Annotated in this window: 54 protein-coding genes and 1 pseudogene (1 of these 55 only partly in view); 35 read left to right on the top strand and 20 right to left on the bottom strand. The window is 50.2% G+C overall.

Going from position 1 to position 56,223, the window contains the following annotated elements:
- From ACO0LG_RS27245 to ACO0LG_RS27235, 3 genes are all read right to left on the bottom strand, one after another.
- Positions 1-641 carry the 5' portion of a DUF2306 domain-containing protein gene (locus ACO0LG_RS27245; RefSeq protein WP_423031380.1) on the bottom strand. Its footprint begins 226 nt before the window's first position, so only the first 641 of its 867 coding nucleotides appear in the window; it begins with the start codon at positions 639-641; its stop codon lies off the left edge, out of view.
- 120 nt (positions 642-761) lie between these two features.
- Positions 762-1,544, bottom strand: coding sequence for a LytR/AlgR family response regulator transcription factor (locus ACO0LG_RS27240; protein WP_423031378.1), 783 nt, complete (start codon positions 1,542-1,544; stop codon positions 762-764).
- On the bottom strand, positions 1,541-2,614 hold the full coding sequence (locus ACO0LG_RS27235) for a sensor histidine kinase (RefSeq protein WP_423031376.1): 1,074 nt from the start codon (positions 2,612-2,614) through the stop codon (positions 1,541-1,543). The genes ACO0LG_RS27240 and ACO0LG_RS27235 overlap by 4 nt, the downstream gene beginning before the upstream one ends.
- A 239-nt stretch (positions 2,615-2,853) precedes the next feature.
- Between ACO0LG_RS27235 and ACO0LG_RS27230 the strand changes: the two genes are divergently transcribed.
- The gene (locus ACO0LG_RS27230; protein ID WP_423031374.1) at positions 2,854-3,585 is read left to right on the top strand and encodes a substrate-binding periplasmic protein; all 732 of its coding nucleotides are present in this window, start codon (positions 2,854-2,856) and stop codon (positions 3,583-3,585) included.
- A 27-nt stretch (positions 3,586-3,612) separates the two neighbouring features.
- Here ACO0LG_RS27230 and ACO0LG_RS27225 read toward each other — a convergent pair whose 3' ends face one another.
- Together ACO0LG_RS27225 and ACO0LG_RS27220 are read right to left on the bottom strand one after the other, a co-directional pair.
- On the bottom strand, positions 3,613-4,029 hold the full coding sequence (locus tag ACO0LG_RS27225) for a cupin domain-containing protein (RefSeq protein WP_423031370.1): 417 nt from the start codon (positions 4,027-4,029) through the stop codon (positions 3,613-3,615).
- 181 nt (positions 4,030-4,210) lie between these two features.
- A complete protein-coding gene (locus tag ACO0LG_RS27220) occupies positions 4,211-5,536 on the bottom strand; it encodes an MFS transporter (protein ID WP_423031368.1) in 1,326 nt (441 codons plus the stop codon).
- A 407-nt stretch (positions 5,537-5,943) separates the two neighbouring features.
- On the opposite strand from ACO0LG_RS27220, the gene ACO0LG_RS27215 reads away from it, so the two are divergent.
- The gene (locus tag ACO0LG_RS27215) at positions 5,944-6,258 is read left to right on the top strand and encodes a heparan-alpha-glucosaminide N-acetyltransferase domain-containing protein (RefSeq protein WP_423031366.1); all 315 of its coding nucleotides are present in this window, start codon (positions 5,944-5,946) and stop codon (positions 6,256-6,258) included.
- Positions 6,259-6,290: 32 nt separating this feature from the next.
- Entirely contained in the window at positions 6,291-7,016 is a 726-nt protein-coding gene (locus ACO0LG_RS27210) for a hypothetical protein (RefSeq protein ID WP_423031364.1), read from the top strand.
- Between the two features lie 221 nt (positions 7,017-7,237).
- Here ACO0LG_RS27210 and ACO0LG_RS27205 read toward each other — a convergent pair whose 3' ends face one another.
- From ACO0LG_RS27205 to ACO0LG_RS27190, 4 genes are all read right to left on the bottom strand, one after another.
- Positions 7,238-8,074, bottom strand: coding sequence for an HDOD domain-containing protein (locus tag ACO0LG_RS27205; RefSeq protein ID WP_423031362.1), 837 nt, complete (start codon positions 8,072-8,074; stop codon positions 7,238-7,240).
- A gap of 328 nt (positions 8,075-8,402) precedes the next feature.
- Positions 8,403-9,710 (bottom strand): hypothetical protein, encoded by a 1,308-nt coding sequence (locus ACO0LG_RS27200; protein WP_423031360.1) that lies wholly within the window; start codon positions 9,708-9,710, stop codon positions 8,403-8,405.
- Between the two features lie 153 nt (positions 9,711-9,863).
- Positions 9,864-11,717: a phytase gene (locus tag ACO0LG_RS27195; RefSeq protein ID WP_423031358.1), complete on the bottom strand. Its 1,854-nt coding sequence runs from the start codon at positions 11,715-11,717 to the stop codon at positions 9,864-9,866.
- 14 nt (positions 11,718-11,731) lie between these two features.
- A complete protein-coding gene (locus ACO0LG_RS27190) occupies positions 11,732-14,269 on the bottom strand; it encodes a TonB-dependent receptor (RefSeq protein ID WP_423031356.1) in 2,538 nt (845 codons plus the stop codon).
- Positions 14,270-14,754: 485 nt separating this feature from the next.
- Here ACO0LG_RS27190 and ACO0LG_RS27185 point away from each other — a divergent pair, with 485 nt between their 5' ends.
- Positions 14,755-15,678, top strand: a complete 924-nt coding sequence (locus ACO0LG_RS27185; RefSeq protein WP_423031354.1) for a GGDEF domain-containing protein — start codon at positions 14,755-14,757, stop codon at positions 15,676-15,678.
- Positions 15,678-16,733, top strand: coding sequence for an AraC family transcriptional regulator ligand-binding domain-containing protein (locus ACO0LG_RS27180; protein ID WP_423031352.1), 1,056 nt, complete (start codon positions 15,678-15,680; stop codon positions 16,731-16,733). The genes ACO0LG_RS27185 and ACO0LG_RS27180 overlap by 1 nt, the downstream gene beginning before the upstream one ends.
- Before the next feature lie 39 nt (positions 16,734-16,772).
- Here the strand turns inward: ACO0LG_RS27180 and ACO0LG_RS27175 are convergent, their stop codons facing one another.
- From ACO0LG_RS27175 to ACO0LG_RS27165, 3 genes are all read right to left on the bottom strand, one after another.
- Positions 16,773-17,066, bottom strand: coding sequence for a hypothetical protein (locus ACO0LG_RS27175; protein WP_423031350.1), 294 nt, complete (start codon positions 17,064-17,066; stop codon positions 16,773-16,775).
- A gap of 213 nt (positions 17,067-17,279) precedes the next feature.
- Complete coding sequence (locus ACO0LG_RS27170) at positions 17,280-19,955, bottom strand: prolyl oligopeptidase family serine peptidase (protein ID WP_423031348.1); 2,676 nt, start codon at positions 19,953-19,955, stop codon at positions 17,280-17,282.
- Between the two features lie 367 nt (positions 19,956-20,322).
- Positions 20,323-21,129, bottom strand: a complete 807-nt coding sequence (locus ACO0LG_RS27165; RefSeq protein ID WP_423031346.1) for a helix-turn-helix domain-containing protein — start codon at positions 21,127-21,129, stop codon at positions 20,323-20,325.
- Between the two features lie 115 nt (positions 21,130-21,244).
- On the opposite strand from ACO0LG_RS27165, the gene ACO0LG_RS27160 reads away from it, so the two are divergent.
- Positions 21,245-21,937 (top strand): aspartate/glutamate racemase family protein, encoded by a 693-nt coding sequence (locus tag ACO0LG_RS27160; RefSeq protein ID WP_423031344.1) that lies wholly within the window; start codon positions 21,245-21,247, stop codon positions 21,935-21,937.
- Between the two features lie 182 nt (positions 21,938-22,119).
- Here ACO0LG_RS27160 and ACO0LG_RS27155 read toward each other — a convergent pair whose 3' ends face one another.
- Entirely contained in the window at positions 22,120-23,007 is an 888-nt protein-coding gene (locus ACO0LG_RS27155; protein WP_423031342.1) for a DUF2785 domain-containing protein, read from the bottom strand.
- A gap of 193 nt (positions 23,008-23,200) precedes the next feature.
- Here ACO0LG_RS27155 and ACO0LG_RS27150 point away from each other — a divergent pair, with 193 nt between their 5' ends.
- Genes ACO0LG_RS27150 through ACO0LG_RS27140 form a run of 3 tightly spaced genes read left to right on the top strand, consistent with a single transcriptional unit; the run spans position 23,201 to position 25,367 of the window.
- Positions 23,201-23,566, top strand: coding sequence for a GntR family transcriptional regulator (locus ACO0LG_RS27150; RefSeq protein ID WP_423031340.1), 366 nt, complete (start codon positions 23,201-23,203; stop codon positions 23,564-23,566).
- Entirely contained in the window at positions 23,563-24,417 is an 855-nt protein-coding gene (locus ACO0LG_RS27145) for an ABC transporter ATP-binding protein (protein WP_423031338.1), read from the top strand. Before ACO0LG_RS27150 ends, ACO0LG_RS27145 begins: the two co-directional genes overlap by 4 nt.
- Positions 24,417-25,367, top strand: coding sequence for a hypothetical protein (locus ACO0LG_RS27140; protein WP_423031336.1), 951 nt, complete (start codon positions 24,417-24,419; stop codon positions 25,365-25,367). The genes ACO0LG_RS27145 and ACO0LG_RS27140 overlap by 1 nt, the downstream gene beginning before the upstream one ends.
- Positions 25,368-25,416: 49 nt before the next feature.
- On the opposite strand, the gene ACO0LG_RS27135 is transcribed toward ACO0LG_RS27140, so the two are convergent.
- The 3 genes from ACO0LG_RS27135 to xseA form a co-directional block, all read right to left on the bottom strand.
- Positions 25,417-26,289, bottom strand: a complete 873-nt coding sequence (locus tag ACO0LG_RS27135) for a DMT family transporter (protein WP_423031334.1) — start codon at positions 26,287-26,289, stop codon at positions 25,417-25,419.
- Positions 26,290-26,482: 193 nt separating this feature from the next.
- Entirely contained in the window at positions 26,483-27,061 is a 579-nt protein-coding gene (sodB, locus tag ACO0LG_RS27130) for a superoxide dismutase [Fe] (RefSeq protein ID WP_423031332.1), read from the bottom strand.
- Between the two features lie 188 nt (positions 27,062-27,249).
- Entirely contained in the window at positions 27,250-28,611 is a 1,362-nt protein-coding gene (gene xseA / locus ACO0LG_RS27125) for an exodeoxyribonuclease VII large subunit (protein ID WP_423031330.1), read from the bottom strand.
- A 1,218-nt stretch (positions 28,612-29,829) separates the two neighbouring features.
- Here xseA and ACO0LG_RS27120 point away from each other — a divergent pair.
- The 15 genes from ACO0LG_RS27120 to ACO0LG_RS27050 all read left to right on the top strand — a co-directional run bounded on the left by ACO0LG_RS27120 (position 29,830) and on the right by ACO0LG_RS27050 (position 44,507).
- Positions 29,830-30,435, top strand: coding sequence for a MotA/TolQ/ExbB proton channel family protein (locus tag ACO0LG_RS27120; protein WP_423031328.1), 606 nt, complete (start codon positions 29,830-29,832; stop codon positions 30,433-30,435).
- A 2-nt stretch (positions 30,436-30,437) separates the two neighbouring features.
- Positions 30,438-30,881 carry an ExbD/TolR family protein gene (locus tag ACO0LG_RS27115; protein ID WP_162058213.1) on the top strand — a complete coding sequence of 148 codons (444 nt, stop codon included), beginning with the start codon at positions 30,438-30,440 and terminating at the stop codon, positions 30,879-30,881.
- A 118-nt stretch (positions 30,882-30,999) separates the two neighbouring features.
- The gene (lpxK, locus tag ACO0LG_RS27110) at positions 31,000-32,040 is read left to right on the top strand and encodes a tetraacyldisaccharide 4'-kinase (RefSeq protein ID WP_423031325.1); all 1,041 of its coding nucleotides are present in this window, start codon (positions 31,000-31,002) and stop codon (positions 32,038-32,040) included.
- On the top strand, positions 32,021-32,215 hold the full coding sequence (locus ACO0LG_RS27105) for a Trm112 family protein (RefSeq protein WP_162040499.1): 195 nt from the start codon (positions 32,021-32,023) through the stop codon (positions 32,213-32,215). The genes lpxK and ACO0LG_RS27105 overlap by 20 nt, the downstream gene beginning before the upstream one ends.
- 5 nt (positions 32,216-32,220) lie before the next feature.
- Positions 32,221-32,979, top strand: a complete 759-nt coding sequence (gene kdsB / locus ACO0LG_RS27100; protein ID WP_423031323.1) for a 3-deoxy-manno-octulosonate cytidylyltransferase — start codon at positions 32,221-32,223, stop codon at positions 32,977-32,979.
- Between the two features lie 197 nt (positions 32,980-33,176).
- The gene (gene adk / locus ACO0LG_RS27095; protein ID WP_423031321.1) at positions 33,177-33,833 is read left to right on the top strand and encodes an adenylate kinase; all 657 of its coding nucleotides are present in this window, start codon (positions 33,177-33,179) and stop codon (positions 33,831-33,833) included.
- Between the two features lie 237 nt (positions 33,834-34,070).
- The gene (locus ACO0LG_RS27090; RefSeq protein ID WP_423031319.1) at positions 34,071-36,293 is read left to right on the top strand and encodes a sodium-translocating pyrophosphatase; all 2,223 of its coding nucleotides are present in this window, start codon (positions 34,071-34,073) and stop codon (positions 36,291-36,293) included.
- 190 nt (positions 36,294-36,483) lie between these two features.
- The gene (locus tag ACO0LG_RS27085) at positions 36,484-37,242 is read left to right on the top strand and encodes a 3-hydroxyacyl-CoA dehydrogenase (RefSeq protein WP_423031317.1); all 759 of its coding nucleotides are present in this window, start codon (positions 36,484-36,486) and stop codon (positions 37,240-37,242) included.
- A 248-nt stretch (positions 37,243-37,490) separates the two neighbouring features.
- The gene (locus ACO0LG_RS27080; protein WP_423031315.1) at positions 37,491-38,705 is read left to right on the top strand and encodes a patatin-like phospholipase family protein; all 1,215 of its coding nucleotides are present in this window, start codon (positions 37,491-37,493) and stop codon (positions 38,703-38,705) included.
- Positions 38,706-38,853: 148 nt separating this feature from the next.
- Positions 38,854-39,231 (top strand): ribonuclease, encoded by a 378-nt coding sequence (locus tag ACO0LG_RS27075; protein WP_423031313.1) that lies wholly within the window; start codon positions 38,854-38,856, stop codon positions 39,229-39,231.
- A gap of 26 nt (positions 39,232-39,257) precedes the next feature.
- On the top strand, positions 39,258-39,656 hold the full coding sequence (locus tag ACO0LG_RS27070) for a barstar family protein (protein ID WP_423031418.1): 399 nt from the start codon (positions 39,258-39,260) through the stop codon (positions 39,654-39,656).
- A 100-nt stretch (positions 39,657-39,756) separates the two neighbouring features.
- On the top strand, positions 39,757-40,362 hold the full coding sequence (gene purN, locus ACO0LG_RS27065; protein WP_423031309.1) for a phosphoribosylglycinamide formyltransferase: 606 nt from the start codon (positions 39,757-39,759) through the stop codon (positions 40,360-40,362).
- Between the two features lie 116 nt (positions 40,363-40,478).
- Complete coding sequence (locus tag ACO0LG_RS27060) at positions 40,479-41,801, top strand: RsmB/NOP family class I SAM-dependent RNA methyltransferase (protein WP_423031307.1); 1,323 nt, start codon at positions 40,479-40,481, stop codon at positions 41,799-41,801.
- A 58-nt stretch (positions 41,802-41,859) separates the two neighbouring features.
- Positions 41,860-43,158, top strand: a complete 1,299-nt coding sequence (locus tag ACO0LG_RS27055; protein WP_423031305.1) for a mechanosensitive ion channel family protein — start codon at positions 41,860-41,862, stop codon at positions 43,156-43,158.
- Between the two features lie 146 nt (positions 43,159-43,304).
- Positions 43,305-44,507 (top strand): DesA family fatty acid desaturase, encoded by a 1,203-nt coding sequence (locus tag ACO0LG_RS27050; RefSeq protein ID WP_423031303.1) that lies wholly within the window; start codon positions 43,305-43,307, stop codon positions 44,505-44,507.
- A gap of 256 nt (positions 44,508-44,763) precedes the next feature.
- Here ACO0LG_RS27050 and rpmG read toward each other — a convergent pair whose 3' ends face one another.
- The 3 genes from rpmG to radC all read right to left on the bottom strand — a co-directional run bounded on the left by rpmG (position 44,764) and on the right by radC (position 46,104).
- On the bottom strand, positions 44,764-44,931 hold the full coding sequence (gene rpmG / locus ACO0LG_RS27045) for a 50S ribosomal protein L33 (protein ID WP_110257750.1): 168 nt from the start codon (positions 44,929-44,931) through the stop codon (positions 44,764-44,766).
- A 25-nt stretch (positions 44,932-44,956) separates the two neighbouring features.
- Positions 44,957-45,193, bottom strand: a complete 237-nt coding sequence (gene rpmB, locus ACO0LG_RS27040; RefSeq protein WP_110257749.1) for a 50S ribosomal protein L28 — start codon at positions 45,191-45,193, stop codon at positions 44,957-44,959.
- Between the two features lie 236 nt (positions 45,194-45,429).
- Positions 45,430-46,104, bottom strand: a complete 675-nt coding sequence (radC, locus tag ACO0LG_RS27035; RefSeq protein WP_423031301.1) for a RadC family protein — start codon at positions 46,102-46,104, stop codon at positions 45,430-45,432.
- A 96-nt stretch (positions 46,105-46,200) separates the two neighbouring features.
- Here radC and ACO0LG_RS27030 point away from each other — a divergent pair, with 96 nt between their 5' ends.
- From ACO0LG_RS27030 to ACO0LG_RS27000, 7 genes are all read left to right on the top strand, one after another.
- A complete protein-coding gene (locus ACO0LG_RS27030) occupies positions 46,201-46,656 on the top strand; it encodes an FKBP-type peptidyl-prolyl cis-trans isomerase (protein ID WP_423031299.1) in 456 nt (151 codons plus the stop codon).
- Between the two features lie 9 nt (positions 46,657-46,665).
- On the top strand, positions 46,666-47,604 hold the full coding sequence (gene ispH / locus ACO0LG_RS27025; RefSeq protein ID WP_423031297.1) for a 4-hydroxy-3-methylbut-2-enyl diphosphate reductase: 939 nt from the start codon (positions 46,666-46,668) through the stop codon (positions 47,602-47,604).
- Between the two features lie 532 nt (positions 47,605-48,136).
- The gene (locus ACO0LG_RS27020; RefSeq protein ID WP_423031295.1) at positions 48,137-49,066 is read left to right on the top strand and encodes a branched-chain amino acid ABC transporter permease; all 930 of its coding nucleotides are present in this window, start codon (positions 48,137-48,139) and stop codon (positions 49,064-49,066) included.
- 11 nt (positions 49,067-49,077) lie between these two features.
- Positions 49,078-50,268, top strand: coding sequence for an ABC transporter permease subunit (locus tag ACO0LG_RS27015; protein ID WP_423031293.1), 1,191 nt, complete (start codon positions 49,078-49,080; stop codon positions 50,266-50,268).
- 11 nt (positions 50,269-50,279) lie between these two features.
- Positions 50,280-51,050, top strand: a complete 771-nt coding sequence (locus ACO0LG_RS27010) for an ABC transporter ATP-binding protein (protein WP_423031291.1) — start codon at positions 50,280-50,282, stop codon at positions 51,048-51,050.
- Complete coding sequence (locus tag ACO0LG_RS27005; RefSeq protein WP_423031289.1) at positions 51,050-51,772, top strand: ABC transporter ATP-binding protein; 723 nt, start codon at positions 51,050-51,052, stop codon at positions 51,770-51,772. The genes ACO0LG_RS27010 and ACO0LG_RS27005 overlap by 1 nt, the downstream gene beginning before the upstream one ends.
- A gap of 402 nt (positions 51,773-52,174) precedes the next feature.
- On the top strand, positions 52,175-52,243 hold the full coding sequence (locus tag ACO0LG_RS27000; RefSeq protein WP_423031416.1) for an MFS transporter small subunit: 69 nt from the start codon (positions 52,175-52,177) through the stop codon (positions 52,241-52,243).
- A gap of 101 nt (positions 52,244-52,344) precedes the next feature.
- On the opposite strand, the gene ACO0LG_RS26995 is transcribed toward ACO0LG_RS27000, so the two are convergent.
- Positions 52,345-52,902 (bottom strand): phasin family protein, encoded by a 558-nt coding sequence (locus tag ACO0LG_RS26995; protein ID WP_423031287.1) that lies wholly within the window; start codon positions 52,900-52,902, stop codon positions 52,345-52,347.
- A gap of 362 nt (positions 52,903-53,264) precedes the next feature.
- Here ACO0LG_RS26995 and ACO0LG_RS26990 point away from each other — a divergent pair, with 362 nt between their 5' ends.
- The 4 genes and pseudogenes from ACO0LG_RS26990 to ACO0LG_RS26975 all read left to right on the top strand — a co-directional run.
- Entirely contained in the window at positions 53,265-53,705 is a 441-nt protein-coding gene (locus tag ACO0LG_RS26990; RefSeq protein WP_423031285.1) for an acyl-CoA thioesterase, read from the top strand.
- Complete coding sequence (locus ACO0LG_RS26985; RefSeq protein WP_423031283.1) at positions 53,702-54,394, top strand: nitroreductase; 693 nt, start codon at positions 53,702-53,704, stop codon at positions 54,392-54,394. The genes ACO0LG_RS26990 and ACO0LG_RS26985 overlap by 4 nt, the downstream gene beginning before the upstream one ends.
- 182 nt (positions 54,395-54,576) lie before the next feature.
- Complete coding sequence (pbpG, locus tag ACO0LG_RS26980; RefSeq protein WP_423031281.1) at positions 54,577-55,623, top strand: D-alanyl-D-alanine endopeptidase; 1,047 nt, start codon at positions 54,577-54,579, stop codon at positions 55,621-55,623.
- 455 nt (positions 55,624-56,078) lie between these two features.
- Positions 56,079-56,223, top strand: a pseudogene (locus tag ACO0LG_RS26975) (sulfotransferase); the annotation flags it as partial.

Genomic DNA, 56,223 nt, shown 5'->3' with positions numbered 1-56,223 from the left:
CCGTGATTGATGCCTATCCAAAGCATCAAACCTATGCGAAAAAACCAAACTCCGTTCGCCAGCAAAAACAGGCGCAGTGCCCAGCGGCGGTGCAGGGCGAACTGGCGTGCCAGTGCATGGCGCAAAGCCATGCCAGAGCAAAACAGGATTAATACTGCGTTCAGGCTGACTCCCAGATGCTGGGTAAAATCACCGACGCCATTGCGTAACCACACCATATACAAACCTGTGGTCGCTGCAATCACCAGGCTGGATAAATAGATGCGCCCGTTCCAGCGATGGAATCTTGGTGCGCGTGAGCGGATTTGTGGAAGCATTTGCAATATACCTGCCAGGGTAATGCTGGCAGCCAAAAATATATGCATGATGATGGCGAAGTTGCCCGCACCGTCACCTTTGATATAGCCATGTGGCAGCACGTCACTCCATGCCGCGAGATTGCCTTTCATCGCAGCCAGGACATAGAAACCCAGGATGTAATAGACAAATACAAGTTGGCCTATGATGGCGACTGAGAACCAGAGTCCTGCTGCATATTTCAGGCTGGCTTTAGACAGTTTTTCTATCCCGTTTTTCTTCAATGATGGCGCACCCTGTGCAGAAAATATATCGTTCGTTTCGTCAACGGTCTCTTGCGTCATTTGAAAACTCCTTTTTGTTAATGTGAATTGGTTGTGCCTGATCCTGCCGTACAGGCGTGAATGTGCCTGCAAAGGCGGGTTTGCTTTTACGGTTTGTTGCTCAAGAAAATTAGTGCAGCGCTACATTTGCCTGAAAAGATGCAGGTAGCTGCGGCTGACTGGCAATACATCGGGGCGGCCGCGTATATACAGTTCGGCAGTTTCATTCATGCCGCGTGTCACTTCGTTGACATAGTGCAGATTGACGATGACAGAGCGATGGGTTTGTGCAAAGCGGTCGGGGTCCAGCGCGTCGCTGAGTTCACGTATGCTTTTACGTATCAGCGCATCTCCACCATCCCAGGCGACCAGCGTATATTTATCGTCCGAACGCAGGAAGGCGATTTGCTCTACCGGGATCAGGCGCACGCTATTACCTATCGATGCCTTTATCCATTGTAGATAGTTTGGTTTTTGACTGCGCTGGCGCATATCGCTGGCCATACGGTCAAGCAGAGCCTCATAGCTGGAGCTGGTATCTGTTGTTTGTTTCAGCCGCTGTTGCAGGCGTGTGATGGTATCAGCCAGGCGCGCTTCTATGATGGGCTTGACGAGGTAATCGAGGGCACCCTGTTCAAACGCCTGCACTGCATATTGCTCATAGGCGGTAAAGAAGACGATATGTGCCCTGCGCGCGATCGACCTGGCAGCTTCTATGCCATTCAAGCCCGGCATGTGCACATCCAGAAAGACAATGTCGGGCTGATGGATGTCAAACATCTCCACCGCTTCACGGCCATTGCGGGCCTCTCCGACGATATGCAGTTCTGGCCACAGGCGTGCCAGGTTGCTGCGCAGATGTTCTCTGAGCAAGGGTTCATCATCGGCGATCAATGCGGTGATTTGCTTGGTGACCTGCTTCATGACTTGATCCCAAGATGAAAAATTAATTCGACACGCAAACCATGCGGTGTCTGTTCATGCAAATCCACACGCGCATCTTTGCCAAAACAGGCTTGCAGCCGCGCTTTGACATTTGCCAGGCCAGTACCTGGTACGGCAGTTTCTGCCATGCCAGTGCCGGTATCTTCTACCCAAAGTGTCACCGTATTGCTTGCGTCCTGCCTGCCGCCGACTTCTATGCGCCCACCTTCCGTACTAGGGTCTATGCCGTGGCGTACGGCGTTTTCTACCAAGGTCAGCAGGGACATCGCAGGAAAGCGCAGGCCCTTGAGTTCAGGAGCGAGACTGAGCTTAAATTGCAAGCGGTCTGGCATGCGCATGTGCATGATTTCGAGATAGGCACTAACCAGTTGTATTTCGTTTTCGAGAGTCGCATCTGCATCATTCAGGCGCGGCATGGCGGCGCGCAGATAGGCAATCAGGTGGCGCAGGACGGGTGCTGCATTCTCTGAACCCGCTTCCACCAGGGCTTGCACATTTGCCAGCGTATTGAACAGAAAGTGCGGTTCTATTTGTGCCTGCAATAAACGCAGGCGGGCATCGAGTACTTCGCGTTCCAGCGCGCTCTTTTCCAGTTCCAGTTGCAGGCGGTCTGCACGTTCACGTTGTTTGTCTTCGCGCTTGATGGCCGCGACCGCGACAAGGGGCCCAAAAAACAGCGCAAAAATCGTGCTGGTGGCAAAACCGGACAAGAGATTATTTGCCTTGATGAAATTCATGAAACTGCCGGCTATCGACACATAGGCAGCCAGACTGGCAAAGGGAGCCAGCAGGCATACCGCCGCTACCCGTACCAGCCAGTGTGGTATCCAGCGTGGCAGCCACAGCAAACGCCAGGTGCCGGAGACGGTAAACGCCAGCAACATGACCATGGCGATGAAGGTCGTGCGCCTGAGCACCAGCCAGAAAGGTGACTGGAAGATCGGTGTGGTCACCCAGGCGATCAGCAGGCTGATGATAAGCACGACGACAATTTGTCGCAGTCTTGGCAGTGCAGGCCATTTTGATGTCGTTGTAGTCGCGGTTTTCATGGAGCTAAGATAGCTGCAACTGATATTTTCGACAAGCAGGCTAGCGGCTATATGCGACTAACGACGGATTTCGGGACTTGAATGACGGGAGTGTGGGTAAATGCCACAGGCCACGCTTAACCATAATTTGCAAATATGAATCGTTTCCGGAAAGTATCCGTCACTTTTTAACGTAAACTGCGTGGTACCAGCGATAGCGTGATCTGATCGCATGGAATTAATTCTGGGATGAGAATGCAATGATGAAGAAATGGATGTTTGCAGCGACGGTGCTTGTTGCATCGCCAGCAATGGCAGACACTTTTCGCATTGCTTATTATGAAGGCGGTGATGCGCCCTTTGTCATGCTGGACAAGAGTGGCCCCAGAGGCATATTCCCGGATTTGATGGCAGCGATCGTCAAACTCAGTGGCGACAAGCTGGAGCAGCGCTACCTGCCCATGCGCCGCTTGCTCAAGTCATTTGAAGACGGGCAGATTGATATGGAAGTCGGGGCAAATCCAAAATGGCGTACAAGTTCGCCCGTGCCTGGTGTGTATAGCATCGCCTTTGGCTTGCCCAGGGCTGTTCTCTGTTTTCGCCCTGGGCAGACACCAAAAGAGCAGGCAGTCTCTGATTTTTATGGGCAAAAAGTGGGTGTGATCTCGGGCTATTCGTATCCCGAATTTGATGCAGCCTTTGCCAGTGGCAAGATACAGAGGGAAGATATTTTTAATTCTCCCAATCTCTTGCTTACCTTGCGGGCGAAGCGCTTTGACCAGATCATCATCAGTAACTATGTGCGGCAATACTGGATCAAGGTCGATGCGCAGCGCTATGCCTGCGATGAAGGCCGCATGATAGATGAAAGCGAGATGATGCTGAGGTTGCATCCATCGAAAGCCGATGCCTTGCCACGCCTGAACGCTGCGATCGCCACCCTGAAAAAGAGTGGCGAGCTGGATGCCATTTTCAAACGCTATACGGATTGATGCGCTGGGTCCGAGTGACTGACCCAATCAAGGCGCTGGTGGCGATGCTGGTGAGGCCACTGGCTGACCCTTTTCGACAACATATACACCAACCAGTTTAACGGGGTCTTTGCCATGATTTTTTGCACTATGGACGACGCCGGCAGGTATGACAAATCCTTCCCCCGGTTTTATTTTACGTGGTGCTTGATTGGCGAGCAGTAATTCCAATTCGCCATGCATGACATAGCTGATTTCGTCACCAGGATGGGTATGCCAGTCAACCTTGCCACCTCCAGCTACATCAATACGAAAGATGTAATCTTCCTTTCCGGGAATCGACGAATCGGCCTGTATCACGGGGGTGCGGGTAACACCTGAATTTTGTGCCAGCAGATTAGTGCTGATCAGCAATAAACTGACGGCAGTTAATTGGCGCAAGATGTTGGTTTTGGTCGAATGCAAGATAGATCTCCCGGTTGAATAGTCATGCGCATTTGCGCATGGTTATAATTACAATCCTTTTTGATAAGATAGTAAAGGGGAAATGAATTTGTCTTCGGTTGGTGTTGTTTCCAGAGAGGGGGGGCTTGCAGGTGTTGCGGAATGATGCGAACCGCTGTCCGCATCATTAATAAAAAGATGATCAGGCTTCGGCAGTTTTTGCCATGCCTTCAGGCGCAGCCTTGCTGCTGCCTTCTTCGTCACCTTTTGCGCTGTCGCCAAAAGAAACAAAGCGCGTCATGACCAGCACAGGAATGGCGCTGAGCAAGACCCACAGGAAGAAGTTCTGGTAACCCAGGGCTACCTGTATATCACCGCTGATGGTTTTGAAAAATACAAAGCCCAGCTGCATGACGCCTGTGCCCAGCGCATAGTGGGCAGTCTGGTATTTGCCCGGCGCAACCACCTGCATGATGAACAGGATCAGGCCGACGAAACCAAAGCCATAGCCAAACATTTCGAATGCCAGCGCTGCGGTGATGACGGTCATGCTTTCTGGCAGGCTGCTGCTGAGAAAGAAGAAAGCCAGGTTTGGCGTGTTCATCGCCAGGATCAACCACGGCAGCGCACGCTTCAAGCCCAGCCATGAGGCAAAGTAACCACCCAGTATGCTGCCACCCAGGAACGCGATGGTGCCAGCGATACCATAAGCAGTGCCGACCTGGTCTGTCGTCAGGCCCAGTCCACCAAGATTTTTGGCTTCACGCAAGAACAAGGGGCCTATGGTTTGTATCTGGCCTTCCGCCGCGCGGAACAGGATAATGAATACAATCGCCAGCCAGATGCCAGGCTTCTTGAAGAATTCCACTATCACGTCTTGCAAGGTCACAAAGATGCTATGTACAGATGCTTTGCTTTCTCTATTTTTTGTGCCTGGCAGCGACCAGCTGTTATACAAACCCAGACCAAACAAGAGCACGCCCATGATGGCAAAAATGATCGTCCAGGCTTGTGCCGGCGGCAGGCTTTTTTCGAGATAACCAGCCAGGTACACCAGAGGACCCAGGGTAATAAATTTTGCGGCATTGAAAAAAGCACCTTGCCAACCGGCGTAGCTGGCTTGCTGGTTGTTGCTCAGGCTGGCCATGTACAAACCGTCGGCGGCAATATCATGCGTGGCAGAGGCGATGGCGACCACACCAAGCAAAGCAATGCTGATTGCAAAATAGGCAGGGAGTTGCAGCGACAGTGCCAGCAAACCCAGCGATACACCACCCGTCAACTGGAATATGACCACCAGCATTTTCTTGCTGCCAGCGGCCTCCAGAAAGGGACTCCATAAAGACTTGAACACCCATGCTAGGCCCACCAGACCGGTCCAGTGGGCGATCTGATCGTTCGGCACTCCCATACTTTTATACATCAGCCCGGCGATCAGGGCGACAGCATAAAACGGCAGGCCAGATGCCAGATACAGGCTGGGTACCCAGCGCATTGGCGGGGGAGTCTTGGTGTTTTCTATGCTCATGTACTTGTCTCTGGTTACGTGTCTCTAGTGGAGGGTGTTCTTAAACCCGGTGCGTTTATATTATTTTTGTTTTTATCTGCCAGCAATGCAAACATACAAGCCGCAAAATTGCTGGTCAACTGGTTTTATATTTGCAATGCCACTTAAGTGCCAGTAAGATGCGGTAATGATGAGGTTGGTCTCAAATAGTGTATATAGTTCAGAGAAAATTTCTCTATCTTTGCTATGAAATGACAATGATTTTTCTATTTCTTTAAAATAAGACCAAATTAAATACCACTTTGTCAGATTTTAGCACTGGTATTAAGCCATCGCTTGGCCATTCTGAGGTTTTTCTTGATGCCGGGTAAGCTCGCCTGGCTGAATTGGTATTTCTGCACTGGTCTCAGCACACCCAGAAGCTGGATATGCTTACAGTAAAACGTTTTGCAGCACTGGATGTGATGCGCGGCCTGACGGTTGCTGCCATGCTATTGGTAAACAATGCCGGTGACTGGTCGCATGTGTATCCCTGGCTGGAGCATGCGGCCTCGCATGGTTGCACACCTGCCGATTTTATCTTCCCGTTTTTCCTGTTCATCATGGGCGCGTCTTTGGCGATGTCTTTGGAGGCACAAATCAGTAAAGGTATCGATGTTGTAGATATTCGCAAGAACATATTCTGGCGCAGTTTGCGCCTGTTCACATTGGGTATCATCTTGCACATCATTGCCTGGGTCTGATAGATGGACGCCAATTTCGCCTGTTTGGTGTCTTGCAGCGCATAGGTATTTGTTATGCTGTAGTAGTTTGCCTGATTACCTATGTGCGGCAATTGTCCAGCCAGGTTTTGCTGTGTCTGGTGGCCATGCTGGCGTACTGGGCATTGCTGAGCTGGGGCGGTTCGTATGAGCAACACCTGAACCTGCTCGATAAAATAGATACCGCCGTGCTGGGTAAACTGGCGTATAGCTTCGATGCGAAAACTGGTCTCGCGCAAGACCCGGAAGGCTTGCTTTCTACGGCGATGGCAATGATGACTGTGTTGACCGGCGTCTGGGCGGGCAGGGCCATGCGGGATGCGCAGTTGTTGCAAATGCTCGCAGGTGCGGCCGGTTTGATATTACTGGCCCTGATCTGGTCAGCATATCTACCTTTCAATAAACAACTCTGGACGCCGGCCTTTGTCTGCTGGACAAGTGCCTGGGCGATCTTGCTTTTGCTGACTTTGCATCTGTTGATAATCAAGCGGGGCTGGCCAGCCATTGGTAACAGTCTGGGGGTTAATGCCATAGCTGTTTATGCGGGCGCATGGCTGGTAACTTGTTTGCTTGCCTGGACGGGTTGGGAAAATGCGATCTATCAGCATGTGTTTGTAGCGGTGCTGCAAAAGCAAACAGGCGAAGAATTTTCATCCTTCGCCTATGCAGCATGCTTTACTTTGGTGTTTGCCGCCATGGCATTTGTCATGGACAAAAAGGGTTGGCGAATTGTGATCTGAGATTGAATTAGCCAAATTCTTTCGGGGGCTTACGCAAAATTGTCCCAGCAAGGCCTTGCCGGGGAAATCTCTCTTGTAAGAGAGATTCGTTTCGTCGGCAGGCAGCATGCCGCCTGGAACCCCGACTACACCGCAGTGACGAAGGCAGTACTGTAGTACCGAATTTGCTAAATGCAGGAGCTACAACACAGCTGGTACGTTTTTTCGCAAGTCCTACCCAATTACATCATCAGGGCAGTAGCAAGCGTATCGATCTGTTCTTCCTGCTCTTCCATAATGATCTGGAAGTTGCTGTCTTCAGTATCAAAATTAAGGCGGCGGGCAAATTTCTTATTGTATTCCCTGTCAGCATCATGCAAAGGCGACAGCACCGGTGCGATGTCATTGGCCAAAATCAGGGTATCTCCCAGAGACTCTGGCGGGAAGGCGCAGACACCATGCCACATGGCTTCCACAGCCTGCATGACGCTGTCTGGTATGCCCAGTTGGCGCATGATGCCGCGTCCTATCATGCGCTCGCCATATTCGATCCAGATTTCTGGTTCTCCATCAAGCAAGCCGGGGAACTCTTCCGCACGGGAGATCAGGTAAAAGCCACCGATTTCATGGACGATACCGGCAAACATGGCAGTTTCAGGATCAACCCTGGTGACCTGCTTGGCAATCACCTGTGCAAGTGAAGAGACATGGGCAGAGTGTTCCCACAACCTGTCGGCCTTGTGCTTTAGAACCGGGTCTGTGACCTTGCTATTGAGTTGGCGCACGATGACGGCGGCGAGCATGGCTTTCAGCGTACGGAAACCCAAGCGGTTGACTGCCAGCCTGACATGAGTGATTTCATTGGTGGTACGGCGATATGCTGCTGAATTGGCGATGGCAACTGTGCGGGCAGACAGCAAGGGGTCGGCCATGATGAGCTTGGCCGCCGCATCCAGATGACAATCGGGATCGTCAAGGGTACGTTGTAGTCTTAGTGAAGCTTCCACATTGGTAGGGAAGACGATGTCCCCACGATTAACCTCTGCGGCTATGCTTTTAAAAATTTCCAACCTGTCCATGACTTTCTCCCGGTAAACATCTGGCGATTCCTCCACTCATAGGCAATTGCTACATGAGTTTGCATGCTGCGGTTTGTGCAGAATGCTAAAAGTTGCCTTGAGGAATGATCGACTGTCTGTATGATAGTCAATAAATTCTCAAAAGCAACTTCTAATTTAACTTTATTTTGCAATCACCCAACGCCTGTCGATAGCATACGCGCTCGTAGGAATCTTGCAAGACAGGATAGTCAAAAAATTGTTCCAGTAAGGCAGACTGGCGACGACAGTACCACTGTACGGCTAAACAGTGTAACGCAGTTGGGGCAGTTTTTTGGACTATCCTATTTTAATCAGGGGGGTAATTTACCAAAATATCCAATACTACGTATATAGACGGAAAGTCATCTCTCTGCACTTTGACGTGATAAGTGCCAATTTTTGTTGGTGCTACATAGCTACCTGACAAGTTAATGCTGCCGCCATCGGCTTCAATCACACGCCAGGTCACTGGTTGGCGTATATAGTTGACATTAGGTGGATAATTAATGCTTGCCTGCAAGTTCATTGTGGCGCCCGGCATGACGTTGACGATGTGCCTGTCCACGCTCAGTGTCGGTACAAAGTCTGGTGTGCTGTTATCCACGACCACCAAAGCAGTTGTGCTCAGTGAAGGATAATCTTCACGTTGCGCCCTGACATGATAAGTACCTGGCTTGTTGGGAGCAGTGTATTCGCCATTGATATTGATGGTCCCACCATTGGCTTCCACCACCTGCCAGGAGACAGGCTGACGTATGTAATCGATAAGTGGCGGATAATTCATTGCGGCAGTAAACATGCGTTTGCTGTCAGGTGCCATGATCAGCGCACCAGGGGCAATATCTATGTAGGCTGCCGTTTCCCAAAGGCCGGGGCCACTGCATGACATGAATTGCTTATCGGCTAACTGTATCAGGCAGCCAGCGCGGCCAAATACCGGGAGGCTGGCAGGTGGATTTGTTTTCGCCAGCGTGGTGAGTAGCGGATCATATAAATTTGCCGCCAATGCCAGGTTCAGGGTATCCAGTATTTTGTCCTGCGTATCGCCGCTGGCGGGGCTGGCGCTGTTGGCTGCTTTCAGCGGCGTGCTGTAAAAGTCACTCAAGCTACTGGTATCGAGCAAACCACTGAGTAGATTACGAATTTCGGCTTGCGCTGCAGTAACATTCGCGCTGGTCAGGGTTTTTGTTACCGCGTCAAGATCAGGATTGGTAAAAAACACCGCCATATCGGTACGCATGAGGCGGGTAGAAAGCATCTCGGTCAAGGGCGTCAGGTTGATGACACCAGTATTGACCGCAAGCGCATGCAGTTTTTTGCCATTTGCAGGATTGGAGGTTTCCAGTATGCATGGCAGTGCACTACCTGCATGCAGGTTGATTTCAAACGTACCATCTGCCGCCGTCCTGGTCGCCCCTGTACCTGTGCGGCATTTGTAATTGACAGCCGAATCAGCGATGGCCTTGCCTATTGCCGCCGTGCCACGCAAACTGAGACTGGTGCTCTGTGGTATGACCACCGGGTTGCTGGCAGTTGAGCTGCCACCACCACAGGCTGCCAGCAAGCTGATCATCAGGCACAAGCCGCCTGTCAGGATTCTATGTCTAGCTGTCAATTTGCGGCCTCATTATCTATTTGTACAGTCCAATAACATCATAGACGTTGAGGCAAAACAGACTTTTGGAAAAGTGTCGGCAAATTGTCATCAATTTGTACCGCGCCAGTTCTGTTGCCAGCAATGATCTGGTGCACTCATTCAAATAATGAACTACTCAAGCTTGAAAGCCTTGGCAATCGCAGACCAGGGGATATATTTGAAGTTTTGCGTACCGTCAGGCAAGCGCTTGTAGCCATCTTGCACCACCAACAAGCCTTGGGCAAAGTCGCCACCAAAGTTGACAGAGCTCGCCTCTATGCCATCTGTTTCTGAGGTGCCATCAATACCACCGGCCAGATTCATGCCTACACGAAACTTGCCGCGCAAGCGATAGGGGGCTTGCGCTTCCAGTACCAGGTAACTGCTATCCCCCTGGCTCGATACCAGCAGGTAATTTTTCTGCTGACCAAAGTAAATTGCCAGGCCTTCGACATCGGCCACCAGTTGCTTGCCAACGGTCATCACCATTTGCAAATTGGCTGGCTGATCTGCTTTGGCAGAGATGACCCAGATACCATGCTTTTCTTCTCCCATGAAAAGGCGGTCGGTCTTGTCGTCCGCCACGCAGCCTTCCGGCTGACTGGCCAGTTTGAAACTGCGTACCAAACTGCTGCTGAAACCTTGTTCATTGTGGGCAATGCGAAATTGCTGGTAAGTGCCATCCTTGTCATTCACAAAGGCTTCCAGACCACCAGTACGCGGCTGGTACAGGCAAAAGCCATAGATTTTGTCCAGTTTGGTCGCGAAGCGGGCTGCCTCCGCTACTTGCCCCTGATCATTGATTACATATAGCACCAGACTGTTTTCATCACGCTGGGTCGCCATGGCGATATCAAAGCTTTGCTGGCCCCATCTGATGTTCTGACGCACATCGACATTGTTCAGGCGTCCGCTTTCCAGCAACTGGGTTTGCTTGCCCTGCATGTCGTATACCAGCAAACCCTGTTTCTTGTTAGTGCCGAGCACGCGCGACAGCTTGGTATCTTGCGGGTGCACCCAGATGGCGGGATCATCAGCAGCATCACCATGGCGAGCGACAGTATCGGTTTGCACCGTGGGTTCGATGACGACTATTTCTGTTGTTGCTGACTGCTTCCAGGCGGCGCTGCTGGCGCGCCAGGTTTTTACCTGTTCATCCTGCAGCAGGAAATCCAGTTTATTGCTGTTATTGCTGGATGCCTGCACATGGACATTCGTTGCACTGTACGGCAGGTTCACGATTTGCTCAGGCTGAAAATGTTGACCATCCTTCTGGCGATACAGATGCAGTTTCTTGCCCCTGGCATCCAGCACCGCCACCCCACCCGGCAGCGCACTGATGGCCGTGGCACCGCCATGCAACTTACCAAATGGGGCAGCCATGGCGACAGGTTTCAATCTGGCTGCGGTTTCTGCCTCTGCCGTAAATGCCCAGACGCCGCTATCTGGCACGCTCAGGTACAGGGTCTGGCTCAGGTCATCGACACGGCAATGCTTGCTGTGTGGTGGCAGCGCCAGCTTGCGTACCAGTTGCGCGCTGCCGTTATGCATGACCCATTGTTCGCTCAGTCCTTCCTTGCCGATCAGGAAGACATGATCCAGTTGTTGCGCATCGCGATACAGGCACATGCTTTCCAGTGAAAAATCAGGAGAAGCCATACTGGCCTGCAAACGTAATTGCCCGGTTTTCTGATCTGCCACATAGGCATGCGTCTTTTGCGTATCGGCATCTGTAAATACCGCCAGCATGCCATCTGCATGAGGGCGGGCATCAAGGTGTTTTGCCCGCAGGCTGACTTTGCTGCGTTCCATGCCTTGTGCATCCAGAAGACGCACACCTTGTTTGTCCAGCGTGAGCCAGCCGCCATCAGGCAGGGCGATAATTTCCTGGGCTTTGCCAACAACTGCCGGGGGAGCGCCTGCTGCTGAAGCGCAGGAAAAGACCAGTATTAATGCCAGGCTGGATATCAGATATTTTGTTTTCATCGTTTTCATGCTCATCAGAATACGCTGGCTTTCAGGCTGATTTTGTAAGTACGTCCATATTGTTCATATTGCGCGTTGTACTGATGTGCACCTTGGTAAACATAGTATTTTTCATTGTTCAGGTTTGCCGCTTCAAAGACCAGCTGGAAACGCTTGCTGAGTTGATAGGCCAGCGAAAAATCGAACTGTTTTTGGGTATCAACAATACGGTCCTGATCTGCGCGCAAGATATCCGTTCCCAGTTCCAGCAGGTAAGGGGATTTATAGTTGAGCGCAAGGCGGCTGCTGACGCGGCCATGTTCATAACCCAGCATCAAGTTCATGACACGGTCAGACTGGCCGGGCAGGCTGATAGAGCGGCTACGGGATTTACCCAGTGCAGTATCAAAGCGGGCAATGTCAGCACTGGAGCGTGTGAAGCTGGCATTCGCACCAACGATCAGGTGTTTCCACGGGGCTGGCAACATGCGCAAAGGCTGTGAGTAAGACAGTTCCAGGCCTTTTACATTGGCAGTATCGCCGTTCGCATAAGAGACCGCACTGGTATAGCCTTGCCATGCACCTGAACCGGCCAGGTTGGTGGTGTAGGTAAAGTTCTTGATATCCTTGTTGAACAGATAGGCCGATACGCTGCCATCATGCGCCAATATTTTTTCTACTCCCAGATCAAGATTGCTGGCTTTCAGTGGTTTCAAATCTGGATTGCCAATGACTGCCTCGGTAGTGCTGGTGAGGTTGATGCCGGGTGCCAGTTGGCTGAAGTTGGCACGTGCGACAGCATTGGTCCATGCTGCGCGTACACTGGTTTTTTGGTCCAGGTCATAACGCATGTGCAGGGATGGCAGCCAGTCTGAATAACTGTGCTGGCGGCTGATGGCTTGCAGGCTGGTGCCTCCAGTCACTTGCGTGCCAGCGGCATCAAACTGCGTGCGTTCTACCCGGGCACCGGCCAGTATATGCAGGTTCTCCATGTCGACGCTGTTTTGCAGATAGGCGGCATTGATATTTTCATTGATCTTGTAGTCATTGATGGCAGATTCCAGCACCAGGCGCGCAGCATTCCTGTCCAGGCCAGCCACGCGGGCGCGTATCAAGTCAGCACTGATGGCCGTGCCTATATTACCCAGGGGATAATCGAGCGCCTGGTTTTGGACGAAGGCGCTCATGGAGGTAGAGCCCGGCCCCCAGTAATTGCCGCTGCTTGTTTTGCTGCTGTTGTAAGTCCATTGATTGGTGTCATTGGTTTTTTCACGGCGGCTGGTCTTGGCACCGAATTTCAGATTCGATTCAAACTGCTCGAAATGGAACTTACGGGCCAGATCAAATTTGAGATGCTGTTCAGTATCCTTGGAAAAACGCTGCTGCAGGCTGATGGCATTCAGGCTGTAGTTCGCCGGATCATACAGGCTGGCCGGGCCTATGATCTTGGGTATTTCGCCATCGCTAAAACCAACTCCAGCGAAATTGGCATTACCGCGGAAGCGGCCATCGTTCAGGGCTTCTGGCGTGTCTTCGCTGGCGCGGCTGGAGCCTGCTGACAGATCCAGTTTCCAGTCCTGGAATTTTTGTTCCGTGCCCAGCACGACAGAACTGATGGTCTGGGTATATTTACGCTGGCGTATGCGGCGCTCTGCTCTCGCCGTAGTCGTCGCACCTTCGGCCAGAGTGCCGCTGGCAAAGCTGCCTATGGTGATGCGGTCACGTACTTCATCGTCGCTGAAGTCACTCAAAAAGCCATGCATAAAGTAAGTCTGTGATGCAGTCGGCTTGTAATCCAGGTTCAAGGCATAGGCATGACGTTCACGCACAGGCAGATAATCACGCAATTCAAATCCACCGAGTTTGCCGCCATCCCAGGCACCGCCGGTTTCTACATTGTCTGAACCAAAGCTGCGTTTTTCTGCACTGATACCCGCAGCGATGCCTAATGTGCCATCTGCAAAACGTTCAGCCCACAAGAGACCAGCATTCGGACTGGTTTTTCCTGTGACCTGGTCATAGCTGGCACCCGTATTCAACGTCAAAAATTTGCCTGGCAAATCAAAGGCAGTCAGGCTCTTCACTTCGACAGCACCTCCAAGTGAACTGGCATCCTGCTCAGGGCGCAAGGTTTTTGTGACTTCCAGCGAACGTATCATCCCGGCAGGCAAGACATCCAGCGCCACTGCACGGCGGCTGGCTTCTGGCGATGGCACCAGGGCACCATTGATGGTCACACCATTCAGATCGGCACCCAGACCACGTACAACGATATAGCGGCCTTCACCCTGATCACGCTGTACCGAGATGCCAGGCAGGCGTGCCAATGCTTCTGCTGCATTTTTATCTGGCAGGCCACCGATGTCATCACTACTGACCGCACTGACAATATTGTCAGATTTTTCCTGCATCTCCAGCGCCTTGCGAATACTCGCACGCTGGCCGCTGATAACGACGCTGCTGGCATCACTGACAGTTACGTTTGGCCCCTGGGCATGGGCGTTCAACATGGCCGAGATGCCCAGCATGATGATGGAGAGCTGAGGGACGGGTTTTTTCTTCAGGGTTTTCATGGGTGAGATTTTCCGCAGGTAATGGATGGCAAAGAGTGGGCGGATTCTAGGAGTTACATATGTCGGGTTTGTGACAGATGGGAACCGGATTTGCCGTTGCGGGGAAATCGCACTGTAAATCGCGAAGATGTGAGCTGAAATGACTTTTGCGTTTGGCGGTAAATAGCTAATAACTGGTTTTTTGAAAAACAGACCAAAAAGCTCACCACAGAGACACAGAGGCACAGAGAAAGGAAAAAGAGAAGACTCAAAAACGAATCTATCCATTTTGATAAAGCGCTTTTTCTTTCTCTTGCTTTTCTCTGTGTCTCTGTGCCTCTGTGATGAGAGGTCTTTGATGGTTAACCTGGCACTCTTGATAAAAGCTGAGCCGTTTGCACCCCTGTTGTTTTCTATCCATAGGCCATGTCAAAAAATGCTCATGTCATCGTCCCGTCACGCATCTCAATTACCCTCGCGCGACTTGACCTTAGGATGTGAATGCAATGCTCAAAAATTCCATGCTGCGCCTGCATAGAAACTTCATCATCACTGCCTGTGTGGCTTTGATTGCCTTTATTTTTCTGTATGCCTATATGGGCACACCCAAGCCTTTCATCAAATGGAAGTGGATGGACATCGTCGGTGAAGGCGGCACTTCAGTCATGTCTGGTTTGTGGTTGCTGATCATGCTCAGCAGCCGTCCCAAGGGGCTGGTGACGCGGCTGTTTGCATTTGGCCTGGCGGCCATCATGCTGGGGTCATGGGCAGATTGTCTGGATGAGTTTTTTGCGATACCCAAGGAAGATGTCTGGGATAACTGGCTGGAATCCATGCTGGTCTTTACCGGTATGCTGATCGTCACTGCCGGTATGTATTACTGGCGCGAAGAACAATTCACTCTGAATGAACATTTGCAAAAACGTGAACGTCTGTTCCGTGACCACCGTGCATTTGATCGGGTGACTCAGCTCAGCAATGCTGATTATTTGCGCCTGCAAATCAAGCAGGAACTGGACAGCCATCCTGGCGTACCCTGTGCGCTGGTATTGCTGGACATAGACCAGTTCCATCTGATCAATCGTCAACATGGTCAGCATGAGGGCGACCGCGTCTTGCAGGCCGTCAGCCACATGCTCTTGCTGAACCTGCGTAATGAAGATGTCCTATGTCGTTATGCAGGCGACAGGTTTGCCCTGGTCTTGCATGACACCAGTCTGAAGGAGGCGCAGGCACTGGCCGCGCATCTGTGCAAGATGGTCAGGGAGATGCGTTATTGTGCCAAAGAGGCGACACTGGAAATCAGCATGCGACACGCCTGCACCATGGCGGACGATGCGCCGGATACTTTACTGAGCAGGCTCAGTTGCGCAGTGGAAGCCAGTGCGCGTGCCTCTACTGAGCCGCAGTTGGCAACGAGGGGCTTGTAATGCACTTCCATCAGGCTGCAGACGCCTGCCTGCCAGCCGGATACCATGCGGCGCAGATATTGGCCTATACACGTAGCCGCGAAGTCGATGATGAGCTCATCTTGCGCAGTGTAAGTCTTGATGCTGCACGGATCACGCAAGGGCAATGTAGTATCAGTCCGCAGCAATATCTGCAATTGCTGGCTAACGCACTACAGGCTCTGCGCAGTGCCGACAGCAGTTTCATGCTGGGGCAACAAATGCTGCCGGGGCATTTTGGCAGTGTCAGCCATGCTTTGTTGCAGGCACAAAGCCTGCGGCAGGCGCTGGCGATTCTATGTGCGCATTCCACCCGCCTGTGTCCTTTGCTCAGACCGAGGTTCAGTGAAGGGAAAGATGTAACTGTCCTTTACTGGATGGATAGCTATGGTGCACCCAGCCTGCGTCCCGCGATAGTCGAGATGCATATGACAGCCGTGGTCGCCATGTGCCGCTGGCTCAGTGGTATGCGTCTGCCATGGCGCTTCTGTTTCAACCGCAGCGCTGCCCGCCACACCGAGCAACATGAAGTGCACCTCGGCAATGAGCTACGTTTTAATTGCCATCTGGATGCCATGCTGATGGCCACAGAATATTTGGATTTGCCGTGGCCACGAGGTAGTACGCTGGCAGCCAGCCTGGCCTTGCAACAGGCACGGCAAGAAGCCTTGCTCAGCGATGAAACGCCGAGTCTGTTAAATGCGGTCTATGATTATTTGCTGACCCATATACGAGGCAACCCTAGCCTGGAGCAACTGGCGGCTGCATTTGCAGTTAGCCCGGCCAGCATGAAACGCTATCTGGCCAAAGAGGGCACGCATTTCCAAGCCGAGCTGGATCAGGTACGCACCCATGTCGCCCTGTATTTATTTCAGAGCCGACATTACGACAATGAGGCAGTTGCCATGCACCTGGGTTTTCATGATGCGAATAATTTCCGGCGTTCTTTCAAACGTTGGACAGGGCTGACGCCCAGCAGCTTGAAAGAAAGCATGACTCAGGATTTTCCTGGGCTGAATTTCAGTGTTGGGATTTGATGGTGGGATAGTAGTCAGACTGTTTTTGCAACTATCCAATCAATGTATATCCTTGATTCGTCTTTCATACGGCACGTTTGCATCTTTCCCGCGGTTTTGCCGCACGCTCATGGAAATGATTTTCAATAATATCCTGATGAGTACAAAGGCAACAAACAAGGTAATGATCAGCGGAATAATCGTGATCAGTAGTGCGATAGCAAGAACGATAACCAGAATTTTTGGCAAAGGTGTACGCAGCAGGTGTTCTCCGACCTTTTGTCCTGTCTGACGAAACTCTTGCGCTGCCTGTCGGCAGACGGAATACAAGTATTGGCTGATGCTATTTTTCATGGGTAACTCCTGAAATTGGTGCTTGCCTGGTCTGAAAATCAGGCGATGGGGGCATTATCCGCATGCTTGCGTAAATAATCTACGGTAATTTTAATGCGAAATTGCCGTTCCCTGTTTTCAGGGGCAATTCTGCAATGTAATCTCTTGATAAAAGCAAAAAGAGCGACCAGCATGGTCGCTCTTTTGTTCAAGTTATTACGGCTAATTCATTGCTTATTTAGCCTTGCCCAAATGCTGCAGGAAAAAAGCTTCATATTTTTTGTGCAGAGCCTTGGGTTTGACCGTGCCACCCAGGCCATGTTCGCCATCCGGATCAAGGAAGAGATCAACTAGGGATTCCTTACCGTTTTCCAATAAAGCACGATACACATTCACTGTATCCTGGTACAAGACGTTTGGATCCTGCATACCGTGTACCAGCATCAGCGGTTTTTTCAGGCCGGCAGTCAGAGGCAGCAGTGAATATTTGCGCAAGTTGGGTTTGCTGCGTTCTGTCTTGCCTATGGTGCGGCCACTGTACCAGCTATTGTAATTTTCCCATTCTGTCGGGCCAGCACCAGCGATACCGGCAGCAAAGGTATCAGGGCTGGTGTACATGGTATATTGGGTCTGGAAACCACCAAAGCTCCAGCCTGTGAGGCCGATGCGCTTGCCATCAACACCGAGGTTCTTTTGCATGTACTTGGCCAGGTCTTCCAGGTCTTCAGCCTGCGGTTTACCTACCTGTTCCCAGTTGGCATCGCTGAACTTGCGGCCATAATTGGAGTGGCCGCGTGGGTCTACTGCCACCGTTACATAACCATGCTTGGCTGCCATATACATGCCAAACATATAGGCAGTCTGCTGGAAGCTGTCAGTCTCAACGATGTGCCTGTCATTCAGCGGGCCACCGTATGTGTAAACAATCGCAGGGCGGTGATCAGATGAACTCAGGCCGGCCGGCTTGAATACATAAGCCTGTATCTTGTCGCCATGGCGGTTGGTGTAGCTGAAGCGCTCAGGGCGTTGCAGGTCTATCGCATTCCATTGCGGGTCATGGCTTTGCGTCAGCGTGGTGGATTTGGCTTTGCTGATATCCAGCAGTTTCAATTCAGGTCGGCTGGCCCATTGACCTGCCATGCTGGCCAGCTTGTCGCCGCTTTCTGTGACTGTGCTATTGCGATAGAAGTCACCAGCCTGGCCCAGGGCTTTCATGTCACCAGTTGCGAGATCGACCTTGTAGGCATTCATGGCGGCAAAATCATCCTTGTTGGCGAGTACGAACATGGATTTATTGTCGTCGCTAAAGCCGATGATGTTGTGCGCTTCAAAGTCGCCTTTGAGCAGAGGTTTCACGCTGCCATTGCTGACATCGATTACATAGGGTTGGCGATAACCTTGCTCATCAAGGACGGCAACCAGTTGCTGGCTGTCTGCCGTGAAGCGCGGTGCCAGTACATTGACGACTTCATGACCAACGTTGCCACGTCTTTCCAGAACCATTTGTGGCTTGACGCCTTCTTCTGCCTTGCCGACATAGATGCGCAACAAATCTTTTTCACGTTCCCATGTGGAGAAGGTGTAGCGGCTGCCATCCTTGGCCCAGGCGACCGGGCTCATTTCAAACCAGACATCGCCACCATCATTGGTGAAGACGGGTTGTGGCTGGCGTGCAGAGGCATCGCCAACGCGGCGTATATACAGGGCCGTAGCGGGTATCTTGCGTTTGTCATCGGACACTTCACGCGATACTTTTTTGGCTGTAGCAAAACGCTCGCTGTAGTTCATGATCTCGACCTGGCGTTCTGCAGGTGGGGGTGGTTTGCCATTTTCTGGTTTGGCATCCGGTGCCTCGGCAGAAATTGCCATCCATTGCTTGTCTTCACTCAGTACAGTACTGGCGATGCGATATTTTTTATCGGCGTCGTCAGGGTGTATCAGTTCACGGTTCAACTGGCGTATTGCACTGCTGCTGAAGCTGGCGTTGAACAGGCGTTTTTCATCCATGTAGATATAGCCATTATCATCTGCCTGGTAGGCAACGATGCGTTCGGTTTTATCGGTTTGCGTCAGTCGTTCTATCTTGCCATCTGCCGCATTCAGGCGGAACAGGTCACCTCGGTATTGGAAGATCAGTTCATTCTTTTTATTTGCCCAGACCAGGGCATCTACACCAGGGTAGAGATCGCTGGGTTTGAGCTTTTCTTTTTCGAGTTTCTTTTTCAGCTCGTCACGCAGTTCCCAGACCTCCTTGACTTTGTTGTCGTCTTTTACATCTTTCTTTTCGTCTTTTTTGTCGCCATCGTTTTTAGCAACGCTGGCTGTGCCGGTTTTCGCGGCAGCCGCAGCGGCTTTTTCCCTGGCGGCCTCTGCATCTACTTCAGCTCTCTTGGCAGAGTCTTTGGCTTTTTTTTCTGCCAGTTCACGTTTCACTTCTTCCAGTGCGGCTTCTTCCCACTGCATCAGGTTGACTTTTTCACCGCGCAGGTAGGCGGCCTGGGCTTCTGCCTTGGCCTGGCGCTCGGCTTCTTCTTTTTCTTTTTGTTTGGCTTTTTTATCGAAGCGGTCCCAGTCTTCGGGCGCGTCATAGGTTTTCATCAGGGTTGGTGAAGTAATGCGTTTGGTTTCACCAGTCTGGGTGTCATGGACATATAAATCAAAACCATTTTCACCGAATGGGTTCCAGGTGTAAGCCAGATAACGGCCATCCTTGCTGAATTGTATATGGCGTGCGGCCTGACCAGCGTAACCTTTTGCGCGATATACCTGTTCCAGCGTCAGCTCGGCTGGCTTGATTTTGGCGACGCTGGCAGCGGCTGGCGCAGCCTGCGCGGTTTCTTGAGGAAAGAGCAAGCTGGCTGCCCCGCTAAAAGCGAGCGCAATGCTGACAGTGAGAATTTTCGGAGACATAGTGAAAACCTTGGTTTTAGTTTAATTAGCAGGTATTGGATGGATAAAGAGGTGATGCGCAAATGCCGATGTTAAAACCTGTGTGCGATCTTACTGCGCGAGCGTGATCGGGGCTCATGTGCTGCTCAAAATGCTCATGTACTAAAGTACATTCCGCTTTTTGCGCTGCTCTTCACCCCGCTGACGCTCGCTCGCTACAGATCGAATACCGGTTTGTAGCAATCTATCGCCGGAATTAACGCATTTTCCATAGACAAATGCTAGTGAGGACAGTTCCACAGGAAAACAAATTCTACAAAAATCGGTAGAAAATTTGCTTTTGTTTTATGAAAGCGGAGTTAGCTTCAGTTTTTTGCAGGATTGCGCTTCACACAGAAAGCTTGCGGTATTGCTGCGGGCTGAACCCCAGCCTGGATTTGAAGGCACTGCCAAGATGGGACTGATGAGCAAAACCACAATCTGCGGCAATGTCAGCGATAGACAAATTGCTATTCTTGATGAGCAACCGCGCCCTTTGCAAGCGACGCTCGGTGATGTACGCATGTGGTGTGGTGCCGGTTGCATAGGCAAAGCTGCGCAAGAAACGCAGCAGCGGCATATTTGCCATTGTTGCCAGTTCTTCCAGATTCAACGTGGTGTCGAGCTGATCTTCAATGTAATCGAGTATGTGACCATGCAAACCTTTGTCTTGTGCGTACTGACTTCGCGTTGTTGTTGCACCCGATTTTTTATTGGCAAGTGCTAATCCGCGTTGCAAAAATAGTCCCGCTTTTTCTTGCAGCAGCAGAGCATCTTTATCTTTTTGTAAGAGCAGGCTGCGCAATTGCCAGGCCAGCATGACAGCCTGTTTGTCGCCTTGGAATATCTTTCTCGGCGATGATGCACGCATGCCTGCCAACAGATCAGGATTGGTGATGTGCATGAGCAGGTATTCACCGCCATGCGCAGATTCTGAAAACATAGGCAAGCCAGCAGTGCTGATGGCAAAGTCACCTGGCCAGGCATCAAAATCCAGACGGATATCGTTGCCTATCGCATGCACACCTGTCTGACGCGCAAATGCCAGACCCAGGCTGGTATGGGACGATGTGCTGCTGACGGAATAGGGCAGGGCTGGTAATAATACCAATCTTGCCCACTTAATATCGATGATGTCGATGGTATCCATGCGCATGACAAAAACTCTCTGCTGAAATTTCTTGATAGCCTGAAAAATGCGGTCTGCTTATTATAGAGGCATCCAATCACTTGGCTAGTCCACTAGCCTTTAATTCACAGACGGAGTTGCAATGAAAACCATAGGCCTGATAGGCGGCATGAGCTGGGAATCGACAATACCTTATTACAAGCAAATCAATGAAACCATCAAGGAAAAGCTCGGTGGCCTGCATTCTGCAAAAATCATCCTGTATAGCGTCGATTTTCATGAGATAGAAAAGCTGCAATGTGCCGGTGACTGGGATGCCGCTGGTGTCATCCTCGCACAGGTAGCGCGCTCACTGGAATTGGCGGGGGCAGATTTTCTGGTCCTGTGTACCAACACCATGCACAAGCTGGCACACTTCATTGAAGCTGCCGTAGCGATCCCCTTGTTTCATATCGCCGATCCTACGGCGCAAGCCATCAAGGATGCTGGTTACGGCAAGATAGGTTTGCTCGGTACACGCTTTACCATGGAGCAGGATTTTTACCGAGAGCGTTTACACAGCAAACATGGTTTGCAAGTGTTGGTGCCCGAGCTGGCAGACCGTGACATTATTCACCAGGTTATTTATGAAGAACTTTGCCTGGGCAAGATCAACCCGGCATCACGCCAGCACTACCGCCGCATCATGGCCAGCCTGAAAGAGAATGGGGCTCAGGCGATTATCCTCGGTTGTACCGAGATCTGCCTGCTGGTAAGCCAGGATGATGCCGGTGTGCCCTTGTTTGATACTACGGCCATCCATGCGCGCGGTGCTGCGCTCTATGCTTTGTCGTGAGTGGCGAGTGGACTGTAACAGTGAAATCGAGAGTGAAGGACATGTGCCCGACGCATCAGGACAAGACAAGGGTCAACAAATGAACGCAGCGATAGTGGGGCTATCGCGAGTATTTGCAACGCAGCCATGATCGTCGCGCACATAGCAGGCACTCCGATTTTCACTGTTACGGTTCCCTAGCATCAATTGACTTTGCGCAGGGCTTCCCTCAAAGCGGGCAAGAGGTTTTCCTTCAGTGCGGGTTCGGTGCTCTCCCTGACTGAAAAATACAGGGGCAGCAAAAAGGCACTGACATTATGCCTTTGCGCTAGTCTGGCCTGGTTGTAAGGGCCGGGCTGTATGCTGTTGTCCATCAGTTTGTTGAACCACAGATCCCAGTCGCGCTTGTTGAAACTCGGTGTTCGCGCCAGATAATACACGGCTGTCATCAACCTGACTCCTTCTCCATATTGATAGAAATGCGTGGATGGGGCGATCTGCGTAGCAATGGCTGCCAGCATGGTTTCATGCTGGGGTTTTTCTATGGCTGGGTTCATCGCCAGTTGCAGCATGAGGTCGGCGCTATGGGCTACGCCATGCCGCCAGCCATCTTTTTCATCAAAGCCACGATAGTCGCGCAAGTTGCTCAGATAGTGGCTGCCTGCATTGACGATATCGATTCTCTCCTGTGCGCTCAGATATGGTTTTTTCCTGTCCACCCGCACCAGTTCTGCCAGCGTCAATATGGCAAAGGGCCGCAAAAAACTGCTTTCTTCCGCTGCAGGTGCCTGCACGGCATTCAACATTTTCATGCGCAGGCTGGTGAGTGTCGTGACGTCAAGCTTCTCAGCGCGCATCCAGGCGGACAGCCCTTCAAAGGCCAGTTCATCACGTAATTCTGTAACCGGGTTACCAAGACAATCAGCCGCAGAGAGCGCCAGGCTTTGCCGCTTGCTGTCGTCGTCCAGCTTCCAGCCAGCAGATTTCGCGGCCTTCAGGTCCTGTTTGGTCGGTTCAACACAATCGGCTAATGTTGTAGTACTGGTCAACAATAAAGCGAGCAGACAAAAAGTAGAGGTCAGACGATGCATGAGTGCTATCCATACAGAAGAGGAAAGATTGACAAGTGTGCCATGCCGATTTTTTCTTGTCATGCGCCACAAAAAACTTACACAAAGTATATTGATGTAGTGTTATAGTTAACTACAACACTAATTTACTTGTGAGATGAAGCTGTAGAAGTATCAATCTCGTTGTCCCGGGTATTCAAAGGAAGATGCAAGCATGAGCGTTAACTGGAATGACCAGACGCCGATTTACCGGCAATTGAAGCAGCGGGTGCTGGGCATGATGCTGGATGGCTTGTTAAAGCCGGGGGATGCCTTGCCCTCGGTAAGGCAGGTGGCAGCAGAGTATCAGCTCAATCCGATTACGGTATTGAAAGCCTATCAGGAATTGGTCGATGAAGAACTGGTGGAAAAACGAAGGGGTGTAGGCATGTATATGACCGAATCAGCGCTCGATAAATTACTCGCAAATGAGCGCCTGCGTTTCATTGAAGAAGAATGGCCAGCCATGCTGGAACGTATACGCAGGCTGGGTTTGGATGTGCAGCAATTGCCGGGTTTGAAGAAAGGGGGCAAGCAATGAGTGCCGTTATTTCTGTCTGCCATCTGAGCAAGCATTATGGCAAGCAGTGCGTACTTAATGATGTGAGTTTTGATATACCTGTTGGTCGCATCGTTGGGCTAATAGGCCCGAATGGCTCAGGCAAGACCAGCACACTAAAAGCTTTGCTGGGTCTGGGGAGTTTTGAAGGCGAGGTGCAGGTGTTGGGTATGGACCCGCGCACCCGGCGCGATGCCTTGATGAATGAAGTCTGCTTCATTGCCGATGTGGCGATTTTGCCGCGTTGGCTAACGGTCGCTCAGGCTGTCGATTTTGTCGAAGGTGTACACCCTGGTTTCAAGCGCGAAAAGGCAGAATTCTATATAGCGCAAACCAAGCTCATGCCCCATATGAAAGTGAAAGCGATGTCCAAGGGCATGGTCGCACAATTACACCTGGCATTGATCATGGCAATAAACGCCAAGGTGCTGGTACTTGATGAGCCCACACTTGGTCTTGATATTTTGTACCGCAGGCAGTTTTATCAAAATCTGCTTGAAGATTATTTTGACGATAACAAGACTATAGTCGTAACCACCCATCAGATCGAAGAGGTGGAGCATATTCTCAGTGACGTGATCTTCATCAACGAGGGCAAGCTAGTGCTGGCCGACACTATGGATGCTTTGGGAGAGCGCTTTATCGAAGTCGCCGTTGCACCCGAGCACATGCAACAGGCAAGGGATTTGCAACCCGTACAAACGCAAACCGTGTTTGGTCAATCCAGAATGTTGTTTGACAGCGTTGCACGCGAGGTTTTGAGTAGGCTGGGTGAATTACGTCGCCCCGGCATCGCTGACATTTATATCGCCACCATGAAAGGGGTACGGTAATGAAAAAAATGATTTGGCTGATACACCGCGAATATTGGGAAAACAAGACACTGTTGGTTTGGACACATGCTGCGTTGGCGCTTATCATTGCGCTGCTCTACTCAATTGCATGTGGTGCTCCCAGTTATCAGTTCAGTGGTAAATTTGTCGAGCCCGCCGATATGGATATGCTGCAAACACAATTCGTCTTGTCCTCGCTGGCAGACAGCTTTATGTTTTCCAGCGCACTACTTTCATTGCTATTACCTTTATTGATGACGGCGTATTGCATCAGTTCTCTGTTCAATGACAGACAAGACAGGAGTATATTATTCTGGCAATCGATGCCTGTATCCGGTGTTCAGACCCTGCTGTCCAAACTTGTCTTTGCCTTGCTGTTGTTGCCGCTGGCAACGTTTACATTTTCTTTGCTGACAGCGCTGCTTGTGCTGATTCCTCAGATCGTCAGATTGCAGATGGCTGGTTTGCACGCCAATGTTTTTGCCGGAGTATTCGGCAACCCTGTGTTATTGATAACACCTTTGAAAGTGTTGGCCTTGCTACCGTTGTATGTTTTATGGGCCTTGCCCACGGTAGGCTGGCTGATGTTGGTATCTGCCTGGGCGCGCAGCAAACCTGCCTTGTGGGTCGTGGGGACGCCACTGTTGACGGTTGGTTTGCTGGCTTTGTTGAATAATAATCTGAGCCTGGGCTTGAATATGCGCTGGCTGGAATTCAATGTAATAGGGCGTGGCTTGATGAGCAGCATCCCAGGCTCCTGGTTTGCTTATGCCAAGCTCTTGAGTAAAGAGGATGTCTCGTACATGAGAAGCTTCTCTGGCTGGCCGGGCGATATGTTTCGGCCATCGCTGGACATGTTTGCTAAGCCAGAGTTGTGGTGTGGCGTTTTGTTAGGCATAGTGATGCTGGTCATGGCTGCGTATTTTCGTCAAAGGCGTGACATCGGCTGAGCGGCAACTTGCAAAACTGGAGGGAGCTTAGCCTCCCTCTTGCCACATGTCAGCGAGCAGGTTTTACCACCAGGGCCACCCCTGCCAGCGCAATCACCATACCAAGGATCGCAGTCATCGTCAGCTTCTCCCCAAACATCAGCCAGGCCATGGCGGCTGTGACTGCGGGCACCAGATACATATAGCTTGTGACCTTGGTTGCCTCGCCATGCCGTATCATGATGAACAGCACCGAGATACCAACGCCGGACAAGACAAATACTGACCAGGCCATGGCAGCAAAAAACTGTGGTGTCCAGATAATGGTCTGGGTTTCCAGCGTCAGCGCAAATGGCAGTGTGACCAGCAGAGAAGCGACAAACTGTATGACTTGCCCGGTTCTGACATCAAAACTGGGGCAGGTTTTTTTCTGGTACAGCGTACCTATGGTCATCGCGGTTAATGCCATGACCGCCAGCGCCACGCTGCTGACGGATAAGCCGATGACAGAGATTTTATTGGCGACCACCAGCGCTACGCCGCAAATACCAAGCGCAAGTCCTGCCCATTGTTTGCCATAGATGCGCTCACCAATCATGGGGCCAAGGAATGCAGTAAAGATAGGCTGAGTGTTGGCGATTAATGCGGCGACACCAGCAGGCATGCCCAGCTTGACCGCGCACCAGATACCGCCGAGATACATGGCCTGCATCATGATGCCTGCGATAGCTATTGGCAGCCAGAAGCGGCGCTCAGGCCAGGGCGCACGCATGGTCAGCGCCAGCACCAGCATGAAGATAATCACGCCCAGATAACGCAGGCACAAGAATGTCAGTGGTTCTGCATAAGGCAGGCCGTATTTGGCGACGACATAACCGGATGCCCAGATGAAAATGAAGATGGCGGGGAGAAAACGTAATAGAGGAGAGGCTTTGGTTTGCATGCTGTTCAAAGAGTAAGGCGATAGAGCATAGGGGGAAATTCCTGTCGCTCATTTGAGCCATGATCTTCGCATAAACAGCTTGAATGATGGGTGAAAAAAAACCTGCGGTGCTGATGCATGCGCAGGTTTTTTTCATCTGTGATGTATATGTTATGAATATGTCATAACACGACAGGCATCACGACAAGCTGACTCAGCCCAGGTTTGCTGTTGCAAACTCCCAGTTGACCAGTGCCCAGAATGCTTCCAGGTATTTTGGACGTGCATTGCGATAGTCGATGTAGTAAGCGTGTTCCCACAGATCGCAAGTCAGCAAGGCTGTGTCTGCTGTTGTCAGTGGTGTTGCTGCATTGGATGTGTTGACGATATCCAGTGTGCCGTCGGCTTTTTTGACCAGCCATGTCCAGGAAGAACCGAAATTACCTACGCATGACTTGGTGAAAGCCTCTTTGAATGCATCGAAAGAACCCCATTTGGCATTGATCGCATCTGCCAGTTTGCCGTCAGGTGCTCCGCCGCCGTTAGGTTTCAGGCCATTCCAGTAGAAAGTGTGGTTCCAGATCTGTGCGGAGTTATTGAAAATGCCGCCAGAAGATTTCTTGACGATTTCTTCCAGTGTGGAGTTTTCAAATTCTGTACCCTTGATCAGGTTGTTCAGATTGGTCACATAGGTTTGATGATGCTTGCCATAGTGATATTCCAGAGTCTCCTGGGAGATATGTGGAGCCAAAGCATCCAGTGCGTAAGGCAGTGCCGGTAAGGTATGTTCCATATCGTGTCCTTTAATCGTGAGTTCATCATTTCCGGCAATCCGGAAAAGCCAGACCAGCATTGTAAGCTTTTGTGCAAAAGCGTGCACGCGGCCTTATACAAATTCTATGTATATGCGCAAAATGATGATTGCGACAGAACGGGGGCAAGACTAAGTAATTCTGCTTAAGTGTGCGTCAGAAGTGTGCATCAGTCGAGTTTCGTTTGCACGCTGCTGATGCCTACTTCGGCAGTACCTGATGCTAACCTGACTTGTATCAGCGATTGCGGTTTGAGTTCAGATGTATTGCGCAAGGCCTTGCCTTTGTGGTCGCTGAGGATGGCATAGCCGCGCTCCAGTGTACGTTGCGGGTTCAGCAGCTCCAGTTGGCTGTGCAGGGCAGACAACTGCTGTTGCTGGCCTTCACGGACGTGTCTGGCCGCTTGCTGCAGGCGTCTTTGCATGTCGGACAACAGCAGTTGTGGTTTGCTCAGGTCAGGCCTGTGTGTCTGCCAGCTCAGGGTCAGTTGCTTCAGTTCATGTCGCGCCTGACGCACTGGCAAGCTGGCGCTGCGGCTGAGGTTGCGGGCCAGGTTTGCCAGTTGCAGGCGTCTGGCGGCAATGGCAGCGCTGGGGCTGAGCAGGCGGCGGCTTTGCCAGTCCAGGGTCTGGGCCTGGTCATCGAGTTGCCGGTGCATGCAACGGCTGAGTATGTTCGCCTGACGTTGCAATAACTGCAGCCAGGCGTCTCGTGGCGTCGCTGCCAGCTCTGCAGCGGCGGTTGGTGTGGCTGCGCGCAAGTCGGCGGCAAAATCGGCGATGGTAAAGTCAGTTTCATGACCTATGCCGGCAATCACGGGCATGGGACAATTGACGATGGTGCGGGCCACGACTTCTTCATTAAAGGCCCACAGGTCTTCCATGCTGCCACCACCACGGCAGACCAGCAAGACATCGCATTCTTCACGGGCAGCAGCAGAGGCTATCGCCTGGGCGATCTTCATGCCTGCGCCTTCGCCTTGTACTGGAGTAGGATAGAGGATGACGTTAATGTGTGGCGCACGCCTGTGCAGCGCGGTCAGGATATCGCGCAGGGCGGCGGCCTGCGGGCTGGTGACTATGCCTATGGTGTTGACAAAGACGGGTAAGGGGCGCTTGCGCTCAGCGTCAAACAAGCCTTCCTGTGTCAGTTGCGCTTTCAGGCGCAAGAATGTTTCATATAAATTGCCAACGCCGGCACGGCGTATGGCCTCCACACTTAACTGATAATCGCCGCGCGGCGCGTACAGGGTAACCAGGGCGCGCACTTCCACCTTATCACCTTCCCTGGGCTGGAAGTCGGCATATTGCGCGCGGCCACGGAACATCACGGCCCTGACCTGGGCACCACTGTCTTTTAATGTGAAATACCAATGTCCAGACGTGGCGCGCGTAAAGTTGGAAATCTCGCCAGAAACCCAGGTCAATGGCAGGTTGCGTTCCAAAAGCTGAGCAACGGCCTGATTCAGCGCCGTAACTGTCATCACGGGGGGCGTGTTTACTGGAGTGGCGTAATGCGATTCAGGATTCATAAAGCTCGGCGCCGGAAAATCTGTCCACAGAAGCGTGGAATGGTCATTAGCATGTCATTTTGCCTCTGAGATGTCAAAAGAAATGAAAGTTTACTATCTAAGTCTTTGATTTTTAATAAAAATCAATCTGCAAAAGAATGAGGCAAAATGAAAATTCCCTTTCAAATCAAGGACATTGCGCTGCATCAAGCAGCTTGTGCACAAACTTATCCACAGAAATTGTGGTTAAGCTGTTGAAAACTTTATTTTCACCTTGCTCAGGCGTTTTGCCTAAAATATTTGCACTGCGGTAATCTTTTTTAAAATCAAGTACTTAGTGCCTTTCCCTGCGCTTTTACACAAGCTTGTCCACATATTTTGTGCAGAATAAATTGTAATTCATGGGGAAAATGATGGTAAAGACAATATTTTAAACCCGCATGTGAATAATTAGAGTTTGCCACTTTTTTAGGCGTGAATAAAAGATTGATTAAAATCAGTGACTTAGTTACATACCCTATAGTTTTTCACATAGTTGTCCACATATTTTGTGCAAAAGCCCAGACTGAAGCAAATCTGTCTCGTGCATGTTTGCTTTAATGTTAATTTTTTTGTGGAAAAAGCATTGTTGCACTGAAAAACTACCGCTTGCCTGTTTTTCTGGCAGGACATATTAATGATTAAAAATCAGTGACTTGTCGCATTTATTTGCGGTAATGCACAATGTTGTCCACATATTTTGTGCAAAACGCAGAGCATTTTCCTGCTCACATTTTTATGATGAAAATTTGTGCAAAAATGCGTCAGATTGGATGTTTGCCTAAAATATTGGCAGTACAATAATTTGCTTTTAAATCAGTCACTTGTCAGTATGTGCAAGACTTTTGCACATACTTGTCCACAAATTATGTGCAGAAAAGACGGGGCTAAAATGGAAAAAATGCTGTTTTATCCACAAAATCGCTGTGCCTAAATCTTTGGCACAGTCAAAAAAATGAATTAAATCATGGGCTTAGGTAGAATCGATGTACTTATCCACAAGCTTGCACACAGATTTTGTGTAAAACAGTGACTATTTTCAATCACGATATGTTGTTGGGATCAAAGCGAGCTTTATGCTTTTGTTGAAAATTATGCTTTGAAACATTTTGTGCCTAGTTTTTTGCTTTGCACTCTTGCCCGCAGGCAGACAACGCGCTACATTGCGGGCTTGGATTTAGGAACCTTCAAGGAGTTAATTTGTTCGATATCATTCGCGCCGCGGGCTGGCCAATTTATTTTTTATTGATTGCCTCAGTGATAGCGCTGGCTTTAATCATAGAACGCAGCCTTTCTTTGCGTCGTAGCCGCATTTTGCCACCAACTCTGGTCGATGAAGTCATCCGTGTTTATCAGGCAGGCAAGGTCAAACCAGAAGTCATAGATCAACTGGCTGGCAATTCTCCTTTGGGTAAAGTACTGGCAGCGGGTTTGCGCAATGTGAATGCGCCGCGTGAAGTCATGAAGGAATCGATAGAAGAAGCGGGTAATGCTGTTGCCCATGAACTTGAGCGTTTCCTGACTACTTTGGGCACGATTGCTTCTCTGGCACCTTTGATGGGCCTGTTTGGCACTGTCGTCGGTATGATAGAAATTTTCGGTTCGCAAAATGCGACAGGCGCCAATCCGGCGCAACTGGCGCATGGTATTTCTGTGGCTTTGTATAACACTGGCTTTGGTTTGATGATTGCCATGCCTGCGATGGTGTTCTGGCGTCATTTCCGCGCGCTGGTGGATAGCATCGTCGTCGATATGGAACAACAGGCAATCAAGTTTGTTGATGTCGTCCACAGCTCCAGGAAGTAGTCATGAATTTTCGTAAAGGAAGGGGCAGGGAAGAGCCAGAGATCAACCTGATCCCGTTTATCGACGTCTTGCTGGTGATCCTGATTTTCTTGATGGTGACGACGACGTATAGCCGTTTCACCGAATTGCAAATCACCTTGCCGACTGCAGACGCAGAAAAAGCCCAGGACAAACCGAATCAGATTGATATTGGTATTGATGCCCAGGGCCGCTACAAGATCAATAACCAGGCCGTGTCTTTCCTTGACACGTTGACTTTGGCGGAAGACTTGAAAAAAGCGGCAGCAGCGCTGGAAGCTGGCAAAACTGGTACCCAGCCTGATCCTGTGATCATCATCAATGCTGACCGTGCGACCAGCCATCAGTCTGTGATCGATGTGCTGGAAGCTGCACGTATTGCTGGCATGGCCAAGGTCACGTTTGCGGCCCAGGCTACGGCGAAGTAAAGTATGAAATGACCAGCTTGTAAGTAGCGTAGTGCTTCAGAAGCTGGCAAGAAACCGGGGAGTGTAACTCCCCGGTTTCTTTTTGTAGAAAACAGCTATAGAAAAACAAGAGAGTGACATGCGGGCAGTATTGGAAAAAGTCTTATTGAGTACCTGGCAAAAGCGCGGGCTGCTGGCTTGTTTGCTGTGGCCAGTGTCCAGGCTATTCCAGCTCATCGTCACTTTCCGTTTTGGCTTGTTTGTGATGGGCTACAAAGCACAAACCAAATTGCCCGTACCTGTGGTCGTGGTCGGCAATATCTTTATAGGCGGTACCGGCAAGACACCGCTGGTGATCTGGCTGGTGCAGCAATTAAAGCAGGCGGGCTGGCATCCGGCTGTCATTTCGCGTGGTTATGGTGTGCATGCCGAGAGCGTGATCTTGCTGGATGCTGCTTCGCAAGCGCAGCAGGTTGGTGATGAGCCAGTATTGATTGCTGCCAGGGCAGCATGCCCGGTAGCGGTGGGGCGTGACCGCGTTGCCGTGGCGCGTTGCGTGCTGGCAGCTAATCCGCAAGTCGATGTCATTATTGCTGACGATGGTTTGCAGCATTACGCCCTGGGACGTGATGTTGAACTCGTGCTGTTTGACCAGCGTGGCGCTGGCAATGGCTGGCTGTTGCCAGCCGGGCCTTTGCGTGAACCTGTGGAAAGGCGGCGTGATTTTACTATCTGCAATATGCCAGCGCCGGACGCAGTATTTCCGTCCACGATGCCCGCAGACACCGTGCGCATGCAGTTGTTGGCAGGTCAGGCTTATCGTTTGTCCGACGATACGCAATGCAAGCCACTGGCCGAATTCGCAGGGCAGCGTTTGCTGGCAGCGGCTGGCATAGGTAACCCACAACGATTTTTCAATATGCTGGCAATGCAAGGTTTGCCATGTCAGACCAGAGCTTTTCCTGATCATCATGCCTTTGATGCGCAGAGTTTTGAAGGTGTTGATGCTGATTGCATCCTGATTACCGAAAAGGATGCAGTAAAATGTAGGCAAAACCCGGCTTTACTGGACGATACCCGCATCTGGGTAGTGCCAGTCGAAGCTCAACTTGATGCAGCTTTTGCCGCATCCCTGATACAAATGATTTCGGAGAAAAAACATGGACGCACGTCTGCTTGATGTGTTGGTTTGCCCTTTGTGCAAAGGACAATTGGTCTACCAAAAAGCCAGTCAGGAATTGATTTGCTATGGCGATAAACTGGCTTACCAGATACGCGACGATATCCCCATCATGTGGGCAGATCAGGCGCGCGCGCTGACGAATGAAGAACTTGATGCCAGACCCAAGGCATAAGTTTTATGAGTTTTATCGCTATTATTCCGGCCCGGCTGGCCTCCAGCCGTTTAGCCAATAAACCGCTGGCAGACATAGGCGGCAAACCCATGGTGGTGCGTACTGCCGAGCAGGCTTTGCTGTCTGGTGCCAGTGCCATCATGGTAGCTACTGACCATGCCGACATCGTCGCAGCTTGTAATGCGCATGGCGTGCCTGTTTGCATGACACGGGCAGATCACCCCTCAGGCACCGACCGCATTGCTGAAGTCGCCGCCAATATGAACCTGGCGGACGATGCGGTTGTCGTCAATGTGCAGGGTGATGAGCCATTGATAGATCCGGCCCTGATCGCAGCAACAGCGGCACTGGTCAATGCTGATGTGCCGATGGCGACTGCAGCCCATCCTATCCATGCTGTGGAAGATGGCTTTAATCCCAATGTCGTCAAGGTGGTATTAGACAAGCATGGCCGCGCCCTGTATTTTTCACGCGCCACCATCCCCTGGCATAGGGATGGATTTGCTGTCAGTCGCGAGCAGTTTCCACCCGCTTATGCGCCTTTACGCCATATCGGTTTGTATGCCTACCGCAACGATTTTTTAAAAAAATATCCGCAACTAGCCGTTTCTCCACTGGAACAAATTGAGGCCTTGGAGCAGTTGCGGGTTTTGTGGCATGGCTATGCCATCGCGGTTCATGTGACCGGCTCCAGCCCCGCGCCAGGGGTGGATACGGCAGAAGATCTGGAACGTGTCCGGCAATTTTTTATGGATAAGAAATAAAAAAACGGGCAAAACCCCAAGTTTTCGTGGCAAAGCATCAAGAATTGCGAAAATTGTGGTAAGTTTCGTGAAAAGAAACTGTGTTATCAAGCTAAATAAGAAAAGCAAAAAAGAGCCGTGCCTGCCATGAAACCACTGGCTGTCATGTTTTGATAACACAGGCACAAAAAATTCAAACTCGTCTTAGGAAATTTAACATGCGTCTTATTTTGTTGGGAGCGCCGGGTGCCGGCAAGGGTACACAAGCTACTTATATCAAAGAAAAATACAATATTCCTCAAATCTCTACTGGTGACATGTTGCGTGCAGCCATCGCTGCTGGTACCTCTTTGGGTCTGGAAGCAAAAAAAGTCATGGATACCGGTGGACTGGTATCTGATGACATCATCATCGGTCTGGTCAAAGACAGACTGACACAGCCTGATTGCGCCAATGGTTATCTGTTCGACGGTTTTCCTCGCACTACACCACAAGCGGATGCGATGAAAGATGCTGGCGTGACGATAGACTATGTACTTGAAATCAATGTACCGGATGAAGCTATCATCGACCGCATGAGTGGCCGTCGTGTCCATCCAGGTTCTGGTCGTACTTACCACGTCAAATTCAATCCACCAAAAGTTGAGGGCAAGGATGATGTGACTGGTGAAGAACTGGTGCAACGTCCTGATGACAAGGAAGAAACCGTCAAGAGGCGTTTATCCGTGTATCACGAACAAACTGAAATCCTATTGTCTTACTATGGTGATTGGGCCAAGTCTGGCAAACCAGGCGCCCCCAAATATCGCAAGATTGCTGGTGTCGGACCGGTAGAGTCCATCCGCGACAGCGCATTTGCGGCGCTGGCTGAATAAGTAAGATAAAAGCGGACTGCAATGTCCGCTTTTTTTATGGCTAAGCCCCAGCCTGTTTCTCCAAAAATATGGGCTACGTAAAAGTTTCGCAGTGTGCAGGATTCATTTTTGTCATTTGATGCAAGGCAGTCTGGCGTCAGGGTCTGGAAAATGAAGAATGGTCGTTGTTTTACTTTGTCGTTAAAAAAATGCATGCGCCCACAAGGCCAGCATGCCTATAACATTGGAGGAGTCAACATGGTAACAAGTCTTTGGTTTGTCATTGCCTGTGGCGTCATCGCCGTACTATATGGTTTGATATCGCGCAGCTGGATCCTGAAGCAAGATGCCGGTAATGTACGCATGCAGGAAATCGCTACCGCGATCCAGCAAGGTGCAGCCGCTTATCTGGCGCGACAGTACCGCACCATTGCCATTGTTGGCGTGGTGTTGTTTATTGCCGTTGCTGCCATTCCTGGCCTGGGCTTGATTACTGCTATCGGTTTCCTGATTGGTGCGGTCTTGTCAGGTGCCTGCGGCTTCATTGGCATGAATGTCTCAGTGAGGGCAAATGTCAGAACTGCGCAGGCAGCAACAAAGGGCATGAATGAGGCGCTGGATGTGGCTTTCCGTGGTGGCGCCATCACCGGCATGCTGGTCGTCGGCCTGGGTTTGCTCGGTGTGACGATCTTCTACTGGGTATTGGTCATGAATGCTGCCGGCAGTACGCTGACACAGCATGATGTCATCAAACCCCTCATAGGCCTGGCTTTTGGTGCCTCGCTGATTTCCATCTTCGCCCGTCTTGGCGGCGGCATTTTTACCAAGGGTGCTGACGTTGGTGCTGATCTCGTTGGTAAGGTCGAAGCAGGTATCCCTGAAGATGACCCGCGTAACCCTGCCGTGATTGCTGATAATGTCGGCGACAATGTTGGCGACTGCGCTGGTATGGCCGCTGACTTGTTTGAAACCTATGTCGTGACACTGATCGCTACCATGTTGCTGGGGGCGCTGGTGATCACCAGCAATGTCACAGAAGCGATTGTTTATCCTTTATTGCTCGGTGCTGTTTCCATCCTGGCTTCCATCGTTGGTTGCTCCATGGTGAAAGCCAAGCCTGGCAAGAAAATCATGTCTGCCTTGTACACAGGTTTGTGGTGGGCTGCAGGTTTGTCGCTGGTCGGTTTTGCTGTCGTTACCTGGCAAGTATGGCCTGATGAAGCCATGCGCATGAAGATGATGGGCTCGTCACTGGTGGGTATCGTGCTCACTGGCCTGATGGTGTATATCACTGAGTACTATACGGGCACAGATTTCAAGCCTGTACGGCATGTGGCTGAGGCATCTACTACAGGGCATGGTACCAACATCATTGCCGGCCTGGGTGTGTCGATGAAGTCAACGGCCTGGCCAGTGCTGGCCGTATGTGCATCCATTCTTGTCTCTTTCCATCTCGCCGGTTTGTACGGCATCGCCATTGCGGCAACTTCCATGTTGTCGATGGCGGGCATCATCGTAGCGCTTGATGCCTATGGTCCTATCACTGACAATGCTGGTGGTATTGCCGAGATGTCAGAAATGCCTGCTTCAGTGCGTGCGATTACTGATCCGCTGGATGCGGTCGGTAATACTACCAAGGCTGTCACCAAGGGTTATGCCATAGGTTCTGCTGGTCTGGCTGCACTGGTGCTGTTTGCCGATTACACCCACGCGCTGGATTCTGTCGGCAAGAGCACTTCGTTTGATTTGTCCAATCCACAAGTCATCGTCGGCCTGTTCATCGGTGGCTTGATTCCCTACCTGTTTGGTGCCATGGCGATGGAGGCCGTAGGTCGTGCTGCCGGTGCCGTAGTGGTGGAGGTGCGCCGCCAGTTCAAGGAAATCAAGGGCATCATGGATGGCACAGGCAAGCCTGAGTATGACAAGGCAGTTGATATGCTGACGACATCTGCTATCAAGGAAATGATTGTTCCATCGCTGCTGCCTGTCATCGTGCCTATTCTGGTTGGCATGCTGTTGGGGCCAGCTGCGCTTGGTGGCTTGTTGATGGGGACTATTGTCACTGGCTTGTTTGTCGCTATCTCCATGACTACCGGTGGTGGTGCATGGGACAATGCCAAGAAATATATAGAGGATGGTCACTTTGGTGGCAAAGGGTCAGAAGCGCACAAGGCTGCCGTAACGGGTGATACTGTTGGTGATCCATACAAGGATACCGCTGGCCCCGCCATTAACCCCCTGATCAAGATCATCAATATTGTCGCTTTGCTGCTAGTGCCTATCTTGCCTGCGGTTGGCACGAATGAAGTTGCCAAGCATGCAACGCCGACGATGCCGGTAGTGCAGTCGGCCGCACCGGCGGCATCTACCTCAGCATCAGTGCCTGTATTGGTACCTGCACCAGCGTCCGCCTCCGTATCTGCTCCCATGGTGGCGCCTGAGCCGCCGGCTATGCAAGAAGCCGCACCTGCCAGCAAGTAATTGCTTTTGCAGGGCTTGATCTGTAGTTTGAAAAGTGGTGGCAATTTTTGCCGCCACTTTTTTACTTTTAGCTTCGTACAATTATTCGCTACAATAGGACTATGTGACGTTAACGTAAACGTAAGCGGCATTGTGCTGCGGATTCAATACTGTTCATTCCCGATTCATCTTTAAACTTGGAGAGACAAACATGCAAATTCAAAATCATGTATTTATTATTACTGGTGGTGCTTCCGGCCTGGGTGCAGCTACGGCAAGAATGATCGTTGCCAATGGCGGCAAGGTCGTGCTGGCAGATGTGCAGGTAGAAGCCGGTGAAACACTCGCTGCTGAGCTGGGTGGCAAGTTTGTCAAATGCGATGTCACTTCCGAGGCAGATGGCAAAGCTGTCGTCGAGGCGGCTGCTACTCTGGGCACTCTGCGTGGTCTGGTGAATTGCGCTGGCGTTGCTCCAGCGATCAAGACCGTTGGTAAAGATGGCCCGCATCCGCTGGATGTGTTCCAGCGTGTGGTCAATATCAATCTGATTGGTACTTTCAATATGTGCCGTCTGGCAGCAGATGCCATGGGTAAGACCGAAGCTGCCGAGCATGGTGAGCGTGGTGTCATCATCAACACAGCATCCGTCGCTGCTTATGATGGTCAGATTGGCCAGGCAGCCTATGCTTCTTCCAAGGCAGCAGTCGTTGGCCTGACCCTGCCTATGGCACGCGATTTGTCACGTAGCGGCATTCGCGTCATGACGATTGCACCTGGCATTTTTGAAACACCGATGCTGCTGGGCATGCCGCAAGAAGTGCAGGACGCGCTGGGCAAGATGGTGCCGTTTCCTCCGCGCCTTGGCAAACCGGATGAGTATGCGAATCTGGCCAAGTCGATTATTGAGAATGTGATGTTGAATGGGGAAACTATCCGTTTAGACGGCGCCATTCGCATGCAACCCAAGTGAAACGTTGATAAAGCTACTGCGCGTCACGATTTTGAGCCTGCGATGCTCGTCGTACTTAAGTACGACTGCGCTTCTTAACTCAAACTCGTGGCGCTCGCTACGCTTTCTCAACGCTTCACGAGCCTCAGTGTGCTGACAAAAAAATTGCTGTTGTATTTGCAGAGCATGATTCTTTCACTGTGCCGTGCAGCATGACAAATTGCTAGGGGACTACTACACTAGGGCAAATCTGGATTTGCCCTTTTTTTATGCCTACACAAACGAGTAATAATGCGGGAACAGGATTGATCTTGACGGGTGGTGGGGCGCGTGCGGCCTATCAGGTTGGGGTGCTACATGAGATTTCGACTATTCTGGTGGAGTCCGGCTGGCATCCTGCCAGCAATCCGTTTGGCATTATCTGCGGTACCTCGGCAGGGGCGATCAATGCGACCTCGTTAGCTTGCGGGGCTGATAATTTTGCTGATGCAGTGGGGCGCATGCTGCATATCTGGGAAAACTTTGAAGCGGCGCAGGTGTACCGGGCCGATTCACTGGGTGTCATGCGCAGCGGCGCGCGCTGGCTGACATTGTGGTCGTTTGGCTGGTTGTTGAACAAATGGCGCAAAGCACCGCCCAACTCACTGCTGGATAATTCTCCACTGGAAGCGCTGTTAAGCCGCATGCTGGATCTGAGTAGCCTGGATGCTGCATTCAACAATGGCAGCTTGCATGCGCTGGCGGTCACGGCATCTTCTTATACTGCTGGTCAGCATCTGACTTTTTACCAGACTCTGGCAGATATTGAACCCTGGGTCAGGAGTCAGCGTCTGGCGCAGCGTGATTTTATCGGCGTTCAGCATTTGCTTGCATCTGCTGCCATTCCTTTTATTTTTCCTGCCGTGCCGTTGAACTGGGGCGGGCGTATGGAATATTGTGGTGATGGTTCCATGCGCCAGCTGGCGCCGATATCGCCTGCCATCCATCTGGGGGCGCAAAAGGTCTTGATCGTCGGCGCTGGTCGTTTGACTGAGCCACCCAGTGTCAGTACTGAAACGGCACGTTATCCCAGCCTGGCGCAAATTGCCGGTCATGCCTTGTCCAGCATTTTTCTTGATAGCCTTGCCGTGGATATAGAAAGGCTGATGCGCATCAACAAGACCTTGTCGATGTTGCCGCCGGAATTGCTGGAGAAAACACCTTTGCGCCCGGTGGATTTACTGGTTATCGCACCTTCAGAGCGGCTCGATGAAATTGCCAGCCGCCATACCAACAGTCTGCCTTTACCTGTGCGCACCATGCTGGGCGGCATAGGCGCTACCGAGGCGCGCGGCTCGGCATTGGCATCTTATCTGCTATTTGAATCGACTTATACCAAAGAATTGATTGCACTTGGGCGACGTGATACCCGTGCCAGGGTGGATGATGTCTTGCACTTCTTTGGGGTTGATACAAAAGTACGCGCGTCAGTGCGATTAGCTTGATTTCAGCGCAACATTGCCTCAAGGAATTTTGTCGGAAATGTGACAGGCGCATGAATTAATATATTGTAACATCTGCAACAATGGTTGATTCATCATCGACAAACCGTTACTCTATGCGCTGTTTAAGCGTGTGCGGATAGACAACATAATGATAAATCCAACATTTTTTAAAAAATGGCTGGTATTCCTGACGCTTGCTTTGCTGGCTACAACCAGCTTTGCCAAAAGCCCACATGATTTGGGACTGGTGGCGCTGGCCGAATTGCCTAAAGAAGCACAGACAACGCTGACGCTCATCAAGCAGGGCGGCCCATTTCCTTATGACAAGGATGGCGTTGTGTTCGGCAATTATGAATCCAGATTGCCGAAGCAAAAGCGTGGTTACTATCATGAATATACGGTAAAGACGCCGCGCGCCCGCAACCGTGGCGTGCGTCGTATTATTGCCGGAGCAAACCCGCAAACTTCGGGTGAATACTATTACACGGAAGACCATTACGAGAGTTTTCGCAGAATTAAAGAGTAAATATGATCTCAGCAACCGAGGGAGAAATGGAATTGTTGGCGACGGTTGCACCAAACGTGGTGCAATCGATACGTGCTTTTCGTGTGCCGGATTTACAGGCTGAAGCAGGCAAGCTGGGCCAGCATTTCCTGTATGCCTATTGCCTGGAGGCTTTAACAAAGCAACAGGTGCTGGGCAAGATTGCTTTATCCTTTGGCTTTCCCAAGCCTATGTGCCGTAATCTGGATGCCTTGTCAGATTGTCTGACTGATATGATTTACAAGGCTGGTCCGCAACCAGGCTTTTTAATCGTGCTTGAGCAATTGCCAAATACGCAAAAATTTGACAAGGAAGCACGCGAGACGCTGCTGGACGTTTTCCGTGACGCAGCCGATTTTTGGGCTGACAGAAAAGTCGCTTTCCGCGTGTTCTACTCTTTCGAATAGTATTTCGATGGTATTTTAATACCTTGTATAATAAGTGCCGGTAAGTAATTATCGGCATTTTTATTTGGGGCTAGGCCCCTGTCAGCGGTACAATGCCGCCATGAAAAAGATTGTTATCCTCATTTCTGGTCGTGGCAGCAACATGCAAGCCATTGTTGAAGCCGCAGCAAAACAGCAATGGCCAGCGCAAATCGCTGCCGTTATCAGCAATCGTGCCGATGCAGGTGGCCTGGAATATGCCGCCAGCCGTGGGATACCAACGGCAGTAGTCGTCAGTAAGCAATTTGCTACGCGTGATGCATTTGATGCTGCTTTGCAGGCAAAAATAGACGAATTTGCACCCGATCTGGTCGTTTTGGCCGGTTTCATGCGTATATTGACGGCAGGCTTTGTCGAGCATTATGCAGGCAGGATGTTGAATATCCATCCATCGCTGTTACCTAGCTTTGTCGGTTTGGCTACTCATCAGCAGGCAATTGATGCGGGCGTTAAAGTGCATGGCGTGACCGTGCATTTTGTGACTGCCGAGCTCGATCATGGTCCTATCGTCGCGCAAGCGGTTGTGCCGGTGCTTTACGACGATACAGAAGACACACTGTCGCACAAGGTCCTTGAGCAAGAGCACCAGATTTACCCACGCGCCGTATTGCAGTTTGTCGAAGGCAAATTGCGCATAGACGGCAACCGTGTTCATATCAGTAATTAATAAATTAATTAGTAAGCATCACCAAGACTGCTAGCGTGGTTTTGCGTGAGCATTAGTCAACACTATATAGTAATTTGGTCCGTCCGGACCACGTCAGCATATTAGAAGGAAGCAGCATGAGATTACCTCCAGCCATACTCGTCAATACCGAAGAAGTATTACGTGAGATTTTGCGTTTTACCGGCCCGGCAGATGGCACTTTGTCGCGTTACTTTCGTGATCACCCACGCCTGGGTTCGCGCGAGCGCGGCGTGGTTGCGGAGGCTGTCTATGGCCTGCTACGCAATAAATCGGTGTACACCAATTTTTCCGAGTCCGGTATTGGTTCGCCCATGCGCCGCCTGAGCTTGCTGGGCCTCGCCGATGCAGTTGGCGTAGATTCCCTGGGTGGTTTGACCGACGATGAAACCGCATGGCTGCAACGCGTCATGGAAATCGACCGTACGCACCTGCCTTTGATAATGAAAGCCAATCTGCCAGAATGGCTGTGGACAAAACTGGTGGAGCGTTTTGGTGAAGAAGATGCGCTGGCACTGGCCATGTCGCTCAATACTCCGGCACCACTGGATCTGCGCGTCAATACGATCAAAGGTGACCGTGAAACCGTCATCACTACATTGGCGCAAGCACCTATCATCGCTGAACCTACACCGTATTCAAGCACAGGTTTGCGGGTGCGCAAAAAGCCGTCCATCCAGAATCTGCCTTTGTTTAAAGATGGCACGATAGAAGTGCAGGACGAAGGCAGTCAGTTGCTGGCACAACTGGTGGGTGCCAAACGCGGTGAAATGGTAGCTGACTTTTGCGCGGGTGCCGGTGGCAAGACATTGGCACTGGGCGCATTGATGCGCAACACAGGCCGCTTGTACGCTTTTGATATTTCTGAAAAACGCTTGGCCAAACTGAAGCCACGCATGGCGCGTAGTGGTTTGTCGAATGTACATCCAGTCGTCATTGCACATGAAAAAGATGCCAAGATCAAGCGTCTGGCAGGCAAACTGGACCGCGTGCTGGTTGATGCGCCTTGTAGTGGCCTGGGTACCTTGCGCCGTAATCCTGATGTCAAATGGCGCCAGACACCGGTTGGTGTCGCTGAACTCAATGTCAAACAGGCTTCCATCCTGGCCAGCGCTGCGCGCATGGTCAAGCCAGGTGGTCGTCTGGTATACGCGACCTGTAGTATCCTCGATGAAGAAAATGAAGGCATCGTCCAGGCTTTCCTTGCTGAACACACAGACTATGTACTGGTACCTGCTTCACAGGTATTGGCCGAGCAAAAAGTGGATCTGGAAATGGGTGACTATCTGAAGCTCTACCCGCATCTGCATCAGACCGACGGTTTCTTTGCAGCGATAATGGAACGTAAAAAAGCCCCAGCCAAAGTTGTGCCCGAAGAAGGCGCAACAGATGTAGTCACTCCAGAAGCAGAAGAGACTTAATTCGCGCGCTGAGGTAGTTTAATTTAATCATCCATTTCATTGTTCCTGACTACGCTCCATGAGTACGCCTTTACTTGCCAGCTTATTGTCTGACTTATCGAAAGATTTAGGTCAGCCTGATTTTTATTGGCAAGTAGGGGCGGTCGCCCTGTGTTTTAGCCTCGCCTGGTTGTTGTCGCGCGCACTCAGGCGCGGCTTTACTGCCAAAGACACAGACTCTGATGTGGTAAAACTGGGTGTGGAAAGTTTTGCCCGTGTACTCTCGCCAACTCTGGCGATGATTTTTATCCTGATCGCAAAAATGATTTTAGGCAAATGGCTGCATACGCATTTGCTGTCTTTGCTATTTCCCATCATCGGCTCACTGGCATTGATACGCTTTGCTTTTTACGTTGTGCGGCAAACCTTTGCCCGTGATGGTTCCATAGGTAGCTTCCTCGCGGCATTTGAAAAGCTCTTTGCCGGCCTGGTCTGGCTGGGTGTGGTATTGCATTTCACCGGCCTGGGCCAGGAATTATTCACCGGTCTGGACGAGGTCTCTCTACCCATAGGTAAAAACAAGGTAACACTACTGACCATACTGCAAGCAGTGGCCTCGGTCGTGGTTACTCTGGTCGTCGCCATGTGGGCAAGTGCGGCGCTGGAAACGCGCCTCATGTCCTTGCCAAATGCACATACTTCATTGAAAGTAGTCCTGTCTCGCGTCGGCAGGGCGATGTTTATTCTGCTGGCCATACTCATCAGTCTGACACTGGTTGGCATAGACCTGACGGTCTTGTCCGTCTTTGGTGGCGCCCTCGGCGTAGGGTTGGGTTTTGGTTTGCAAAAAATTACCAGCAGTTATGTTTCCGGTTTCATTATTTTGCTTGACCGTAGCATGTCCATAGGTGACATGATCACGGTAGATAAATTCAGCGGACGGGTGACCCAAATCAATACCCGCTACACAGTATTGCAAGGCCAGGATGGTGGCGAAGCTGTTATTCCCAATGAAATGCTGGTCTCCACACCCGTGCAAAACTATTCACTAAGCGACAGAACTGTGGCAATGTGGACGGATATGACAGTAGGTTATGAAACTGAACTCGACAAGATCATGCCCATACTTGGCCAGGCAGCAGCCACGGTAGAGCGTGTTTGCAAAGCCCCTGCCCCTACTGCTTATTTGCTGAAGTTTGGTGCCGACGGCTTTGAGCTGCGGGTAGGCTTCTGGATTGCCGACCCTGAAAATGGTCGCTCCAGCGTCATGTCTGCTGTTAATCTTGCTTTGTGGCAGGTTTTGCAAGAACACAAAGTGAATTTGCCCTATGGTCAAAGGGTTGTGACCATAATTAACAGTCCACTTAAAGAAACTTGAAGCCAGGCAATAATATTAGTTTTAGAATTGGGATGATTCCTCTAAAAACGCGTACAATGCCGTCCGATGTCTATAATGAAAAGAGTTGATTGCGTTTTTGCGGAATCAACCAAGATGCCGTCAATAACAATGGAGTACATGTCATTTTGAGCACTTTTATCGATACAGTAGTTGATTTTCTGTCCAATGGCCTGACCCGTGCAACGGGCTGGCAGGTGTTTATTTTTACTATGGTTGTGACCCACATCACGATTGCCAGTGTGACGATATTCCTGCACCGCTGCCAGGCACACCGTGCCCTGGAATTGCATGCTATTCCCAGCCATTTCTTCCGTTTCTGGTTGTGGCTGACGACTGGGCAGGTCACCAAGGAATGGGCAGCGATTCACCGCAAGCACCATGCTAAATGCGAAACTGAAGAAGATCCGCATAGCCCGGTAACACGCGGTATCAAAAAAGTCTTGCTTGAAGGTGCAGAACTGTATCGTGCAGAATCCAAAAATCTGGAAACCATGGAAAAGTATGGTCATGGCACGCCGGACGACTGGATGGAACGTAATGTTTACACCCGCTTTAGCTGGCAGGGCGTTGCCCTGATGTTGATTATTGACCTCATGCTGTTTGGTGTAATTGGTACGACAGTCTGGGCTGTACAGATGTTGTGGATACCTATTACCGCGGCTGGCATCATCAACGGTATCGGTCACTACTGGGGTTACCGCAATTATGATTGTACTGATGCCTCACGTAATATCTTGCCCTTCGGCATCCTGATCGGTGGCGAAGAGTTGCACAACAACCACCATACATTTGGTACATCAGCCAAATTGTCGTCCAAATGGTATGAGTTCGATATTGGCTGGTTGTATATCCGCTGCATGGAAATTGTAGGTCTGGCCAAGGTCAAGAAAGTCGCTCCTGAACCCAAGTTCAAGGAAATCAAGACTGTCGTTGATCTGGAAACCCTGCAAGCTGTAATCACCAACCGCTATGACGTGATGGCGAAATACACCAAGTCCCTGCGCCGCGCCTGGCGTGAGGAAGTAGCAAGCTTGCGCGAGAAAGCCATGTTCGAGGCGCACATGCTCAAATCGACCAAGAAATTGTTGCAGCGTGAGCCCACCAAGCTCGAAGCGCCTCAGCAACAGCAATTGTCTGAGGTACTGGCACATAGCCGCGCACTAAAAACCATGCATGATATGCGTGTGGAGTTGGGCCTGATCTGGGAGCGTTCCACCGTCAGCCGTGAGCAACTGGTGCAGCAATTGCAGGATTGGTGTGTACGTGCAGAAGCATCCGGCATCCAGACTCTGCGTGAATTCTCGTTAAGGCTACGTACTTACGCCTGATAGCGTAGTTGCCAATTTGGCATATTCAAGTATCTTAAAAACGGCACTTCGGTGCCGTTTTTTTGCTCTTCACGATGCATTTGTTGTTCAATCGTCGCCGGGTCATAATCCAGCACAAAACTACACCGATGGCGCTGTGTTCAACTATCTAACGATTTTTATTGGCACTTGCTGCCATTTTTAAAATTATGCCAGTTGGGCATAAAAAAACCCTGCAGCGCAGGGTTTTTTTATTTCTACAAAACTCAAATCTGAATTACTTGATTTTGGTTTCTTTGTAGATGACGTGCTTACGTGCTTTAGGATCGAACTTCATGATCTCCATTTTTTCAGGCATAGTGCGCTTGTTTTTGGAGGTTGTGTAGAAGTGACCTGTACCAGCAGTCGATTCCAGCTTGATTTTGTCGCGACCAGATTTAGCCATGATATTTTCCTAACAATAGTTTAGCTTAAACTTTTTCGCCGCGAGCACGCATGTCAGTCAAAACGGCATCGATGCCGATTTTGTCAATGACGCGCAGACCAGCATTGGACAAACGCAGAGAAACCCAACGGTTTTCTGATTCTACGAAAAAGCGACGATTTTGCAGATTAGGCAAAAAGCGGCGTTTTGTTTTGTTGTTAGCGTGGGATACATTGTTGCCAACCATTGGCCCCTTCCCAGTCACTTGGCAGACACGTGCCATGTTTAACTCCTTAGACGATTCCGAAATTGGAAAAACGCAAGTATAAACAAAATCTCATGAAATATCAACGACTTGCGAAAAACAAGTGTGTCTTATTTAAAAAATAGATTTAACAATTGTATTTTCCTGGGTTTACAGCAGGTAAACACTGGCGTAAACGGCGGATGTAAACCAAGCCTTATCTGCAACACTGGCTGTTCAATGTTGCAAAATCTCTGGCCTGACAGACGTAATACTTAAATCAGGCCATGTTCTGCAAAAGAATACACATTCGGATTGGCGACGATGAAATGGTCCAGTACGCGCACATCTACCAGTGCCAATGCCTGCTTCAAGGTTTGCGTGAGGTTGATATCCGCCTGACTGGGCTCGCATGAGCCAGAAGGGTGGTTGTGGGCCAGTATAATGGCCGCAGCATTGTGTTGCAGGGCTGCCTTGACTACTTCGCGTGGATAAACGCTGGCGTGGCTCAACGTGCCGCGAAATAATTCTTCTGCCTTGATCAAGCGGTTTTTGATGTCCAGGAAAAGGATGGCAAAAGATTCATGTGGTTTATTTCCTATCATCAATTGCAGGTAATTTTTGACGGCATGGGGTGAGGAAAGGCTGGCGTTTTCTTGCAGTTCTTCAGAAATTGCCCTTTTGGCCAGTTCGAGAACGGCCTGCAACTGCGCATACTTCGCAGCACCCAGCCCATGTATGGACGAAAAATCTTTCATATTCGCTGCAAACAGCCCGGAAAGTGAGCCAAAGTGCTTGATCATATCGCGGCCCAGATCGACTGCACTTTTACCCTTCACACCAACCCGCAGAAAAACAGCCAGTAATTCGGCGTCTGATAAAGCACTTGCTCCATGCTTGATCAGGCGCTCACGCGGGCGCTGGTCTTCTGGCCATTCATTGATCGCCATCTAGCTTTTCTCCATAGAATTTGGTCCTTGTCTGTTCATAAGGTAAAGCTGGCTTACAATATCGGATTCTCAGCCTTATAAGCCCAGCTTCATATCATGTCTTCGAATGCAATCCCTACTGTGACACCCAACGCCTACCTGACCCTGCATTATCGCCTAGCGACGCTGGGTGGTGAAGATATACTCAGCACCTTTAAAGAGCGCCCAGCCACCTTGCAACTGGGCACAGGGCAACTGGCACCAGAACTGGAAGCATCTTTAATGGGCCTGGAAGAGGGTTCACATACCACCCAGGAGCTGGCACCGGAACAAGCCTTTGGGCCGCGCAACCCGGATTTGATACAAAGAGTGTCGCTGGCTACACTAAAAGAAAATTCTGCTTTTGGCGAGCAATATGTGATTGGCGATCTGGTTGAATTTGCCGCGCCTGCTGGCGGCAAGTTTGCCGGTATCTTGCGTGCAATCGACGACCAGGGTGCATTGTTCGACTTTAATCATCCTCTGGCCGGACAAACCGTGCTGTTTGAAACAAAAATTATCGGGATTCTTTAATCAAAACTTATGGACAAAGAAATCTTATTAGCCCAACCACGCGGATTTTGCGCTGGTGTTGATCGCGCCATCGAAATCGTCGAGCGCGCATTGCAACAATTCGGTGCGCCGATTTATGTCAGACATGAAATCGTGCATAACGCTTATGTCGTGAATGACTTGAAAACCAAAGGCGCGATTTTTATTGAGGAGCTCGAAGACGTGCCGCCGGGCAATACCTTGATATTCTCTGCGCATGGTGTTTCACAAAGCGTGCGCCAGGATGCTGAGGCCCGAGGTTTGACGATTTTTGATGCGACCTGTCCATTGGTGACCAAGGTACATATAGAAGTAGCCAAGATGCGCAAGGAAGGGCGCGAGATTATCATGATAGGCCACCATGGTCACCCTGAAGTTGAAGGAACCATGGGACAGTCTGAAACGGGTATGTATTTGGTTGAAACCGTCGCCGATGTCGCCAGCCTGCAAGTAAAAAATGCAGATATGCTGGCTTTTGTGTCACAAACCACATTGTCTGTTGACGACACGGCAGAAATTATAGATGCTCTGAAAAAGCGCTTTCCTTTGATCAGTGAACCAAAAAAGGGAGATATTTGCTATGCCACGACCAACCGCCAGGAAGCGGTGAAGTTCATGGCGCCGCAAGTCGATCTGGTATTGGTGGTTGGCAGCCCGAATAGTTCCAATTCCAACCGTCTGCGTGAGGTCGCCGAGAAGAAAGGTGTGACCGCCTATATGGTCGATAATGCCAGCCAGATCAAGCCTGAATGGTTGGAAAACAGTCTGCGCATAGGCGTGACAGCGGGTGCTTCTGCACCGGAAGTGCTGGTGCAAGAAGTGATTGCCAGTTTGCGCCAACTGGGCGCACGTAGTGTACGTGCGCTGGATGGCGTTGAAGAGGCAGTGACTTTCCCCATGCCTAAAGGCCTGGCTGCAGCAAAAGTTTGATGCTTGTAACTCTCTTAAGTAAGTGAATTTGATAAAAAATTTGTTTTGGCTGTTGTTTTCGATATTTTATTTTGCAAATACGTGTTTAAGATTGCGGCACAATCAAGTTCGGTATTTGCCGGACTTGGCAAAACGTGTATGCTGGTATTCGGCACTTGTGGAAAGTACGTAGCTTGCGGTGGTTTTTTTACCACTGGAAGAGCAAGCAAACTATGTATAATCCGGCCGACTTTACTGGGATAACCTTTAAGTCAAAATATATTACAAAAACTTTTACCAAAAGTTGCTGAGGAGAGTTCTACTATGTGCATCGATTACGCCATTATTGCTTCTACTTTGATGACGCGCCTGTTTGGCTAGCGCGCGTTCGAATTCCGGCGGCACCCAGTCTGGGTGCCGCTTTCCTTATCAGGAATGATTTTTGCTGAAACCTGCGTGTTGTGACCCGATTCTTTCGGGTGGCAAGATGGCAAGCAGTTCATCTCCTGGTTTTTTCAGAAATTCGTTTCGTTCTTAAAGTGAGAAGCAAAATATGGATACCTTTATCCAACAAATTATTAACGGTCTTGTGCTTGGCAGCATGTATGCCCTGGTCGCACTTGGTTACACCATGGTCTATGGTGTGCTCAATCTGATTAACTTCGCGCATGGCGACGTACTGATGGTCGGTGCGATGGCTGGTTTGAGTATCATCAAGTTTTTATCGGTAGTGGCTCCGGAACTGCCAGGCATAGTCAAGTTGATTATCGCCATTCTTGGCGCCATCCCTGTATGTATTGCTGTCAATGTCCTCATTGAACGTGTGGCTTACCGGCGCTTGCGTAATGCACCGCGATTGGCCCCGCTGATTACCGCGATTGGTGTCTCCATTCTGGTGCAGACTTTTGCGATGATGATCTGGGGCCGTAGTCCTATTCCTTTCCCTTCCGTGATGCCAGTAGAACCTGTGCAAATCGGTGGTGCGGTGATTTCGCAAACGCAGATACTGCTGCTGGTATTGGCCACCCTCTCCATGGTTGGTCTGGTTTTGCTGGTAGAAAAAACCAAGATGGGCAGGGCCATGCGTGCCACTGCTGAAAATCCACGCGTTGCCGGGCTGATGGGTGTCGATTCCAATAAAGTGATTGTCGCTACTTTTGCGATAGGCGCTGCACTGGCGGCTGTTGCTGGCGTGATGTGGGCGGCAAATTATTCATCTGCACAGTTTGCCATGGGTTTTGTGCCAGGTCTGAAAGCGTTCTCCGCAGCGGTGCTGGGTGGTATCGGTAATATCTACGGTGCGATGGTAGGCGGTATCGTACTGGGCCTGATTGAAAGCCTGGGTGCCGGTTATATCGGTGACCTGACTGGCGGTATTCTGGGAAGTCACTATCAGGACATCTTTGCCTTCGTGGTATTGATCATCGTATTGACCTTGCGTCCATCCGGCATCATGGGTGAACGTGTTGCTGATCGTGCGTAAGGAGAAAATCTATGTCTACATTATTTGATGTAAAAGCGAACCCGCAAAAGGCCTATACCAGTTTCGCCGTACTGGCGGTTATCCTGGTGGCATTTCCTTTTGTTGCTTCCAATTTTGGTAATTCCTGGGTCAGGATTGTTGATCTGGTGCTCTTGTATATCATGCTGGCCCTGGGTCTCAACATCGTGGTTGGTTTTGCCGGTTTGCTTGACCTGGGTTATATCGCGTTTTATGCGGTAGGTGCCTATCTGGCAGGTATATTTGCTTCTCCACAATTTGCCATTGCGCTGGAATCCATCGTCGATAGCTATCCTGGTTTCGGTGCTTTCCTGATCAATGTGCTGGGGCAGGAAATCACTCAAAACGGTATTCATCTGTCAGTCTGGCTTATTGTGCCATTGGCGGCAGCGGTAGCAGGTCTGTTTGGTGCAATATTGGGTGCGCCTACCCTGAAGTTGCGTGGCGATTACCTGGCGATCGTGACTCTGGGCTTTGGTGAAATCATTCGTATTTTCATGAACAACATGAATGCGCCGATTAATTTTACTAACGGACCCAAGGGCATTAACAAGATAGACCCCGTCAGTGTGTTTGGTGTGTCACTGGCTGGTGAACCAGGCAGCAATGCGACGGTACATTTCCTGGGCATGAGCATGCCTTCGGTGAATGCCTATTATTTCCTGTTCCTGTTCTTGTGCATTTGTATCGTCCTGGTTTCTTTCCGTTTGCAAGATTCCCGTCTTGGCCGCTCCTGGGTAGCCATCCGCGAAGATGAGATTGCTGCCAAGGCCATGGGCATCAATACCCGTAATATCAAGTTGCTGGCTTTTTCCATGGGTGCTTCCTTTGGTGGCGTCTCTGGTGCGATGTTTGCTAGCTTCCAGGGCTTCGTCTCTCCAGAATCCTTCTCGTTGATGGAATCCATCATTGTTCTGGCGGCAGTCGTGGTCGGTGGTATCGGACATATCCCTGGCGTGATCATGGGGGCTGTGGCACTGATCTCCTTGCCTGAGATATTGCGACATGTCGTCAAGCCTTTGCAAATGCAATTGTTTGGTGAAGTGTGGCTGGAAGATGAAGTTTTGCGTCAGTTGATCTACGGAGCGACACTGGTTGGTGTCATGCTTTATCGTCCTGCCGGTTTGTGGCCTGCGCCCAAGCACGAAGACCGTATGGCTAAGACTAACGAAGCGGCAGCATAAGGAAGATCGAGATGACTGAACAAACTATCTTAAAAATCGAAGGTGCGAATAAGCGTTTTGGCGGCTTGCAAGCGCTTTCAAATGTAGGTATCAATATCAAGCAAGGCCAGATTTATGGCCTGATCGGGCCTAACGGTGCAGGCAAGACCACTTTTTTTAATGTCATCACTGGCTTGTATCAACCTGATACCGGGACCTTTGAACTCGAAGGCAAGCCTTATTCGCCATCGGCACCGCACGAAGTGGCCAGGGCAGGCATCGCCAGGACTTTCCAGAATATCCGTCTGTTTGGTGAAATGACGGCACTGGAAAATGTCATGGTAGGCCGCCATATCCGTACCCACCAAGGTGTATTTGGTGCTGTGTTCAGGCATGGTGCAGCAAAAAAAGAAGAGGCTGAAATTCGCCAGCGTGCGCAGGAGTTGCTGGATTTTGTTGGCATAGGCCAGTTCGCCAGCCGCACATCCAAGTTCCTGTCGTATGGTGATCAACGCCGCCTGGAAATTGCCCGTGCATTGGCAACAGATCCAAAGCTGCTGGCACTTGATGAACCAGCAGCTGGTATGAATGCGACTGAAAAACTTGCCTTACGCGAGTTGCTGGTCAAGATCAAGGCAGAAGGCAAGACGATTTTGCTGATTGAGCATGACGTCAAATTAATGATGGGATTATGTGACAGGATGACTGTTCTGGATTACGGTAAGCCAATTGCAGAAGGTTTGCCAGCAGACATACAGAAAAATCCGGCAGTTATCGAAGCGTATTTGGGAGGTGGTCACTAATGGCTGAGAACGTATTAAAGATAAGCAATCTGAAAGTTGCTTACGGCGGCATCAAGGCCGTTAAAGGTATCGACCTGGAAGTCAACAAGGGTGAATTGATTACCTTGATCGGCGCCAATGGCGCAGGTAAAACTACGACCCTGAAAGCCATCACGGGTACCCTGCCTGCCTGTAAGGTTGAAGGCGAGATTGTGTACCTGGGTAATTCCATCCGTAACGTCAGTTCTTTCGAGATGGTGAAAAACCACTTGGCCATGGTGCCAGAAGGCCGTGGTGTTTTCACTCGCATGACGATTCTGGAAAACCTGATGATGGGTGCATTTATCCGCAATGATAAAGCGGGTATCAATGCCGACGTTGAAAAATGGTTTGCCGTCTTCCCTCGCCTCAAAGAGCGTGCTGCACAACTGGCTGGTACCTTGTCCGGTGGTGAGCAGCAAATGCTGGCGATGGCACGCGCCCTGATGAGCCACCCTAATCTGTTGCTGTTGGATGAGCCATCCATGGGGCTGTCACCGATCATGGTGGAAAAGATTTTTGAAGTAGTGCGCAATGTGTCTGCCCAGGGAATTACCATCCTGCTGGTAGAACAAAACGCCAAGCTTGCCTTGCAGGCAGCTCACCGTGGTTATGTGATGGATTCTGGCTCCATTACCATGAGTGGCAATGCCAAGGACATGCTGAATGATCCTAAAGTCCAGGCAGCCTATCTTGGTGAGTGACGATACGTTTTACGAAGTAAGGTAAGTCTCTTGCGCAGCAAATCTGCGCCGGAGCATTTCAACTACCTGCGAGTGATTGCAGGTATTTTTTTGCCTGTTTTTACCTCGTTTCATTTTTTAACCCGACCGTGTCAGGTCTTTCTACTCTCCGCTAAAAGCTGGTCAGCGGACAATGCAAAGTATCGCAAAGTCATCGGCAGATTTTTCTGCAAAAACATGTTTCCATAATTGATCTTGATATAAATGCTGGAATCAATGCGCAATTGGCAACCTGAAAGACTATCAGAACACATCAGATCAGGAGTAAATATGGAAGACATGAACGTGGAAGATATAAACGTGGAAGATATAAGCAAGCATATTGATCCCAGTATGACTGGAAAAGTAATTTTTTACTGAGTTTTGGCCTGCATTCCACTGGGATGGGGAGTGTGGCAGACGTCGATGAAAGTCATGGCAATGTTCGCGTAAGCTCAGTATGTGCGTGTAAGCAAAAGCCCCGGCATTGTCCGGGCTTTTACTTACTGCCTGCAGCAGCAGGAGGGGAGTCCTGCTGTGACAACTGCTGGCGCTTACTTCTTCGCCACCTTTGGTGCTGCGGTTTTTGTTGCAGTAGAAACTGCATTGTTCAGGTTGGCTTCCAGCGCTTCAACTGCTTGCTTGGTTGTTTTGCTGATGTGATCGTAGCTGGCGTTTGCATTGTCTATCGATGTCTTGAACAAGGACACAAATTGCTCTGAACCAGCCGGAGCATTTTTAGACACTTCGTCAATCAAGGACAAAACTTTGCGATTGGTCTCAGCGATCTGCGCTTCAGCAGCATGCGTGAATTCTGCCTGTGTGCTGGTGGCGATATTTGCCAGGTGGCGGCTATAAGCCAGCACTTTTTCAGCGGTAGGCTGGGCTTGGGCTGCGGACAGATTGAAAAATTCTTGTGGGTCTTTGGCAGCCAGCAATTGCTTGGTTGCAGCAGAGCTTTCTTCCAGAGAGGATTTGACAGCGTTCAAATTCAATTCGATGAATTTTTCAACGCCTTCAAATGCTTTGCTTGTCAATGTAGTGAACAGAGCAAGTTGTGCATCGAAATTGGCTTTAGTAGCTACAGAAATTTGTTCGGGTGCAGTAAACATGAACATCTCCTAAGTAGGAAAGTGGAATACAAGAAACCTGGCGATTGCTAAGTGGAATGTTGCAGCACTGGACTTAATTATTAAACCATGAAATTGTGCGATGCAATAATTCATATTTTATTGATTCGCGAAATGAAGTCAAGGTGAATTTGTGCGTCGCAATATGATAATTATGGATATTAAAGCATTTGATACAGATACCGAGTCAGTAAAATAGGAAACAAACATAAACACTTTTCCTTGGGGAATTATGTATGTCAATTATGACCAGAAAATGAAGTGGCATGCCTATGTTAGACTTTCACACGGAGATTTGCGTTCAGGCAATTCGTTTTGTGACAAGAATATAGCTGGGAGAGACAATGGCAATAAGTGCAAAAATAAGGAAAGACTTTAAGCATTTTCATGCAATCACCACACGTTGGATGGATAACGATGCTTATGGACATGTTAATAATGTCGTGTATTACAGCTGGTTTGACACGGTCGTCAACGAATTCCTGATACGCAATGCTGTGCTGGACATCGAGAACAGCCCTGTTATAGGGCTGGTGATAGAGACCCAGTGCAATTATCTGGCTTCGGTCGCTTTTCCTGATGTGATCGAAGCGGGGGTCAGCGTCAGCAAATTAGGCAATTCCAGCGTACGCTATGAAGTAGGCATTTTCAGGAACGGCGAAAGCCAGGCTGCCGCTCAGGGGCATTTCGTACATGTCTATGTGGATAGAGTGAGCCGCCGGCCTACAGCCATCCCTGACAACATGCGCCAGCTCTTGCAAACCATAGAGGTAACAGGCTCATGATTAAGTCAGCAAAGCAGCAAGTAGTTGATGAGGCCATCACGTCGCGCCGTTCCATACGCGCATTTCTGCCAACGGTCGTGGCGCGTGAGGATATACAGTCCATACTCGAGGTTGCTGCACGGGCGCCATCCGGCAGCAATACCCAGCCATGGAAAGTCTATGTGCTGACCGGTTCCCGCCTGCATGCTTTGTCGAATGCCATTCTGGCCGCCCACAATAGCGAGGGGCAGGGCGGACATGCGCAAGAATACAATTATTACCCGGTGAAATGGGTTGCACCTTATCTGGAGCGCCGCCGCAAGGTAGGCTGGGATTTATATGCCTTGCTGGGCCTGGGACGTGAAAACAAGATGGGCATGCATGCCCAACATGGCCGCAATTTTGCTTTTTTTGATGCGCCGGTTGGTCTGATATTCACGATAGACAGGGTCATGGAGCAGGGTTCGTGGCTGGACTATGGCATGTTCCTGCAAAATATCATGATTGCTGCGCGCGGCCGCAGTCTTGATACCTGCCCACAGGCAGCCTTCACTCAATATCACAAGGTCATTGCAGAGCAATTGCAATTGCCTGCAGATGAAATGCTGGTATGCGGTATGTCGCTGGGTTATGCCGATCACAGCAAAATTGAAAACGGTCTGGTGACCGAAAGAGCGAGCCTAGCTGATTTTGTCCAATTTATCGAATAAAGAAGACAATTAAATATTTCTGGAAATTGAATTGTGAAATTTGTTTAAAAGCCAGAATATTTTTGCAACTTAGTCTAAGGATGCGAATGAATAAGCGCAGCTAACTCCTTATTTTCCTTGCGGAATTTCCGAATTTTGCTACACTGCACTATCTTTTTGGCATATCTGATCTGGAGTCATTGATGGTGAAATTTGCCCGATGTGCAGTGGTTTTTTCATTAATCGCACTCTTGCCAGTGGCTAGTGCGCTGGCTGCCACAAACTCACACAAGAATTCGTCCAAGAGACATGCTGCTCATGGCAAGACGCATGTGGCTGCGCATAAGAAAATTATTATTCATACTGCGTCAGGCAAACTGGTCAAGCGTACTGTCATGGTGCATGGCAAACGAAAAGTCATTACAGAGCGCGTGGCCCTGGTACGTGAGGTACCGGACAGGCCAAGCATGGGTGACACTGCGGGCTTGAAAAATACCCAGGACCCTTTGGATTTGAAGTCGAATGTGGCCTATGTGGTTGACCAGGATAGCTCCAAGGTCTTGTTCGAGAAAAATTCTGAGGTGTCCCTGCCTATCGCCTCGATTACCAAACTCATGACCAGCCTGGTAGTGGTAGAAGCTCACCAAGACATGGATGAGCAGATAGAAGTGACGAATGACGATATCGACAAGGAAAAAAACACCAGCTCCCGTTTGAAGATCGGTGCCAGGTTGTCGCGTTCTGACATGTTGCATATTGCTTTGATGAGTTCAGAAAATCGTGCCGCGTCAGCATTGGGGCGCAATTATCCAGGTGGCTTGCCTGCATTTGTTACGGCGATGAATACCAAAGCCAAACAACTGGGCATGTCAGATACACATTATGTGGATTCCAGTGGACTCTCCAGCCAGAACCGCGCCAGCGCGCGTGATTTGGTCAAGCTGGTGAATGCGGCCTACCAGCATCCTGTCATCCGCCAGTATTCTACTGATTCAAAATATGTTGTCGCTCCTGGTGGGAAAAACCTGGAATACGGCACATCTAACAAATTGGTGATTAACCCTGCATGGGAAATCGGCCTGCAAAAAACCGGTTATATAGCGGAAGCTGGCCGTTGCCTGGTCATGCAAGCGATTATTGAAGGCCGCAATATCGTCATGGTGTTTCTCGATTCCAAGGGCAAATATTCACGCCTGGCAGACGCAGACCGCATGAAGAAGTGGCTGGAAACAATCAAGCCGCATGTATGAATTGATGCTCAGGAACAAGTAGAGCCAGGAATAAAACTGGCATTGTTATACGCAAAATTAAGATACCCGCCACTGGCGGGTATTTTTTTGTCTGTACTTTTCGTGATTGAAAAATCTGGCAAAGGGAGATGCGAACCTGGCGATTTTGCGAGGTCTCGCTGAGGAATGCAGCTTTCATTAAAGATGCCAACATTTTGATGTCATACATAAACAATGCACGTTTTAACCATATTTAACATTTTACATTTTGTAAAAGAATAAATATTTAATGCTTTCTCAGGTATTGTTTGGGCTTTTGTCTACTTTTTCACATAAGTTTCTTTTTATATTGATATAAATGCGCAGTGGTGTGAAGTAGATTGATCTCGTTTGAACAGCGCATTCAATTTAATTGCTATTCATAGTTTGCTCTGTTGATACAGGCTTTGTACAGGTTTGGCTTACCGCCTCAAATAATGACTACTCCGATCTACCATTTCATCTCTGGTCTGCCACGTTCCGGCTCTACCTTATTGGCTGCTTTGTTACTGCAAAATCCACGCTTTCATGCCGGGATGACCAGCCCTGTCGGCACTTTATATACCAGCTTGCTGCATCAGT

The sequence above is a fragment of the Undibacterium sp. Ji42W genome, from assembly GCF_049340405.1.
In the GTDB taxonomy this organism is placed as follows: domain Bacteria; phylum Pseudomonadota; class Gammaproteobacteria; order Burkholderiales; family Burkholderiaceae_D; genus Undibacterium.
Note: the sequence above shows the minus strand (reverse complement) of the source record. Positions and strands in the feature narration are given on the sequence as shown.

Excerpts from the sequence above, each read along its gene's own strand:
- ACO0LG_RS27240 (WP_423031378.1), bottom strand. The coding sequence starts at position 1,544 with ATGAAGCAGGTCACCAAGCAAATCACCGCATTGATCGCCGATGATGAA.
- ACO0LG_RS27235 (WP_423031376.1), bottom strand. The coding sequence starts at position 2,614 with ATGAAAACCGCGACTACAACGACATCAAAATGGCCTGCACTGCCAAGA.
- ACO0LG_RS27230 (WP_423031374.1), top strand. The coding sequence starts at position 2,854 with ATGATGAAGAAATGGATGTTTGCAGCGACGGTGCTTGTTGCATCGCCA.
- ACO0LG_RS27220 (WP_423031368.1), bottom strand. The coding sequence starts at position 5,536 with ATGAGCATAGAAAACACCAAGACTCCCCCGCCAATGCGCTGGGTACCC.
- ACO0LG_RS27215 (WP_423031366.1), top strand. The coding sequence starts at position 5,944 with ATGCTTACAGTAAAACGTTTTGCAGCACTGGATGTGATGCGCGGCCTG.
- ACO0LG_RS27205 (WP_423031362.1), bottom strand. The coding sequence starts at position 8,074 with ATGGACAGGTTGGAAATTTTTAAAAGCATAGCCGCAGAGGTTAATCGT.
- ACO0LG_RS27195 (WP_423031358.1), bottom strand. The coding sequence starts at position 11,717 with ATGAAAACAAAATATCTGATATCCAGCCTGGCATTAATACTGGTCTTT.
- ACO0LG_RS27190 (WP_423031356.1), bottom strand. The coding sequence starts at position 14,269 with ATGAAAACCCTGAAGAAAAAACCCGTCCCTCAGCTCTCCATCATCATG.
- ACO0LG_RS27185 (WP_423031354.1), top strand. The coding sequence starts at position 14,755 with ATGCTCAAAAATTCCATGCTGCGCCTGCATAGAAACTTCATCATCACT.
- ACO0LG_RS27180 (WP_423031352.1), top strand. The coding sequence starts at position 15,678 with ATGCACTTCCATCAGGCTGCAGACGCCTGCCTGCCAGCCGGATACCAT.
- ACO0LG_RS27175 (WP_423031350.1), bottom strand. The coding sequence starts at position 17,066 with ATGAAAAATAGCATCAGCCAATACTTGTATTCCGTCTGCCGACAGGCA.
- ACO0LG_RS27170 (WP_423031348.1), bottom strand. The coding sequence starts at position 19,955 with ATGTCTCCGAAAATTCTCACTGTCAGCATTGCGCTCGCTTTTAGCGGG.
- ACO0LG_RS27165 (WP_423031346.1), bottom strand. The coding sequence starts at position 21,129 with ATGCGCATGGATACCATCGACATCATCGATATTAAGTGGGCAAGATTG.
- ACO0LG_RS27160 (WP_423031344.1), top strand. The coding sequence starts at position 21,245 with ATGAAAACCATAGGCCTGATAGGCGGCATGAGCTGGGAATCGACAATA.
- ACO0LG_RS27155 (WP_423031342.1), bottom strand. The coding sequence starts at position 23,007 with ATGCATCGTCTGACCTCTACTTTTTGTCTGCTCGCTTTATTGTTGACC.
- ACO0LG_RS27150 (WP_423031340.1), top strand. The coding sequence starts at position 23,201 with ATGAGCGTTAACTGGAATGACCAGACGCCGATTTACCGGCAATTGAAG.
- ACO0LG_RS27145 (WP_423031338.1), top strand. The coding sequence starts at position 23,563 with ATGAGTGCCGTTATTTCTGTCTGCCATCTGAGCAAGCATTATGGCAAG.
- ACO0LG_RS27140 (WP_423031336.1), top strand. The coding sequence starts at position 24,417 with ATGAAAAAAATGATTTGGCTGATACACCGCGAATATTGGGAAAACAAG.
- ACO0LG_RS27135 (WP_423031334.1), bottom strand. The coding sequence starts at position 26,289 with ATGCAAACCAAAGCCTCTCCTCTATTACGTTTTCTCCCCGCCATCTTC.
- sodB (WP_423031332.1), bottom strand. The coding sequence starts at position 27,061 with ATGGAACATACCTTACCGGCACTGCCTTACGCACTGGATGCTTTGGCT.
- xseA (WP_423031330.1), bottom strand. The coding sequence starts at position 28,611 with ATGAATCCTGAATCGCATTACGCCACTCCAGTAAACACGCCCCCCGTG.
- ACO0LG_RS27115 (WP_162058213.1), top strand. The coding sequence starts at position 30,438 with ATGAATTTTCGTAAAGGAAGGGGCAGGGAAGAGCCAGAGATCAACCTG.
- lpxK (WP_423031325.1), top strand. The coding sequence starts at position 31,000 with ATGCGGGCAGTATTGGAAAAAGTCTTATTGAGTACCTGGCAAAAGCGC.
- ACO0LG_RS27105 (WP_162040499.1), top strand. The coding sequence starts at position 32,021 with ATGGACGCACGTCTGCTTGATGTGTTGGTTTGCCCTTTGTGCAAAGGA.
- kdsB (WP_423031323.1), top strand. The coding sequence starts at position 32,221 with ATGAGTTTTATCGCTATTATTCCGGCCCGGCTGGCCTCCAGCCGTTTA.
- adk (WP_423031321.1), top strand. The coding sequence starts at position 33,177 with ATGCGTCTTATTTTGTTGGGAGCGCCGGGTGCCGGCAAGGGTACACAA.
- ACO0LG_RS27090 (WP_423031319.1), top strand. The coding sequence starts at position 34,071 with ATGGTAACAAGTCTTTGGTTTGTCATTGCCTGTGGCGTCATCGCCGTA.
- ACO0LG_RS27085 (WP_423031317.1), top strand. The coding sequence starts at position 36,484 with ATGCAAATTCAAAATCATGTATTTATTATTACTGGTGGTGCTTCCGGC.
- ACO0LG_RS27080 (WP_423031315.1), top strand. The coding sequence starts at position 37,491 with ATGCCTACACAAACGAGTAATAATGCGGGAACAGGATTGATCTTGACG.
- ACO0LG_RS27075 (WP_423031313.1), top strand. The coding sequence starts at position 38,854 with ATGATAAATCCAACATTTTTTAAAAAATGGCTGGTATTCCTGACGCTT.
- ACO0LG_RS27070 (WP_423031418.1), top strand. The coding sequence starts at position 39,258 with ATGGAATTGTTGGCGACGGTTGCACCAAACGTGGTGCAATCGATACGT.
- purN (WP_423031309.1), top strand. The coding sequence starts at position 39,757 with ATGAAAAAGATTGTTATCCTCATTTCTGGTCGTGGCAGCAACATGCAA.
- ACO0LG_RS27060 (WP_423031307.1), top strand. The coding sequence starts at position 40,479 with ATGAGATTACCTCCAGCCATACTCGTCAATACCGAAGAAGTATTACGT.
- ACO0LG_RS27055 (WP_423031305.1), top strand. The coding sequence starts at position 41,860 with ATGAGTACGCCTTTACTTGCCAGCTTATTGTCTGACTTATCGAAAGAT.
- rpmG (WP_110257750.1), bottom strand. The coding sequence starts at position 44,931 with ATGGCTAAATCTGGTCGCGACAAAATCAAGCTGGAATCGACTGCTGGT.
- rpmB (WP_110257749.1), bottom strand. The coding sequence starts at position 45,193 with ATGGCACGTGTCTGCCAAGTGACTGGGAAGGGGCCAATGGTTGGCAAC.
- radC (WP_423031301.1), bottom strand. The coding sequence starts at position 46,104 with ATGGCGATCAATGAATGGCCAGAAGACCAGCGCCCGCGTGAGCGCCTG.
- ACO0LG_RS27030 (WP_423031299.1), top strand. The coding sequence starts at position 46,201 with ATGTCTTCGAATGCAATCCCTACTGTGACACCCAACGCCTACCTGACC.
- ispH (WP_423031297.1), top strand. The coding sequence starts at position 46,666 with ATGGACAAAGAAATCTTATTAGCCCAACCACGCGGATTTTGCGCTGGT.
- ACO0LG_RS27020 (WP_423031295.1), top strand. The coding sequence starts at position 48,137 with ATGGATACCTTTATCCAACAAATTATTAACGGTCTTGTGCTTGGCAGC.
- ACO0LG_RS27015 (WP_423031293.1), top strand. The coding sequence starts at position 49,078 with ATGTCTACATTATTTGATGTAAAAGCGAACCCGCAAAAGGCCTATACC.
- ACO0LG_RS27010 (WP_423031291.1), top strand. The coding sequence starts at position 50,280 with ATGACTGAACAAACTATCTTAAAAATCGAAGGTGCGAATAAGCGTTTT.
- ACO0LG_RS27005 (WP_423031289.1), top strand. The coding sequence starts at position 51,050 with ATGGCTGAGAACGTATTAAAGATAAGCAATCTGAAAGTTGCTTACGGC.
- ACO0LG_RS26995 (WP_423031287.1), bottom strand. The coding sequence starts at position 52,902 with ATGTTTACTGCACCCGAACAAATTTCTGTAGCTACTAAAGCCAATTTC.
- ACO0LG_RS26990 (WP_423031285.1), top strand. The coding sequence starts at position 53,265 with ATGGCAATAAGTGCAAAAATAAGGAAAGACTTTAAGCATTTTCATGCA.
- ACO0LG_RS26985 (WP_423031283.1), top strand. The coding sequence starts at position 53,702 with ATGATTAAGTCAGCAAAGCAGCAAGTAGTTGATGAGGCCATCACGTCG.
- pbpG (WP_423031281.1), top strand. The coding sequence starts at position 54,577 with ATGGTGAAATTTGCCCGATGTGCAGTGGTTTTTTCATTAATCGCACTC.